A 57671-nucleotide genomic window follows, 5' to 3' on the forward strand; every position below is an offset into this window, starting at 1 on the left:
CCATGGCGGCGGTGGCCGCGGCGGCGACGTGGAGCCTGGCCGCACTGGCCATGCCGCGCACCACGGCATCGGTCGCGGAACGTCTGTTGGCCGGATCGGTCGCCGGGGTGGCGATCGTGGCCGTCGGCGTACGGATCCTGGGCGCCGCGGATGCGCTGACGACACCGGTGCTGGCCGGGGCGGCGGTCGTGGTCGCCGGCACCGTGGCCGTCGCGGTGGTCGTTCGCGGGGTCGGGCTGCCGGTTCCCCAGCGCCGGCCGGTGGGCATCGCCACGGCCCCGGTGCTGGTGGTCGCGGCGGTGGCGGTGGCGCTCGCCACCGCGGCGGCCTACCTGCTGCCGGTGTGGCAGTGGGATGCGCTGGGATACCACCTACCCTACGTCAACTTCGCACTGCAGCACGGCACCCTGGCCGATGTCCCCGCCGACGTGCCGTATCTGTCGACGTACCCGAAGCTTGTCGAGAACATCTTCATCGCCTGGCGGGCAATGCTTCCCGACGACACCCTGGTGGATCTCGGCCAGCTGCCGTTCGGCCTGCTCGGTGCCCTGGCCATCGCGGTCATCGCGGGCCGTCTCGGTGCCCGGTCCGACGCCGCGCTGGCGGCCGGCGCGGCGTGGCTGACGCTGCCCGCGGTGTTCCTGCAGCTGCCGACGAACTACGTCGACGTCGCCGCGGCGGCGCTGGCCTTGTGCGCCATCGCTTTCCTGCTGGGGCCGGCCGACCGGGTCCGGCTGATGTTCGCGGCGGTCGCGCTCGGGCTGTTCCTGGGATCCAAACCCACCGCGCCGGTGGCTGTCGTGTTGCTCTTCGCTGCGCTGACCCTCGTCGCGGTACGGGCCGGCCTGGGTCGTCTGGTCCCGGTCGCCGGCCTGCTGGCGTTCGTGCTGGGCGCCGAGTCATACGTGAGAAACATTGTTCGCCATGGCAACCCGGTGTGGCCGGTACAGCTCGACATCGGCCCGGTGCAGCTGCCGGGCGAGTACGCGGTGGCCGATCTGCTGGCCGCGGGAGCCGCCGCGCCACGCACCCATGGCAACCTCGCCGAACGGGTGCTGGGGTCGTGGTCGGTGCTCTGGCCGCAGGTGCCCGCCTTCGACATGCGCGTCGGCGGGCTCGGTGTGCTGGTGCTGGTGGCGATCCCGGTCGCCGCCGTCGGGCTGGCGCGACGGTTCGGCGGATGGGCGGCGGTGGGGGTGGTGCTCATCGTCGCCGCGACGCTGGCGACACCCGAACCCGCGGTGGCGCGCTTCGTGCTGGCGTTCGCCGGGCTGGCGCTGGCCGCGGCGGTGCCCGCGACCGAGCTGCTGCGCACCCGGGCCTGGCTGCACGTCACGGTGTTCTGGCTCATCGCCGCCGGTGCGGCGCAGAATCTCGTCGCCGCCTACCCCGGCCTGCACGGCGAAGGTCCGCCGCTGCGCGCCTACCTGGAGATGACCGACGAGCAGCGGCGCCGTGCGGTGGGCGCGGCCGGCCCGCCGGGGCAATTCATCGACGCTGTGGAGTCGATGCGTCCCGGGGAGATCGCGCTGTTCGACGGAACCGTCGAACTGCCCTACCGGGTGTGGCCCTACGACCTGGCCACGGCGGCCGCCCGAATCCCCGATGATGCGGGGGCCGACGACATCGAGCGGCTGATCCGCGCCGACGATGTCGGGTTGGTGGTCGTCGGTATGGACACGGTGGCCGAGCAGGTGGTGCGGGACGATCCCGGTGAGTTCACCAAGTTGTTCGACTGCCCGGCCACCGCGTGCCGGGTCTTCGGCAAACGGGGGCGGTAGCACAGCTCGGCGTCGTTCGGCGGGGGCACGTGTGAACTCCGAGTTCGGGGAAACATCGGTGATAGGAGCTGTCGGCACCCTTCAGCGATGGCATGATGGCCGGATCTGAACCGGCCCCTTGCGAGGGGGAGCACCAGGAGCGTCGAGGCAGGGGAAGCGTTTCGTGTACGTGGCGGTCGCGTGGATGTTGGCCATCTGGCTGGCTTCGGTCGCGGTCGTCTACGGCGCCAACCGCATCATCACGGGCTCGCCGGGCGTGGTGGTCGGCGCACCGTTCCAGTCTGGTTGGCTGCCGCAGGAACACGCGCTGTCGCGCTACCACGTGCGCTGGTACGCGGCCACTCTGGTGTTTCTGGCGTTCGACGTCGAGATGCTGTTCATGTATCCGTGGTCGGTGGTCGTCGCGAAGCTGGGCGCGTCGGCGATCGTCGAGATGTTCGTGTTCCTCGGGGCGCTTCTGGTGGCGGTCGTGTGGGCGTGGCGAGAGGGCGCGCTGCGGTGGGTGTAGCGGATCTGGCGGTGAAACTCGCCGCGTGGCGCCCACATGTGCTTCCCGTCGAAGTGCCGGGGCAGTGGCGGCTACGGGCGCACCTCGAGCATGAATTGGCCAGGCGCGGTTGGCCGACGGCTTCCTCGCCGGCCGATGCCGACGTGTTGGCGGTGTGCGGGGAACCCGGGCCCGGTGTGGCCGAAGCAGTGGATCTGGTGTGGGATCAGTTGCCTGGTCCCCGTGTCCGGATAGCGGTGCGGGCTGATTCCGAGGTGCCCACCACGCTCGACGACGCTGCGGCCGGGTTGCGCGACACCGGCCGTCAGCGCGAGGACGCCCGGCGGCGACCGGCCCAGCCGGCGCTGCCGCCGGCAGACATCGGGGGCCATGAGGGTATGGACCACGGGGGCCATGAGGGTATGGACCACGGGGGTCACGAGGGTATGGACCACGGCGACATGGACATGGCGCCCGCCGGTATCCCCCTCGCCGAGGGCGCCGACGACCGCGACGGCCTCGAGATGGACGTGCTGCGCGTCCGTTTGGGCCCGATCCTGCCGTACTGGCCGGGCGGCCTGGTGCTGCACTGCACCCTGCACGGCGACCTCATCGCCGACGCCGACGCCTCATGGCTGGAGCCCGGGCACCTGCCGGTGTCAGATGCGCCCGGTGTGGCTGCAGCCAGGCAGTGCGACCACCTGCGTGACCTGCTGGCCCTGGCCGGCGTTCCGCGCGAGGCCGAACGGGCACGCCGGGCGCGCGACGCATTGCTCTCCGGCGCCGAACCAGGGCAGGTGAGGCCACTGCTCGACGACCTCGAACGTGCCGTGCGGCGGGGCCGCATGCTGAGGTGGTCGTTGCGCGGTCTGGGTGCGCTCTCCGAGAACGACCTGCACCATCGTGGCCAGCCGGTGGGGTGGGCCGGGGATGCCTACGACCGGTTGCTGCGGCGAATCCAGCTCATCGGCAACGGTATCGACCCGGACACCGTCGGTTCGGGCAGTCTCGCGGGCTTGCCGTCGCTGGTCGCCGGTCTGGATGTGGCTGCGGCCCGCCTGGTGATCGCCAGCCTCGGTCTCGACGTCGCCGCCCGGGCGGACGCAGGCCGCCATGGCTGAGCCGGTGGTGGTGCCCGGGGTGTGGTCGCTGTTGGCGGCCGGGCTGCTGGCCGCGCTCGCCTGCTACGCCGCCGGCCTGAACGCGGTGCTGAAGACGCCTGGAAAGCCTGCCCAGACGTTCCTGGTGGCACCGTGGGCCGAGGCCGCCCGCCTTGTGCGGCAACGCAGGCGCGGCACGCTGGCGGCCGACACCTTGCTCTTCCGGGTCGGGGTCACCGGCATGCTCGCCGCGGCGCTGCTGATGATCGTCGTGGTTCCGCTGGGGCGCTGGACCCTGTTCGACCTCGACGTCGGCGTCGTGTGGTTCAACGCGATGGACGTCATGGTGTGGGCCCTGGTGTGGCTGGTCGGCTGGGGCGCCAACTCCGTGCATCCCCTCATCGGCGGCTACCGATTCCTGGCCCAGGCGCTGGGTTACGAACTTCCGCTCATGTTCGCCCTGGTGGCGCCGGCCATCGCCGCCGAGAGTCTGAACCTCGGCGCGGTCGCCGCCGCTCAACAGGATCTGTGGTTCGTGGTGTGGATGCCTGTCGCATTCCTGGTGTACTGCATTGGGGTCGTGGCGTTTTCGGTATCGGGACCGTTCCGTGCGGCGCGTGCTGCCGACATCGCCGGAGGTGTCACCGCGGAGTTGTCCGGTGCCGACCGGCTGTTGTTCGAGGGAGGTCGCTACGCCCTGCTCGCGGCCGGTGCCGCGTTCGCCGTGCCGATGTTCCTGGGTGGCGGTGCGGGGCCGGTGCTTCCGGACTGGTTGTGGACGATCGTGAAAACCGTTGCCGTGCTGTCGGTGTTGATCTGGATCAAACAGCGGATTCCGACGCTGCGGCCGGACAAGTTCATGGAGGTGGGCTGGCTGGTGCTGCTGCCGGCAGTGATGCTGCAGGACCTGGTGGTCGCCGTCGTCGCGGTGTGGAGGGGTTGAACGTGCTCACCGATATCGTCTTCTGGGTCACCGCGGTGGTGGCGGTGGCCGGCGGGGCCGCGGTGTTCTGGGTCGACTCGATGGCCCGCGCCACCTATGCGCTCGCCGCGTCGTTCGTAGCGGTCGGCGTCGCGGTGCTGCTTCTGCAGCAGAACTACATCGGGGTCATCGTCATCCTGATGATGGTCATGGAGATGGCGGTGATGGCCGTCTACATGGTCATGTTCATGGGGATGAACCCGGCGCTGATGCCGATGAGCATGGTGCACGGAAAACGGCTCTCACTGGTGATCGCCGTCGGAACCTTTCTGCTGCTGTCGGCGGGCATTCTGCTGGCCGACTGGCCGTCGCGGCGCGGCGCTCCGGCGCCCGATGTGACGGCGGCACTGGGGGAGGCGCTGATGGGCGCGGACATGCTGGTGATGATCGTCATCAGTCCGGTGATGGTGGCCACCATCGTCGCCGGAGTGGTGCTGGCCTCACGCCGCACCCGCTACGACCGGTTCGGTGACGACCTCGACCGTCGGCCGGGCCGCGATCCGCAACCCGGAGGAGTCGGCCGATGACGTTGCAGGCGGTTCTCGTGGTGGCGGCCGCGATCTTCTCGGTCGGCCTGTACGGTGCCATCTCCCAGCAGGTCGTCGTCATGGTCATGATGGGCCTGGAGCTGATGATCAACGCGGTGATCCTGGCGGCCGCGGCATTCTGGTGGTTTCTCGCACCCCTGGCGTCCGGGCAGGTGCTGTTGCTCGTGGTGATCGCCGCCATGACGGTCGAGATGGCGATGGGCTTCGCGGTGGCGACGCTGCTGCATCGTGACAAGCAGGCCGACATGACCGATATGGCAACAGATCTGTCCGGGTGATCGCAGCGATGATGACGACGCACTGGGCGCTGTGGGGTCTGATCCTTGTTCCGGCCGTGGCCGGGATCGCGCTGCTGCTCGGTGCGGTGTGGGGACGGGATCTGGGCCGGGGCGCGGCGGTGGTGTCGGTCGGGGTCTCGACTGTGGCGCTGGCCCTGGCGTTCTGGGTGGCCGGCGCCCGCCCCGAGACCGGCGTGCCGTTTGTTGCCGGCGCCGACTTCGGACTGCAGGTCGACGCGCTGTCCGCGGTGGTGTTGCCGGCCGTGGCAGCGGTGACGCTGCTGGTGCTGCTCTACGCCAGCACCGACGCCACCCTCACGGGTGGGCGTTTCCACGGCTGGATGCTGGTGTTCGCGTCGGCGGCGATGTTGACCGCCAGCGCGTCGACCATGCCCTCGCTGTTGCTGGCCTGGGAGGTTATGGGCGCGGCGTCCTATGCGCTGATCGGGTTCGGGTGGCGTGACGCATCGCGGATGTCGGCCGGGCTGACCGCGTTCACCACCACCCGCACCGCCGACCTGGGCCTCTACCTGGCTGCCGGCGCCGCTCTGGCCGGAGGTGCCGGCCTCGGACTGGACGACTTCAGCGACTCGACCCCCGGCTGGCGCCACGTCCTGGCGCTGGGCGTGCTGGTCGCGGCCCTCGGGAAGGCGGCCCAGCTGCCGTTCTCGTTCTGGCTGTCCCGGGCGATGCACGGGCCGAGTCCGGTGAGCGCGCTGTTGCACTCGGCGGCGATGGTCGCGATGGGTGCCTACCTGCTCTTGCGTACCGCCGACTTGCTGGCGGCCACCGGGTGGGCCGATACGGTCGCGGTGGTGTGCGGGGCGGCGACCGCCGTGCTGCTCGGCGCCGTAGCGGTGGCCCAGCGTGATCTCAAGCAGTTGCTCGCCGCGTCGACCTCGGCGCAGCTGGGCTTCGTGGTGATGGCCGCCGGGCTTGCCACCGTCAGCGGTGGGGCGGCGCAGCTGATCGCGCACGCCTTCACCAAGGCGGGGTTGTTCCTCGCGGCGGGGGCGTGGCTGACCCTGGTGGGGAGCAAGCAGTTCGAGGTGCTGCGCGGGGTGGGGCGGCGCTGGCCGGTGGTCGGCACGACAGCCACGGTGGCTGCACTTGCGTTGGCCGGTGTCGCACCGCTGTCGCTGTGGGCGACCAAGGACGCGGTGCTCGCCGCGGCACTGGAGCGGTCGGCGTGGTTCTACGGCGTGGGTCTGCTCGCGGCGGCTCTGTCGGCCGCCTACGCCGCGAAGATCCTGGTGGTGATCTGGCTTGGCGAGCCCACCTCGGCCGACGGCGCGGCGCTGGAGGAAGCGCCACGGTCGTCGGCGCGCCTGACGATGGTCGAACAGGCTCCTCTGGTGATACTGGCTGTCGGTGCGGCTACGGCCGGCCTGTTGGCGCTGCCCCCTGTCGGTCCCTGGCTGGGCCGGTTGCTCGACGGCGGCGCCACCCCGCATGCGGGGGTCGTGGAGTGGACGGTCTCGGCGGCCTTGGCTCTGGCGGTGGTGTTGGCGGTGCTGCGGTTCGGGGTGCTCGAGCCCCGTTGGGCGGCAGCATGGCTGGGGCTGGAGCGCGCGACGCAGGTCGCGGTGGTGCGGCCCGCCGAGGCGCTGGCCACCGCGCTGGCGCGATTCGACGACCGTGTCCTCGATCGCGGTGTCGATGAGCTGGCAGCCGGCGCGGTGCGGGTGGCCGAACGGACCCACCGGCTCGATGTGCGGGTCGTCGACGGCGGCGTCGAGGCGCTGGCCGCAGGAGTCCGCCGGCTCGGTGACGCGGCCCGCCGACCCCAGAGCGGTCAGCTCTACCAGTACTACGCCCTGGCCGTCGTGCTGCTCATGTTCGGCGCCCTACTTCTGGTGATGGTGAGATGACATGCTGAGCCTGATCGTCTTCGTCCCACTGGCCGCCGCGGCGCTGCTGGTCGGGGTGCCGCGGCTCGGCGATGCGGCGGCCCGGTGGATCTGGGTGGCCGTCGCCGCCGTGGAAATGCTTCTGACGCTGGCGTTGTGGATCGGGTACGACTCGCCGCCGCCCGGTGCGCTGGCCTTCGAGGAACAGGTCCCGTGGATTCCCGGGGTGAACAGCAGCTACCACCTCGGTGTCGACGGATTGTCGCTGCCACTGATGCTGCTGACCGCGGTGGTGTTCCTGGCCTGCGCGATCTTCGCGCTGCGTCGCACCGACCGCAGCCGCACCGAGGCCGCGCTGTTCCTGTTCCTGCAGTGTGTGAGCTTCGGCCTGTTCGCCTCCGCGGATCTGATCCTGTTCTTCGTCTTCTTCGATCTGTCGATCGTGGCGATGTATTTCGTCATCGCCGGCTGGGGGCACGGCGACGCCGGCCGCTCGGCGATGAAGTTCTTCCTCTACACCTTCCTCGGGTCACTGGCCCTGCTGGTCGGTTTCATCGGGCTCTACATCGCCGCCGACCCGCACACGTTCGACATGGTCGAACTGATCGCCGCGACGCCGCTGGCGGGCAGCCCGCTGGCCGGAGGGCTGGTGCTGGCCGCGATCCTGTTGGGGCTGGCAGTCAAGACGCCGACCTTCCCGTTCCACACCTGGTTGCCGCCCGCGCACACCGACGCACCGGCGATCGGCTCGGCGGTTCTGGCCGGGGTGCTGCTGAAGATGGGAACCTACGGCTTTGTGCGCATCGCGATGCCGATGTTGCCGCAGGCCTGGCGGGACTGGGCGTGGGTGATCGTCGCGGTGGGTGTGGTCTCGGTGCTCTACGGGGCTCTGGTGGCGTTGGCCCAACAGAACCTCAAACGCATGATCGCCTACACCTCGGTCAACCACATGGGCTACATCGTGATGGCAGTCGGTGTGGCCGGGCTGATCGCCGGGGACACCGCAGAGGCTCGTTCGGTGGCGGTCACCGGTGCGGTCACCCAGATGGTCAGCCACGGGTTGATCACCGGGGCGCTGTTCCTGCTGACCGGTGTCCTCTACGACCGGGGCGGCAGCTACGATCTCGGCGGCTACGGCGGGCTGGCGGGCAAGGCCCCGAAGTTGGCCGCCCTGTTCGCCGTCGGCGCCTTCGCCTCACTGGGCCTGCCCGGCTTCTCCGGATTCATCGCCGAATTCCAGATATTCGCCGGAAGCATCGCGGCAGCACCGGTCACCGCAGTCGCGCTGCCGGGGATCCTGATCACCGCGGCCCTGTTCCTGCGTGCCTATCAGCGGATCTTCACCGGACCTGCCGGGGACGGGATCGAGGACTTCACCGACCTGCGGACCAGTGAAACCGTTCCGGTGGTGGTGCTCCTGTTGCTGTCGGTGGCGATCGGTCTGATACCGGGGCCGTTGCTCGCGCTGATCGAGCCCGCGGCCGGTGCCGTCGTCGAGCTCGTCGGGCGGTGAGGTGTGCGACCACTGCTGATGCTGCCCGAAGCCCTGGTGTTCGGCGCCGCCCTGCTGGTGTTGATCACCGGTTCCTTCCTGCCCCGGCGCCGGCTGTGGTGGACCCGGGTGCTGGCCGTGGCGGCGCTGGCGGGTGCGGCCGTTGCGGGAGGGGCCGCCATGGGCGGCGCCGACACGGCGGCGTTCGGGGGAGCGTTCGCCGTGGACACCATCACGGGTCTGGCCCGGATCCTGGTGCCGCTGGCGACCGCGCTGGTGGTGGCGGTCGCGGCGGAGGAGATCGGCGGAAGTGCCCGGGAGAGCGAGGTGTACGCGCTGCTGTTGTGTACCACCGCCGGTGTGCTGGTGCTCTGCGGTGCCGACGATCTGCTGGTGCTGGCGACGGGCTATCTGCTGGCCAGCATCCCGCTGTACGCCCTGATCGGAATGGCCGGTTCGGCGCGCAGTGCCGAAGCCGTGATGAAGACCTACCTGCTGGGTGCGCTGGCCGGCATCCTGCTGCTGCTGGGCATCGCCGTGCTCTACGCGATGGCCGCGGCGACCCGCTATGCCGATCTGGCGGTGCAGCTGCCCGGCGCGTCGGGGGCGGTCGTCGGGGCGGGAGTGATCGGGGTGCTGGCGGGTCTGCTGTTCAAGGCCGGAGCCGTTCCACTGCACTTCTGGGTGCCCGACGCAGCCCAGGGCACAACCGGATACGCGGCGATGTATCTGACCACGGTGCCCAAGATCGGCGCAGTGGTGGCGCTCTATCGGCTGGTTGTCGCGCTGCCCGACGACGTGGCGTGGCCGCTGCTGGTGGGTCTGCTCGCGGTGGCCGGAATGACGCTGGGAAACCTGGCCGCCTTCTGGCAGCAGGACCCGCGCCGGCTGCTGGGATGGTCCACGGTCAGCCAGGTCGGTTTCCTGTTGGTGCCGGTGGCTGCGGTGGGTGCCAGCGATCTGGCAGTTCCGTCGCTGCTGTTCTACCTGGCCGGCTACACGGTGACCAATATCGCGGTGTTCGCGGTGACCACGGCGCTGCCGCAGGCCCGCCGGTTGTCGGACTACCGGGGAATGGCCCGGACCCAACCGTGGCTGTCGGGAGCACTGGTGGTCGGGCTGCTCGGGCTGCTCGGGACACCGCCGACGGCGGTGTTCGTCGGCAAGTTGACCACGGCCAGCGCGGCGTGGGAGGCCGGTGCGCCGTGGCTGACCGTCGCGGTCTTCGTCAACACGTTGATCAGTTTGTTCTACTACCTGCGCTGGATCGTGCCCACGTTCCAGGCGGCCGGTGGATCGACACCGAAGATGTCCTCACCGCAACGGTTCTCCAGCGTGGTCGCGGTCGCGATGGCAGCGTTGAGCGTGCTGCTCGGGATCGCCGCCGGAAGCCTGTGGGCGGTCCTGGCAGCGGCCGGCTGACCGCTCGGCCTGGCCACTGCAGGCCGGCGCGTGCTCAGGTCGTCGCGAGGTTGGCTTCCAACAGCCCGGCCAGTGCGGCGAACCCGACCTCGGGGGTGCCCGGGAGTTGCGGGATGGTCGGGGCGACCCGCGCCAGGATCCGGGCCGCGGACTCCCCGGCCTCTGTGGCCAGCTTGGCCATGTCATGGCCGAGCAGGTGGGCTCCGCGCTTCACGCAGCGCCCGGCGACATAGACGGCGGCGATGTCCTCGGGTGTGGTGTGGAAGACGACGGTGGCCGCGGGGTCGTGCACCGGGCGCTGGCGCACCGAGTCACCGCCGATCACCACCAGGTCGGCCTGCTTGCCGGGCGTGATCGAGCCCAGTGTGTCCGCGCGTCCGATCGCCTCTGCGGCATTGATCGTGCACCATTCGATGGCCTGCAGTGCGGTGGTGGACAGCACCGCGGGGTCGGACCCGCTCAGGTTCGTGGCCTCGGTGTCGGCCCAGCGTTTGAAGCCCAGACCGAGGCGCATCTGGGTGATCAGGTCGCCGCTGTTGAGGGAGATGACGTCGCAGGACAGTGTGGGTTTGATGCCGTGGCGCTCACATTGGGCGAACACGGGCCGGCCCATCCCCATGTTGAGTTCGGTCTCCGGCGAGATCGACATCTTGACGCCCAGGTCGGCGAGAACGCTGAAATCGCTGTCCGACAACGTGTTGCAGTGCACCTGCACCTGGTCGGGCCCGAACAGTTCGGCCGCGGCGACGGTGCCGAAACCCGACGGCACCGACCACGTCGCACCGAGGTGCGCCACCACCAGCCCGCCGTGTTCGCGGGCGGCGTCGATCTCTGCTCGGGTCTGCGCCAACGGCACCAGGCCGTACTCGTTCAACGAGGCGCCGAGGGTGACCAGAGCGTCCTGCGACGGGAAGTGGGTGTTGGCGACCCGCTCGAAGTCGGCCAGGCGTTGCGCGTGATCGGTGAAATACGCCGGGGCTCCGGGGCTGCTGTCGAAGAAACCGTACCCGAACACGGCCCGCCCTCCCGCCGAGCGCAGCCCCGCCACGGCGGCATCGGCATGGTCGGGGGTGTTGATGCAGTGGGAGAAGTCCAGGATGGTGGTCACCCCGCCGGCGAGCCCGTCGAGCGCACCGAGCTTGTTGCCCAGATGGACGTCCTCGGGGGTGTAGTGCGGGCTGATCCCGAAGCGGATGCCGAACAGGTAGTCGGTCAGCGTCCAGTCGCCGGCGATTCCGCGTAGCTGGGTCTGCCAGGTGTGCCGGTGGGTGTCGATCATGCCCGGCATCACGATCTGGCCGGTGACGTCGATGATCTCGGCGTCGACGTCGAGCCGGGGGGCGACCGCGGCGATGCGGTCGCCGTCGATCAGCACGTCGCCGGTGCTGAGCACGCCGATGGCGGGGTCCATCGACAAGACATGGCCGCCGCGCAGCAGTGTTCTCGTGCCGTTCATCGTCGACCTCCATGCTCGTGCCGGATATCCCCCGGACTGTACAGACACGTTAGCGAATATTTTCGACAATCTGTTGACTAGTAGTGGTGGAGTCGGGGATTGTGGACGGTGAGCGCCCGGTCCCGGGCCGCGTCAGCGAGGAAAGTGGGCCGTTAATGCGATGGGTGACATATGAATCCGACGGTGCAGATCGCGTCGGCCTGCTCGACGGCGACACCGTGCGGGGTCTTGCCGCCGGCGTGAGCCTGGTCGAGCTGCTGGCGGCAGGGCCCGACGCGATGCGCGAGGCCGGTGAGTCGGCCACCCGTTCACCGGCCGAGGTGCGCCCGCTCGCCGGGACCCGGCTGCACGCTCCGATCCCGGAGCCCCCGTCCCTGCGGGATGCGTTGGGCTTCCTCGACCATCTCCGGGCCGCGCTGCGCGGGGTAGGCATGAGCACCGACCTGGCTCCGGCCTGGACGCAGATCCCGGCGTTCTACTTCGGGAACGCCGGCGCCATCGCCGGTCCCTATGACCCGATCGAGATCCCGACCGGCTGCCGCTGGTTCGATTTCGAACTCGAGGTCGGCGCGGTGATCGGGAAGCCGGGCCGCGACATCGCACCCGAGGACGGCGAGAGCCACATCGCCGGGTTCACGCTGTACTGCGACTGGAGCAACCGCAACGCTCAACTTCACGAGATGCAGCTGGCCATCGGACAGGGCAAGTCCAAGGACATGTCCGTAACCCTGGGGCCGGCACTGGTGACGATCGACGAGCTCGAACCGTATCGGGTCGACGGGCGACTGGCCTTCGACCTCAGCGCCAGCGTCAACGGGCGGGAGATCACCAAAGGGTCGCTGGACCAGATGGATTGGTCGTTCGGCGACATCATCGCCTACGTGTCACGCGGAGTGGACCTTCGGCCCGGCGACGTCATCGGCTCGGGCACCGTGCCCGGCGGGTGCCTGATGGAGCACATCGACACCGGTGACCCGGCGACATTCACCGGCTGGCTCAACCCCGGTGACGTGGTGTCGCTGGCCAGCAACGCACTCGGCTCCACCCGCCAGGAGGTGCTGGCCTCGACCGGCACCTTCCACCCGCTGAAGTCGGGGTTCTGAGATGGTGCCGTTCACGAAGGGGCTGCACGAACTCTGCGCCGACACCTGGGCGTGGCTGGGCCCGGACGGCAGCTTCGGCTGGAGCAACGCCGGCCTGATCCGCGGCGGAGCGCGAACGCTGCTGGTGGACACCCTGTTCGACCTGAACCTCACCGGCGAGATGCTCGACGCGATGGCCCCGATCATCGCCGAGAGCCCACTCACCGATGCAGTCAACACCCACGCCAACGGAGACCACTGCTACGGCAACCAGCTGCTGCCGGCAGAGACCCGCATCCACGCCGCCTCGGAGGTCGCCCACGAGATGCACGAGGCGCCGCCGGAGATGCTCGCCACGATGTCGAAAATGGACCTGGGGCCAGTGCTGACCCCCTACGTCCAGAAGCGATTCGGGGCCTTCGACTTCACCGGAATACAGCTACGCGATCCGGATACCGACGTGGAGGGCTCGGTGAGTCTCGATCTGGACGGCCGACGGGTCGACATGATCAAGCTCGGACCTGCCCACACCGACGGAGATGTCGTGGTGTGGGTACCCGACCGCCGGGTGCTGTTCGCCGGGGACCTGCTGTTCATCGGCGGCACGCCGATCATGTGGGCCGGACCGATCGAGAACTGGATCACCGCCTGCGATGTCATGATCGGCTGGCAGCCCGACATCGTCGTGCCGGGGCACGGGCCGGTGACCGGCGTAGAGGGAATCCACGCCGTGCGTGACTATCTCGTGCACGTGGACGGTCAGCTCAGTGCCGCCATGGCGGAAGGCAAGGAGTGGAAGCAGGCGGCGTGGGAAGTCGACCTCGGGCCGTTCGCGACGCTGCCCGACGCCGACCGGGTCGTCGTCACGGCGTACCAGACCTACCGGCACCGGCAGCCGGATACCGCCGAGCAGTCGGTCGTCGAGCTGTTCACCGGGATGGCCGAGTGGGAGCTCTCGCGCGCGACCTCGTGACCCGGTCAGCGCTTCCGTTTCCTGGGGATCCCGAGAATGCGCATGGACGCCTCGACGAGATTGTCGGCGAGTTCCTTCTCCTCGGCGGGTTCGTGTTCGCGGGAGAACAGCATGAAGAAGTTGCGTTCGACCATCCAGGCGGCCATTTCACACGCGGCCCGGGCATCGCCCTCGGCGGCGGTGTCGGCGGCCTCGTCGTCGGTCAGCTTGGGCACCATGGCGTCCAGGCACGCATCCATGACCGAACGCCAGTTGGCGGTCGCGTTGCCGCCGTGTGAGCCGCGCTCGACGGCCGCGCAGAAGACGGCGCGATGGTTCTGCCAGGACCACAGGCACGCGTCGATGAACTGCGCCATCAGATCGGGTATCGGCTTGTCGTCGACATCGCGCAGCGCGCGTAGCGTGAGCTCCTCCGACCGCAGGTCGATCAGGGCGTCCACCAGGGCCCATTTGTTGTCGAAATAGAAGTACACCCCGGATCGGGACAGCCCGGCGCGGGCCGCGACGTCGTCGAGGGTCAGTGCCTCGGCGGTGACTTCGCCCAGCAGCTCTTCGGCGCTGTCGAGCAGCAGTTCGCGGCGCCGGTCGCCCTTGCGTGGAGCTCCCGGATCGAACTTCCGGCGGGCCGGCGGTGTTGGTTGCTTGCTCTTGGCCACGACCCGAGCCTATCTCTTGAAGCCACGCGGTGTCGCCGTGGTGCCGATCACTGCTGACGAGACAGCGACTTTTTTCGACAAAACGTTGATTTTGCTCGGTGTGGTGTCGATACTGTGCAGACGTTCCATTCCCGACCTCAGGAGAGCCATGGCAGGCGTGCAAGCCGGCGACCGGACAGCCGACGAGATCCTCGGAGAGTTGTTCGGCGGCACGGCCAGTGACCCGTTTCCGCTCTACGACGAGCTCCGTGAGCTGGGCGACGGAATCCACCGTTGCGATCTGATCGGCGGCCACATCCTCAGCCGATACGCCGACTGCCGGCAGATCGGCAGCGAACCGAGAACGTTCTCCAGCGACATCTTCGCCACCACCGCACCGGGGATCCACGATCCCGAGGATCCCGAGCATCGCCGCTACGCCGCCACGGCCAGCCAGCTGTTCATGTTCGCCGATCCGCCGCGCCACACCAGGATTCGCTCCACCTTCCGGCACGCGTTCACCCCGGACGCCGTCCGCGGCTGGCGGGCGGCGGTCGAACGGGTCACCGACGAGGTGCTGGGCAAGTACTCACCGGGCCAGGAGATCGACCTGATGCCCGGACCGGCCGCCGAGATCCCGGTCGCGGTGATCGCCACCATCCTCGGTGTGCCCCAGGATGTCTGGCCCAAGTTCCGGGAATGGTCCATGGGATACGCGTCGACCTTCGACCCGATGGTGTTCGGCGAACGCCGCGACGCCGCGATCCGGACCACCCTGGAGCTGTTCGACTATCTGGCCGGGCTGATCCGGGAGCGCCGCGAAGACCCGGCCGATGACCTGATCTCGCACATGATCGCCACCGAGACCATCGACGGCGGCCACCTCGACGACGCCGAAATGCTCTCGCAGGTCGCGCTGCTGCTGGTCGCCGGCAACGAGACCACGACCAACCTCATCGGCAACGGGATGACCCTGCTGTTCGACCATCCCGACGCAAGGCGTGCGGTGGCAGCCGATCCCGGCCTGGTGCCCACCGCTGTCGAGGAACTGCTGCGCTACGACACCCCGCTGCACATGACAGGTCGCAAGGTCGCCCGCGACACCGAGATCAACGGCCATCACCTGGAAGCAGGATCGACGGTGCTGCTGTGCCTGGCGGGGGCCAACCGCGACCCCAGGGCGTTCGAGAACGCCGGAGCATTCGACATCACCCGCTCGCCGAACCCGCACCTGTCGTTCTTCCACGGCATCCACTTCTGCGTCGGGGCGCCGTTGGCCCGACTGGAGGGGCAGGTCTTCTTCGAGAAGGTGTTCCGCGCCTTCCCCGACATCGCAGAGGGCAGCGAGCCCCCGGTGCGCCGCACCCTGAACATCTCCTCCCGGGGCTGGGTCACCCGGCCGGTGCGGCTGTGAGCGCACTTCGTGTCAGCGTGCGCGCCGAGACCTGCATGGCCAGCGGCGCGTGCCGGCGCGCAGCCCCCCGCGTCTTCGGAGCGACCCCTGACGGGTGGGTGACCCTGCTGGATCCGACCCCGGACGGCCAGGACAGGGAAGTGCAGGCCGCAGCCCAGAGCTGTCCGGTCGCCGCCATCGACGTCGAACCCGGCGACGAGCCATCGGCATGAGCATCAACATCGCCCAGTTCATCGTCTCGGCCGCCGGCCGCACCCCCGACCGGGTCGCCTGGCGGTTCGGTGACCGGCATTGTAGTTACCGCGAACTCACCGAACGGGTCAGCGGAACCGCCGCCACGCTGACGGCGCGCGGCGTACGGCCGGGGGACCGCGTGGTGATCCACCTCCCCAACGGACCGGAGTTCATCGAGATTCTGTTCGCGTGCTTCTGGGGCGGATTCGTCGCGGTACCGGTGCACTGGCAACTGGGCCGCGCCGAACTCGAGCATGTGATCGCCGACAGCGCAGCGGCGATGGTCGTCACGGCCAACGCCGCAATCCGCGCCGACGAGCCCCGGGCCGTCGACCCGGGCCTGCTCGAACCCGCCACTGCCGCGACCACCCGCCCGGCGGCCGTCGACGGTGCCGAGCCGGCCTGGCTCTTCTACACCTCGGGCACCACCGGACGCCCCAAGGGCGCGGTGCTCAGCCACCGCAACCTGGCCGCGATGACCATGAACTACCTCTGCGACGTCGACAACGTCGTCGAGGTCGTCGACGGGGCGAGGTTCCTGCACGCCGCACCGCTGAGCCACGGCAGCGGGATGTACCTGATCCCCGCGCTCGCACGGGGGGCCACCAACATCATCTCCGATGCGCCCCGGTTCGACCCGGCGTCCTACTTCGCGGCGATCGAAGCCCACCGCATCACCCACGCTACCTTCCTGGCGCCCACCATGCTCAAACGGCTGACCGATCACGGCAACGCCGAGGGCCGCGACCTGTCCAGCCTGACCGGTATGGCGGTCGGTGGATCACCGCTCTATGCAGCGGATCTGGACGCCGCACGAGCACTGTTCGGGCCCATCGTCACCCAGGTCTACGGGCAGGGTGAGTCGCCGATGACCATCACCGTGATGCGCGCCGACGATTCCCTGGCGGCCGGGCGGGCCCTGTCGACCGGCAGACCGTTCACCGGTGTCGAGGTGATGATCACCGACGCCGCGGGGCGGCCGGCGCCGCCGTGGGTCTCCGGCGAGGTGTGTGTGCGCGGCGACGTCGTGATGGCCGGGTACTGGCGCAATCCCGAGGCCACCGCGGCGACCGTCGTCGACGGCTGGCTGCGCACCGGCGACGTCGGCCACCTCGACGAGCACGGCTACCTGTTCCTGACCGACCGCACCAAGGACGTCATCATCTCCGGAGGGAGCAACGTCTACCCGCGCGAGGTCGAGGAAGTTCTGCTGCGGCACCCGGGCGTCCGGGAGGCCGCGGTGATCGGGGTGCCCGACCGGGACTGGGGCGAGGTGGTCTGCGCGGTGATCGTCGGGGACGGTGAACCGGCCGACGAGCCGGCGTTGCTGGACCACTGCCGGACACTACTGGCCGGGTACAAGCTGCCGCGCCGTTTCGTGACGCTGACCGACCTGCCCAAGAACGCCACCGGCAAAGTGCTCAAGCGGACACTGCGCGACCAGCTCGTGTCCGGGAGTCCGCGATGAACGCCGCCCGAACCGTCCTGGTCCCGCTGCGCGGGCTGGGCGGCTTCGTCCAGATGGCCTTCGAAGTGTTCGCGCTGATTCCACGTCGCCCCTTCGCATTCCGCGAGTTCCTGCTGCAGTCGTGGTTCGTGGCCAAGGTGTCGATAGCCCCCACCCTGCTGCTGACCATCCCGTTCTGCGTGATGGTGGTGTTCACCTTCAACATCCTGCTGGTCGAGTTCGGGGCGGCCGACTTCTCCGGAACCGGAGCCGCCTACGGGACGGTCACCCAGATCGGGCCGATCGTCACCGTTCTGGTTGTCGCAGGTGCCGGGGCCACCGCCATGTGCGCGGACCTCGGCGCCCGCACGATCCGCGAAGAGCTCGACGCGCTTCGGGTGATGGGGATCAACCCGGTTCAGTCGCTGGTCGTGCCCAGGGTGCTCGCCGCCGCGTTCGTCGCCACGCTGCTCTCGGCGGTGGTGATCCTGGTCGGGATCGCCGGGAGCTTCCTGTTCTCGGTGTTCGTCCAGCACGTCACGCCCGGGGCGTTCGCCTCCGGCATCACGCTGATCACCGGTATCGCCGACGTCGTCCTCGCCTTCGTCAAGGCTGCGCTGTTCGGTCTGACCGCCGGACTGATCGCCTGCTACAAGGGGGTGCACGTCGGCGGGGGGCCCGCCGGGGTCGGCAACGCGGTCAACGAAACCGTCGTCTACACGTTCATGGCACTGTTCGCGATCAACATCGTGGTCAGCGCGATCGGTATCGAGGTCACCCTGTGACCGTCGCCCGGACGCCCTATCCCACGTTGCGCCGGGTCGGCCGCCGGTGGCTCGACGGGCTGGAACGCGTGGGCGAGCAGAGCCGGTTCTACGCAGCGACCCTGCGGGCCCTCACCGATGCCGTGCTGCACTACCGGATCGAGCTGATGCGGCTGATCGCCACGATGAGCCTGGGCACCGGGGCGCTGGCGATCATCGGCGGCACCGTGGTGATCGTCGGGTTCCTGACATTGTCCAGTGGTGCGGTGATCGCCGTCCAGGGCTACAACCAGTTCGCCGAGGTCGGGGTCGAGGCGCTGACCGGTTTCGCCTCGGCGTACTTCAACGTGCGGTTGATCGCGCCGCTGGTGGCCGCCATCGGGCTGGCGGCCACGATCGGAGCGGGCGCGACCGCTCAGATCGGGGCGATGCGGATCAACGAGGAGATCGACGCGCTCGAGGTCATCGGGGTCCGGTCGGTCGCCTACCTGGCATCGACACGCGTGCTGGCCGGCGTCATCGTGGTCGGCCCGCTGTACTGCGTGGCGGTGCTGATGTCCTTTCTGGCAGCGCGATTCGGTACCACCGTGGTCTACGGCCAGTCCTCGGGGGTCTACGACCACTACTTCACCACCTTCCTCAACCCGGTCGACCTGATCTGGTCGTTCGTGCAGGCGGTGGTGATGGCGATCCTGATCATGCTCGTGCACACCTACTACGGATTCACCGCATCCGGCGGACCGGCCGGCGTGGGTGCCGCCGTGGGCCGGGCTGTCCGCACCTCGCTGATCATCGCCACGTTCGTCTGCATGTTCGTCACGCTGGCCGTCTACGGCCAGTCCGGCAATTTCAACCTGTCGGGGTAGCGGTGGAGACGGTGCGGCCGCGACGCGGCGAGCGGGCGATCCACCCGCTGTGGTGGACGGTGATCACCGTCGTGGTCGTCGTGGTCTTCGTCGGGGTGTCGACGGCGTCGTTCGCCGGCACCTTCCGCGACTTCGTTCGGGTCACCCTCACCTCGGACCGCTCCGGTCTGGTGATGGAATCAGGCGCGAAGGTCAAGATGCGAGGCATCGCCGTCGGCCGGGTGGCGGGTGTGCGCGGGGGCGGCGAGCAGGTGAGCCTGGAGCTGGACCTCTATCCCGATCAGGTGCGCTTCATCCCCGGCAATGTGCAGGCACAGATCCGGGCGACCACCGCCTTCGGTGCCAAGTACGTGGACCTCGTCTACCCCGAGCGCCCCAGCGCCGAACATGTGCGCGCCGGTGCCGTGCTGCACGCACGCAACGTCAGCACCGAGGTCAACACGGTGTTCCAGAACGTCCTCGCGGTGCTCGACCGCATCGACCCGCCGAAACTCAACGCCGTGCTGAGCGCGCTCGCCGAGGGGGTACGGGGACTCGGTCCGCGCATCGGCGAGGCCACCACCGCCGCAGACCAGGTGCTGACCGTCGTCAACGACCGTGCCGAGGTCGTGCGTGCCGACTGGAATGCGCTGCAGGGATTCAGCGCAACGTATTCCGACGCGGCGCCGGATATCGTTCGGATGCTGGCCGCGGTCGTCACCACGGGCACGACCGTCGCCGAACGGGCCTCCGACCTCGACGCCCTGCTGCTGGCCACCACCGGACTGGCCAGCACCGGAAACGCACTGCTGGCCGACAGCGCGGCAGACCTGGTCCGGGCGGTCAACACCGCCGAGCCGACCACCGAACTGCTCAGGAAGTACGACCCGACCTACACCTGTCTGCTGCAGGGGTCGACGTGGGTGCTCGACAACGGTGGCCGCCAGAACCTCGGCGGCAACGGCCGTTCGGTCGTCCTCGACGCCACGCTGTTGTTCGGTGACGACCCGTACCGGTATCCGCAGAACCTGCCCGTCGTCGCCGCCAAGGGAGGCCCGGGTGGGCAACCGAGCTGCGGATCGCTGCCCGACGCCTCGAAGAACTTCCCGGTGCGCCAGCTGATCACGAACACCGGTTGGGGAACCGGCCTCGACGTCCGGCCAAACCCTGGCATCGGGAACCCGTGCTGGGCCAACTACTTCCCGGTCACCCGTGCGGTACCGGAACCACCGAGTATCCGCCAGTGCCTGCCCGGCCCGGCGATCGGCCCGGTGCCCTACCCGGGCGCGCCCGCCTACGGGGCGCCGCTCTACGGTCCCGGCGGCACCCCGCTGTGGCCGGGCATACCGCCGGCGCCCCCACCCGTTCCAGCGCCGTGAAACCCAGCGCCAGCAGACCTTTCGCTGAAACGAGGAAACCCCGATGAAGGACGACCTGACCGGAGCCGTATGGCGGCTGGCGGTCTTCGTGGTGGCCTGCGTGGTGGCGATCGTCTGCTGCGTGCTGATCTTCGCCCAGTTGCGATTCGGCGAAGACACGAGCTACCGGGCGGAATTCGTCAACGTCACCGGGCTGGAGCCGGGCAACTTCGTGCGCATCGGGGGAGTGGAGGTCGGCAAGGTCAAGCACATCTCGATCCGGCGCGACGCGGTCGCGGTCGTGGAGTTCTCCACCGAGGACTCCGTCGCGCTCACCCAGGGGTCGGAGGCGGCGATTCGGTATGACAACCTGATCGGCGGCCGCTACCTCGAACTCCTGCAGGGAGCGGGCGACCCAGCCAGGCTGGCCCCCGGACAGACCATCCCACTGCAGCGCACCCGGCCGGCGCTCGACCTGGACGCGCTGATCGGCGGATTCCGTCCGCTGTTCCGGGCGCTGGACCCCGAGCAGGTGAACGCCCTGTCGGCTCAGCTGATCTCAGCTTTCCAGGGGCAGGGGGCCACCATCGGTGCGTTCCTGTCCCAGACCGCGTCGTTCACCTCCGCGCTGGCCGAGCGCGACGAGCTGATCGGTCAGGTGATCGTCAACCTCAAGACAGTGCTGGGCACGTTGAGCGAGCAGAGCACCGAGGTCGACGAGACCGTCGTGACGCTCTCCGAGCTGGTGTCCGGCTTGGCCGAGGGCCGCACCGAGCTGGCCTCCGGCCTCGCCGAAGTCAGCGCCGGCGCCGCCGAACTGGCCGGTGCGACCGAACAGATCCGCCGGCCGCTGCCGGAGATGCTGCACCAGACCGACCGGGTGGCCGGCATCGTCGTCGCCGACCACGACTACGTCGACGATCTGCTGAACACCCTGCCCGAGGCCTACCAGATCCTCGGCAGGCAGGGCATCTACGGTGACTTCTTCAGCTTCTACCTCTGCGAGGCGGTCCTCAAGCTCAACGGCAAGGGCGGACAGCCGGTGTACGTGAAGATCGCCGGACAGTCGTCGGGGCGGTGTGCACCACGATGAGGACACCGGCGAAACGTGATCCGGCGCTGCTCGGAGTGGTCGGACTGGCGCTGGCGGCCGGGCTGACGTTGCTGGGGCTGAACTACGATCGCATCCCGTTTCTGAACCAGAAGTCCACCTACGTGGCCGAATTCGCCGATGCGAGCGGACTGCGCACCGGCGCCTCGGTGCAGGTTTCCGGGCTGCCGACCGGTGAGGTGACCGATGTGCGGCTCGTCGACTCCCGGGTGGTGGTGCACTTCACCGTCGACGACGACATCTTCCTCGGCGACCGCACCGAGGCCGCGGTGAAAGCCCGCAGTGTGCTCGGCGCCAAGATGCTCGAGATCACCCCGCGTGGTGAGGCGCAGATGTCAGGGCCGATCCCCACCTCCCGCACCACCCCGGCCTACCAACTCCCCGACGCGCTGGGCGACCTCGCCGAAACCGTCAGCGGACTCGACACCGACGGGCTGGAAACCTCACTGCGGACGCTGGCGGACACCTTCCGCGACACCCCCGCTGACCTGCAGCTCGCGGTGCAGGGGGTGTCGCGCTTCGCCCGCAGCCTCAACGAGCGCGACGACGAACTGCGGGCCCTGTTGGCCGACGCCAACCGGGTCACCGGGGTGCTGGCCCGGCACAGCGCCCGGGTGACCACGCTGGTGAGCGACACCACCGCACTGCTGGCCGAGCTGCAGGCCCACAGCACCGCGCTGGACCTGCTGAGCGCCAACGTGTCCCGGGTGTCCGGAGAGCTCACCGAGTTGATCGCCGAGAACCGCGACACGTTGCCCGACACGGTCGCCAAGCTCAACGGGGTGCTCACCATCGTCGACAACCGCAAGGAGCGCATCCAGGAATCGATCAGGCTGCTCAACCAGTACTCGATGTCGCTGGGCGAGGCGGTGTCGTCGGGCCCGTTCTTCAACGCCTACGTCGCCAACCTGCTGCCCGGCCAGTTCGTGCAGCCGTTCATCGAGTCGGCGTTCTCGGATCTGGGGCTCGACCCCAACGTGCTGCTGCCCTCCGAGCTGACCGGTCCGCAGACCGGGCAGCCGGGTACCCCGGCACTACCGGTTCCGTTCCCGCGCACCGGCCAGGGTGGCGAACCGCATCTGACGCTGCCCGACGCGATCACCGGCAATCCCGCAGACCCGCGCTATCCCTACCGTGAGCCGCCGCCGGCCCCGGCCCCGGGCGGGCCGCCGCCGGGACCACCGGCGATCGTCGAGGAGGTCGGCCCGTGAACCGGGGAGTCATCAGAAGAATCCTGGCAGTGGCCCTCGCGGCGGTGCTGGCGGCGGGGGTGACCCTGCTCGTCGCGGGTCTCGACGAAGCCGACCGGCTGCATCTGACCGCGTATTTCGACAACAGCAACGGGATCTACCCCGGCGACGACGTGCTGATCCTGGGTGTGCCGGTCGGCCGGATCGAGTCGATCGAACCGCAGCCGCAGCGCGCCAAGGTCAGCTTCTGGGTGGACGCAGACCACCCGGTTCCCGACGGTGTGCACGCCGCGGTCCTTTCTCCGCAGCTGATCTCGGCGCGGGCCATCCAGCTGAGCCCCGCATACCAGGGCGGCCCGACGATGCCCGACGGTGCGGTCATTCCGATCACGCGGACCGTCGTTCCGGTCGAGTGGGACGACTTCCGCGAGCAACTCGCCGAGCTCAGCGCCAGCCTGCAGCCCGACGGGCCCGACGGACAGAGTCCGTTGGGCGCGGTGATCCGCACCGCGGCAGACAACCTGCGTGACCGCGGCGACGACATCCGCTCGGCGGTGATCGAGCTGTCCCAGACATTCTCGGCGCTGGGTGACCACAGCGGCGACGTGTTCGCGACGCTGCGCAACCTGTCGGTCCTGGTGTCGGCGCTGCGGGACAGCACCACGGTGATGCGCGAGCTGAACGTCAACCTCGCGTCGGTGAGTTCGCTGTTCGCCGACAGCAGGGACGAAGTGGGGCAGATGATCCGCGACCTCGACACCGTGGCCGTGGACCTCGGCGAGTTCGTCGCCGAGAACCGTGAACCGCTCGGCACCACCGGCGACCGGCTGGCCGGCGTGTCGCAGGCACTGGTCGACAGCCTCGAGGATGTCAAGCAGACCCTGCACACCGCGCCGACGGCGTTGCAGAACCTGAACAACACCTACGAGCCTGCCCACTCGTCGCTGACCGGCATCGCCGCGATCAACAACTTCGCCAACCCGTTGCAGTTCCTGTGCGCCGCGGTGCAGGCGGCGTCGCGGCTCGGCGCCGAGCAGGCGTCCAAGATGTGCGTGCAGTATCTCGCGCCGATCGTCAAGAACCGGCAGTACAACTTCCTGCCGTTCGGGATCAACCCGGTCGTCAACGCCCAGGCCCGGCCCAACGAGATCACCTACAGCGAGGACTGGATGCGGCCAGACCATGTTCCGCCGGCGCAGACGGGCCCGCCGCCCGGCGCGCCCCTGCCCGCCGAGGCCACCGATCCGGCCGCCGGTCTCCCCGGCCTCATGGCCGGCCACCTGGACGGACAGTGAGATGCGCTTGAGGGCAAAGGTATTACGGGCATTGCGGCGCAGTCTGGCCGTCATGATCGCCGCGGTGGTTCTCGGTGTCTCGGGGTGCGGCTTGCAGAATTTTCAGGGGGTCAACTCGCTGCCGCTGCCGGGTACCGAAGGCGGCGGTGCGCGTTCCTTCCAGGTTCAGGCCCAGCTGCCCGACGTCACCAACGTCGCGCGCAACTCCCGGGTGCGGGTCGGTGACGTCACCGTCGGCACCGTCACGGCCATCGAGCGGCAGGGCTGGCATGCGCTGGTGACCATGCGCCTCGACGGCGATGTGAACCTGCCCGCCAACGCCATCGCCACGGTGGGGCAGACCAGCCTGCTGGGCGCGTTGCACGTCGAACTGGCGCCGCCGGTGAATACGCCGGCCAGCGGCCGGTTGCAGGACGGTGCGGTGATCCCGCTGTCGCGCGGCGCCGCCTACCCGACCACCGAACAGACGCTGGCGGCGGTGTCGATGCTGCTCAACGGCGGGGGACTGGGACAGGTCCACGACATCACCGGGGCGCTGAGCACGGCGTTCGCCGGCCGTGAGGACCAGCTGCGCGGATTCATCGAGCAGATGCAGCGGTTCGCGGCCAACCTCGACACGCAGAAGGACGACATCATCGCCGCGGGCGAAAGCCTCAACCGGTTGGCAGGTCAGCTGGCCGAGCAGCAACCTGTTCTCGAGGACGCGCTGCGCGTGCTGCCGGGCGCGCTGGCCGCGGTCAACGATGCCAAGTCCGAGCTGGTCACCGCCGCAGACGAATTCGGCAGCTTCGCCGCCACGACCGCCGGCACGCTGGAGCAGACCAGGGACGCGCTGAGCGCCGAGCTCGCCGATCTCGCGCCGGTCGCCGCGGCGCTGGCCGACGCCGGCCCCAGCCTGACCCGCTCGCTGAGCCTGCTGACCACCTACCCGTGGGTGAAGGAGACGCTGCCGAACTGGATGCGCGGCGACTACGCCAACCTCATCCTGGTGCTCGACATGACGCTGAGCCGCCTGGATGCCGCGATGCTCACCGGTACCCGGTGGGAGGGCGACCTGACCGAACTCGAGATGCAGTGGGGACGCACCATCGGGCAGCTGCCGTCGCCGTACACCTCGGGCAATCCGCTGGTCGTGCCCTACCGCACCGATCAGGGCCGCTGACATGCTGACCAGGAGGCTGAAGATCCAGCTGGTCGTCTTCGCCGTGGTGGCCGTCGTAGCGAGCGCCGTCATGGTGTTCGGGGTCGCGCAGCTGCCCGGAGCGTTCTTCGGAGTCGGCCGCTACACCGTGACCGTGCACTTGCCGGAGGCCGGCGGCCTGTACACCGACAGCAACGTCACCTACCGGGGCACCCAGGTGGGCCGCGTCGCGGACGTCCGGCTGACCGAAACCGGTGTCGAGGCCGTGCTGTCGCTGTCCGCTGGGGTGCAGATCCCCGCCGACCTCGATGCCGAGGTGCACAGCCAGTCGGCGGTCGGCGAGCAGTACGTCGCGCTGATTCCCCGCGCCGGTGCTGGACCGCCGCTGCGGGGCGGCGACGTCATCCCGCGGGCCCGGACGTCGGTCCCGCCGGACATCAACGAACTCCTGGACGCGACGAACGCCGGTCTGGAGGCGATCCCGGGTTCGGACCTGCAGACCGTCATCGATCAGTCCTATGTCGCCGTCGGGGGATTGGGGCCCGAGATCCGGCGCTTCGTCACCGGTTCGACGCAACTGGCCATCGACGGTCGTGGCGACCTGGACGCTCTGGTCACCCTGATTGACGACGCGGCTCCGGTGCTGGACTCACAGACGGACACCGCAGGCGCGATCGGGGTCTGGGCCGACAACCTGGCCGATGTCGCCGTCTCGCTGCGCGACAGCGATGCCGCGGTGGCGGGGATCCTCGAACGGGGGCCGCGGACCGTCGACGAGGGGCGAGCCCTGCTCGACCGGCTGCGTCCGACGTTGCCGGTGATCGCGGCCAACCTGGCCAGCGTCGGTGAGGTCGCGGTGGTCTACCAGCCCGCCATCGAGCAGCTGCTGGTGTTGCTTCCGCAAGGCGTGGCCAGTACGCAGGGGATGCTGATGGCCAACCTGAACACCCGCCAGGACTACAAGGGTTCCTACCTGGACTTCAACCTCAACCTCGGGCTGCCGCCGCCGTGCACCACCGGGTTCATTCCGGCCCAGCAACGGCGGGCGCCGGCCATGGTGGACTATCCGGACCGCCCCGACGGGGACATCTACTGCCGGGTGCCGCAGGATTCGCCGTTCAATGTGCGGGGCGTGCGCAACTATCCGTGTTTCGCCACCCCGGGCAAGCGGGCGCCGACGGTGGCGCTGTGCGAGAGCGACGAACAGTACGTGCCGCTCAACGACGGGATGAACTGGAAGGGCGATCCCAACGCCACCCTGTCCGGGCAGGAGATCCCCGAACGGTCGGCGCAAGCGGTTGCGCCACCGCCTGTTCCGCCGATAGCCGTGGCGGAGTACGACCCCGCGACAGGCAGCTATGTCGCACCGGACGGGCGGGTCTACACCCAGGCCGATCTTGCGGGCGCCACCGCACCGGATTGGCGGTCGTTGTTGGCGCCGCCGGGCGGGTGAACACCAAAAACGTTCCGGCGCAGGATGAAAATGCTGCCAACTACCTATTGTCAATTCACTTACAGGCCGGATAGGCTCCCCTGTAAGTGAATCACTACTAGCCTTGGAGGGCAGATGACGACCAGAGCGGTTGTCGCCGGGGTCGGCATGATCCCGTTCACCACACCGAGTCGCGCCGAAACCTACGACGTCATGGGTGCCGGGGCGGCGGCGGCGGCACTGCAGGACGCCGGAATCGGCTACGAGGCCGTCGAGCAGGCCTACGCCGGCTACGTGTACGGGGATTCGACCTGCGGCCAGGCTGTGCTGTACCGCGTCGGCACCACCGGGATCCCGGTGGTCAACGTCAACAACAACTGTTCGACCGGATCCTCGGCGCTGCACCTGGCCCGCCAGGCCATCGAGCACGGTGTCGCCGATGTGGTGCTGGCGGTGGGCTTCGAACAGATGCAACGCGGCGCGCTCGGCGCCATGTACACCGACCGGCCCAGTCCGTTCGCCCGGTTCGACGAGGTCGTCCGCGCGGTCGAGGGTGACTCCGACGTGCCGTTCGCGCCGCGGTTCTTCGGAGCTGCGGGCCGGGAATACGCCGAGAAGTACGGACTGCGCGAGGACACCTACGCGCGGATCTCGGTCAAGGCCCGCCGGCATGCGGCCAACAACCCCAACGCGGTGTTCCGTGATCCGGTGACGGTGGAGGAGGTGCTGGCCTCACCCACCGTGTACGGCAAGCTCACCCGGCTGCAGTGCTGCCCGCCCACCTGCGGCGCCGCGGCGGCCGTCCTGGTCAGCGAGGACTACGCGCGCACCCACGGGCTGCCCGTCGACGTGGTGATCCGCGCCCAGGCGATGCGGACGGACACGGCCTCGACGTTCGACGAGGCGTCGCCGATGAAGGTCGTCGGATACGACATGGCCAAAGCGGCCGCCGACGAGGTGTACCAGAGCTCAGGGGTCGACCCGCTCGACATCCCCGTCGTCGAGCTGCACGACTGTTTCACCACCAACGAGCTGCTGTCCTACGAAGCCCTCGGCCTGACCCCGGAGGGGACGGCGGAGAAGTTCATCCTCGACGGCGACAACACCTACGGTGGCCGCGTCGTCACCAACCCGTCGGGTGGTCTGCTGTCCAAGGGGCATCCGCTGGGCGCCACCGGGCTCGCCCAGTGCACCGAGCTGGTCTGGCAGCTGCGCGGGCAGGCCGGCCCCCGGCAGGTCGACGGCGCACGAATCGCGCTGCAGCACAACGTCGGCCTCGGCGGGGCCGCTGTCGTGACGCTCTACGAGAAGGTGGGCTGACCATGGCCGTCGACCCCGCTGCCGTCGGGACCGTCCTGGACCCCTCCACGATGACCATCGACGCGGGCCGGTTGCGGTTCTTCGCCAAGGCGATCGGGGAACGCAACCCGGTCTTCACCGACGACGCCGCCGCGCGGGCCGCCGGCCACCCGAGCCTGCCGGTGCCGCCGACGTTCCTGTTCTCCGTCGAGCTCGAGCATCCCGACCCGTTCGGCTGGCTGGCCGACCTCGGTGTGGACATGCGCCACGTCCTGCACGGCGAGCAGCAGTTCAGCTACCACCGCGTCGCTCACGCCGGCGACGTGGTGACGGCCACCCCGCGGATCACCGACGTCTACAGCAAGAAGGGCGGGGCACTGCAGTTCGTCGTGAAGGACACCGCGGTCACCGCCTCCGACGGCACCCCGGTGGCCGACCTGCGGTCGGTCATCGTGGTGCGCGAACCCGGAGGCCGACGATGACGCTGAGCACTGCCGAACTCGAGATCGGAACCAGGCTGCCCGATCTCGAGGTCGACGAGATCACCCGCACCACACTGGCGTTGTTCGCCGGCGCCTCGGGTGATCACAACCCGATCCACATCGACAGCGACGTCGCGGCCTCGGCCGGTGTCGGTGACGTGTTCGCCCACGGCATGTTGTCGATGGCATATCTGGGGCGGTTGCTGACCGACTGGTTCGCACCGGAGGACATCCGGTCCTACGGCGTGCGGTTCGGGGCGATCACGCCGGTGCACGCGCGGCCGACGGCCGCAGCGGTGGTCTCGGCGATCGAGGAGGTCGACGGAGAACGCCGGGCCACTCTCGATCTTCACGTCACCCTGCCAGACGGCACGGTGACCCTCACCGGCGTCGCAACCGTCGCCCTCTGAAAGGAAACCGAGAACATGGGAAAACTGGACAACAGGGTCGCCGTCGTGACCGGATCGGGCCGCGGCATCGGGGCGCACATCGCGGCCAAACTCGCCGCTGAGGGGGCCTCGGTGGTGGTCAACGACCTCGATCCGGAACCGGCCAAACAGACCGTCGCCCAGATCGAACAGGCCGGCGGTAAGGCCGTGGCGCTGCCCGGCAGCGTCACCGAGGACGGGTTCGCCGAGGAGTTCATCGCCGCGGCCACCGACAATTTCGGCGGCCTGGACATCATCGTCAACAATGCCGGATACACCTGGGACTCGGTGATCCAGAAGATGCCCGACGACCAGTGGGACGACATCGTCGACCTGCACCTGAAGGCGCCGTTCCGGATCCTGCGCGCAGCCCAGCCGGTGATCGCGGGACTGGTCAAGCAGGCCAAGACCGCCGATCAGCCGGTGCACTGCCGCAAGGTGGTCAACATCTCCTCGTTGGCGGGTCTGGGCGGCAACGCCGGTCAGGTCAATTATTCGGCTGCCAAGGCCGGCGTGGTGGGGCTGACCAAGACGCTGGCCAAGGAGTGGGGCCGCTACAACGTCACCGTGAACACGGTCGCTTTCGGGCTGATCAAGACCCGATTGACCGAGGCGAGCGCCGACGCCGGCGGCACCATCGACGTCCAGGGCCGGCAGATCAAGGTGGGGGTGAATCCCGAGCTGCTCTCGGCGATGGAGCAGACCATCCCGCTGGGCCGCGCCGGAACGCCGGTCGACGCCGCCGGAGCGGTGTATCTGATGTGCAGCCCCGAATCCGACTACGTCAGCGCACAGACCATCGTGTGCAGCGGCGGCCTGGCGATCTGAGCGGGCCGACAGTGCTCGACCGGCATCAGTCGCCGTGGGTGACCGACGAGATCGAGGACCTGAACCGGATGGCGGTCAAGTTCTTCGACACCGAGGCCCGGCCCCGGCGCGAGAAGTGGGAGAAACAGCAGCAGGTGGACCGGGAGTTCTGGCTCTCGGCGGGGCGGTTGGGCCTGCTGTGCGCGGCCGTCCCGGAGGCCTACGGCGGCGGCGGTGGCACCGCGGCGCATGACTTCGCGATCCTGGACGCGCAATTCGGCTGTTGTGAAACGGGATTCGGGAACCAGGTGCACAGCGCCATCGTTGCGCACTATCTGATGGCCTACGGCACCGAGGAGCAGAAGCAGCGCTGGTTGCCCAAGATGGCCAGTGGCGAGTTCGTCGGCGCCATCGCGATGACCGAACCCGGAGCGGGCTCGGATCTCAAAGCCGTGCGCACCAGCGCGACGCGCGACGGGGACCGGTACGTGGTCAACGGCTCGAAGACCTTCATCTCCAACGGTGCCACCGCGGATCTGATCATCGTGGTGGCCAGGACCGATCCGGGGGCCGGCGCCAGGGGCCTCTCCCTGCTGGTTCTGGAAACCGCGGGCGCGCAGGGTTTTCATGTCGGCCGAGTGCTCGACAAGGTGGGTATGAAGGCCCAGGACACCGCGGAACTGTCGTTCGACGACGTGGCGATCCCGGTTGCCAACCGGCTCGGCGAGCAGAATGGCGGGTTCGGCTACCTGATGGCTCAACTCGGACGCGAGCGGCTGGCTATCGCGGTCTGCGGTCTGGCGGTGCTCGAGGCTGCGGTCGCCGAGACGGTGGCCTACACCAAGCAGCGCAACGCCTTCGGCGCACCGCTGTTCGAGATGCAGAGCGTCCGGCTGGAACTCGCCGACTGCGCCACGGCCGCGCGGGTGGCGCGGGTCTTCGTCGACGACTGCATCACCCGGTACCTGGCCGGCGGGCTCGACAGTGCCGCCGCGTCCATGGCCAAGGCGTGGGTGACCGAACAGCAGTGCCAGGTCGTCGACCGGTGCCTGCAGTTGTTCGGCGGCTACGGCTACATGCGCGAATATCCGATTGCACGGATGTACGCCGACTCGCGTGTACAGCGCATCTACGGCGGCGCCAACGAGGTGCTCAAAGAGCTGGTCGCGCGCTCGTTGTGAACCACAGGGCCAAGGAGTTCGAATGTATGTGACGCAGGCGCTGCACCGGCTGCTGCAACAGCAACCGGCCGCACCGATGACCGAGTGCGGTGCGCGCCGCCGCACGGTGACCCAGTGCGTGGACCGCATCGCCCGGCTGGCGGCCGCGCTACGCAACCTCGGTGTGGGACCGGGTGAGACGGTCGGGTTCCTGGGCCTGAACTCGGACCGATATCACGAGTTCCTGCTCGCGGTGCCGTGGGCGGACGCGATCGTCAACCCGATCAACATCCGCTGGAGCCCCGCCGAGATCGCCTACTCGCTGGGCGATTCCGACTGCCGAGTCGTGTTCGTCGACGATGCCTTCGCCGGTGTCGTCCCCCAACTGCGCAGCGCCGGCGCCGATGTCGGTGCCGCCATCTACTGCGGTGAGCAGGCCTGCCCGCCGGGGCTGCTGGATTATGAAGAACTCGTCGCCACCTCCGAACCCGTCGAGGACGCCCGCCGCGGTGGCGACGCGGTGTACGGGGTGTTCTACACCGGCGGCACCACCGGCCATCCCAAAGGGGTGATGCTCAGCCACCGCAACGTCATGGTCGGTTCCCTGGGAACACTGAGCTCCGGTCACTTCATCTCGGCCCGCGGCAGACTGCTGCACGTCGCCCCGATGTTCCACCTGGCCGGCATCGCGTCGTGGCTGGCCGGCAACCTGATGGGCTCGACGCACGTGATGGTGCCGCACTTCACCCCCGACGGCACGGCTCGGGCGATCCTCGACCACGAGATCACCGACGTCCTGCTGGTGCCGACGATGATTCAGATGATGCTCGACCATCCGGACAACGCCGGTGCGCACTTCGAGTCGATTCGTCATGTCGTCTACGGGGCCTCGCCCATCAGCGACACGGTGCTCGAAAGGGCTCGTAAGGCCTTCCCCGGCGCGGCGTTCACCCAGGCCTACGGAATGACCGAGCTGGCACCGGTGGCCACCCTGCTGTCCCCGGGCGACCACGACAACCCGCTGTTGACCCGATCGGCGGGCCGGGCAGCACCGCACGCCGAGATCCGGGTGGTCGACGAGGACGACCACGACGTGCCCTGCGGCCGGGTCGGCGAGATCGCCGTCCGCGGCGACAACGTGATGGTCGGATACCGAAGCCGCGAACAGGAGACGTCGGAGGCGCTGCGCAACGGGTGGATGCACACCGGCGACATGGGCTACCTCGACGCCGACGGCTACCTGTTCGTGGTGGACCGGCTCAAGGACATGATCGTCACCGGCGGGGAGAACGTCTACTCGGCCGAGGTGGAGAACGTGCTGGCCAGACATGAGGCTGTCGGCGCGGTCGCGGTGATCGGCGTCCCTGACGACCGCTGGGGTGAACGGGTGCACGCGGTGGTGGTACTGCGTCCCGGTTCCGGCGCCACAGCCGAGCAGCTCGGTGCGCACTGCCGGGAATTGATTGCCGGTTACAAGGTTCCGCGCAGTTTCGAGTTCGTGGCCGAGCTTCCGATGTCGGGCGTCGGCAAGGTGCTCAAGCGCGATCTGCGCGCGGCGCACTGGGCCCGGCGCGACCGCCAGATCTCCTAGCCGGTGACCGGCGGTAGAGTCGTCGGCTGTGATCGCTGCGCACATCCGGATGTCGCGCCAGTGGCGGTGAGCCGCATCAGCGCCCGCAACCGGCCCGCCCGGGGCACCCGGCCCCGCAACCGCCGCAGCCTGATCGTCGCCGCCGCGACCGAGCTTTTCTACGAGCGGGGCTACGGAAACGTCGCGATGAGTGACGTCGCCGACGCGGTCGCGATCGGTCCGTCGGCGCTCTACCGCCACTTCGCCGGAAAACACGACCTGTTGGCCACCGTCATCGAGGACGCCTTGAGCGCGGTCGACGACGCGATCGAGGACACCGCCGGGGACGCGGACCCCGCCCAGGTGCTCGCCGAGGTGGCGCTGGCGCATCGCAAGGTCGGCGTGCTGCTGCGACGTGAGGCGCGTCATCTCGGCGCCGAGGACCGCGCCAGGCTGGCGGCGATCAGTGCGCGCAGCGCCGATGCCCTCGCCCGGCGGGTGTCGGCCGCCCGGCCCGAGCTCGGCCCGGGCGATTGTGCGCTGGTTGCCCGGTGCGCACTGGCCGTGACCAACAGCGTCTCGTTTCATTCCTGCTCACTGCCGCAACCGGCGATGACGGCGTTGCTGGCCGGGTTGATCACCGTGGCGCTGCGGGTGCCGCTGGACGATCAGGCTCCGGCCGCCGCAGCGCGGGAGCCGGTCTTCGACCCTGCCGGCGCCCGGCGCGAGGCCATCCTGGCCGCGGCGACGAGGTTGTTCGCCGAGCGCGGCTTCTCCGGGGTGAGCGTGGACGACATCGGCGCTGCCGCGGGTATTGCCGGCCCGAGCATCTATCACCACTTCGACTCGAAGACCGAGATTCTCGCTGCCGCGATGGACCGCGGCGAGGACTGGCTGCGCACCGGTTTCACATCCGCGGTCAGCTCGGTCGACGATCCCGCGGTGGCGCTGCGGCGGGTCGTCGACAGCTACCTGTCGTTCGCCTTCGGCAACCCGGACAATGTCGCGGTGCTGTTGTCCGAGACGGGGCATCTGCCCGCACCCGATGCACGCCGGGCCCGCCGGGCGCAGCGGCGCTACATCGACGACTGGGTGCGCCTGGCCGCGCAGGTGCAGCCGCAGTGGTCCGACTCCGAAGCCCGGATCCGGGTCCAGGCGGCCCAGATGCTGATCAACGAGACCGCGCTGAGCCGGTGGCGTGGACGCCACCGGCACATCGCCCGGATCGTCACCGCCATCGCCTACCGCATCGTGGTCGGCGACGGTCCGGGCGGAGCGGGCTGATCAGGCCGGATCGAGGAATCGCCGGGTGTAGGCCGAAAAGCGTTGCCGTAGTTCGTCGGCGTCGAGGCCGAACATCTCCGGTGCGGTGTGGACGCGACCGTGTCTGCCGCGGCGGTGGCTGTCCAGGTAGCCGCGGATCGCGGTGCGGGCCTCGGCGTCCAGCGGTTCGCCCGCCAGGTCGTAGAGGGCCTCGACGGTGCCCACCTCGTCGGCCATGAAGTCGTCGAACCGGATGTCCACCGACCGTGTCGAGCAGATGGCCTCGCGGTCGCGGACGCACATGGTGAGCAGCTTCTCCAGGCGGTCGACCCATGCTGCGGCGATCTCGGGCACATTCACCGTGTCGGTGTACATGCGTGCCGAGTAGGTGACCATGGCGATCATCGACAGCGCGACCGGCACCGGGTCACGATGGGTGAACGCGACCACCGCGCCGGGCATCACCCGGTCGAGCACCGGCAACTGACCGAGGTGCTGCGGGGACTTGAGCACCCAGCGCCGCCCGCCCCGCAGAAACTGCAGCGCCTTGAGCTGAGTGGCCAGGTACTGATACGACGTGGTCTGGTCGTGGCTCCAGTAGTACTCGGTCCACCTGGGCACATGCGCCAGCGTGTCCATCAACATCGTGGAGAAGTCGTTGGCCAGCAGCTGGATCTCTTCGTGGGCGTGGTCGGTGGTCATCTCGTGCATCGACGCGAAGTGCGGCATCAGGGTGTCCATGGTCTGCACCGCGACGTCCATCCGGCCGATTCGCGGATCGGGCAGCTGCCCGGTTTCGGCCGCCAGCGGGAACGGCTCGACACTCTCCCAGTAGGGCAGGCTGCGGAAGGTCGGAGCGGCGGCGAGCATGTTGTGCAGGTGGGTGGTGCCGGACCGGGGGAGCCCGGCGATGACGACCGGTGCAGCGAGCTCGATGTCGAGGATCTCGGGATGACGCCTGAGCAGATCGGTCAGCAGGAGCCGGTTCTTGAGCCACTGCACGAGCTGGGCGTGGAAGTTCACCACACCGGCGCCGTGCATGTCGATGCCGCGCAGCTCCGAGACGTAGCGGTCCAGCCGGTCGCGGTAGTCGTCCGGGCCGAAGTCGTCGAGCCCGCACGCCTCCCGTGCACGGGCATGCATCACGTCGGTGTCCAGCGGGCAGTCCGGTGCCAGCGCGGCCATCATGTCCCGCAGCTGTTGTGCCTCGGGCCCGTAGCGGGGGTGGGCGAGGTCGTCGAGCACGACGACATTGTCTGTGGTCTCCGTCATAGGCGGTTATGTTACTGTCAGTTTCGTAATGAGGACAGAGTTGGGCCGCCCCCGCGACCGTGGCATCGACGATGCGGTGCTGCGGGCCACCGTCGAACTCCTGGGGGAGTGTTCCTACGCCGAGTTGTCGGTGGACGCCATCGCGGCGCGAGCGGGCACCAGCAAGCCCGCGATCTACCGAAGATGGCCCGGTAAGGCCCATTTGGTGCACGAGGCCGTGTTCCCGCTCACCGCGACCACCGCGCTGCCCGACACCGGGTCGGTGGCCGGCGACATCCGCGAAATGCTGCGTCGCACACTGGCTGTGCTCAGCACACCGGCGGCGCTGGCCGCGCTGCCCGGCCTGGTCGGTGAGATGGCCGCGGATCCGACCCTGCATGCTGTGCTGCTGGAACGGTTCGGTGACGTCCTGGCTCGCGCGCTCGACGACTACCTGGCCTCGGCCGGGCAGCGTGGTGACGTCCGTGCCGGGGTCACCGCAAACGAGGTCGCCGAAGCGGTCGCCGGGATCACGTTCCTGGCGCTGCTCACCCGCGGTGCCGAGCTCGACGACGCGTGGATCGAACGCACCGCCCTGTTGATCACGAAGGGAATCAGTCCATGAGCAACGAAGCCGACCCGTCTCCCGGCGGCGAGGCCACCCGGGCCTGGCGTGAGCTGCTGGACACGCTGCGCGGACTGGACGAGTCGTTCCTGGCCGGACCCAAGGCGGTCACCGACGACCGGCACGTGGCCGACGGCTACCGGATGATCGCCACCACCCTGGGAGTCGCTCTCGACACCTACCTGTTCGCCGACCCCACCCGGCCGATGTGGCTCGAACTCAATTCGCCGACCCGTCCGGACCGGCGCTGGGGTGGGGACAACACCGACGCGATCTACTACATGTGCCCGATCGATCCGGCCCGGCGCTACCGGATCTCCGGCAATCGCGGTGACAGCGTCTACTTTTCGGTGACCGCCTACAACGAACCGTCGCCGGGAGCCTGGTCGGACCGCGTCCTCGGTCTGGTCCGCGACGACGATCTGAACTTCGACGCCGCCGGGAACTTCTGCTTCGACTTCGGGCCCGAGCCCGAGGCGGCGGTCCTGATGACCCGCGACTATCAGGCCGACCCCCTGGTGGGCCGGCCGGTGACCTGGAAGATCGAGGCGCTCGACCCTCCTGCACCGTTTCGGCACGGACCGGACGAGACCGCGGCCGCGTTGCGGGCCAGCGCCGCCTGGCTTCGGACCATGTTCGCGATCGTGCCGCTCGCGGTCGGGGTCAAGAATGCCGATTCCCACAACCTGGGGCACGAAACCGCCATGGCGGCCAACGAATTCGCCGAGCCCTACCAGGTGCCGGACGCGAACTTCGGATGGTCGGCCCGCGACGCCTGCTATGCGTACGGCAGCTTCGACCTCGCCGAGGACGAGGCCATGGTCATCACCCACCGGCCACCGGAGTGCCGGTTCTGGAACATGGTCGTCTGGAATCAGTTCATGGCGGTGCCGGGCGTCGCCGACGCGCGCAGCTCGGTCAACGGCTTCACCGCGGTGCCCGACGCCGACGGCACGGTGACGATCGTGGTGTCGCGGGGGAGCACCGCCCACCCCAATTCCCTCACCACACTGGACTATCCGCGCGGTAACCTGGCCTTCCGGTGGTTCCTGGCCGATGAGGTGCCGGCCCGCCCGGAGGTCCGGGTGGTCAAACTCGACGAGGCGCCCACGGCGGTGAGCTGAGCGATTCATAGCGGCACCGGAATGGGTAGAAGGACACCCATGAAGCTGGTGACGTTCAACATCCTGCACGGGCGCACTCCGGGCGAGGATGTCGATCTCGGGCGGTTCGCCCGATGTGTGGCGGACCTGGACGCGGACATCCTGGCGCTGCAGGAGGTCGATGCCGTCCAGCCCAGGTCGGGCCTGGCCGATCTGACCGCGCTGGCCGCCGAGGCGATGGGGGCGCGCAGCCACCAGTTCGTCGCCGCACTCGCGGGCACCCCCGGCGCGACGTGGATCGCGGCCACCGGCGAGGAGCAGCCGGGTACGGCTGCCTACGGCGTGGCGCTGCTGTCCCGCTATCCCGCGCTGAACTGGCAGGTCGTGCGGCTGCCCCGGATCCCGTTCCGGTTTCCGATGTACCTGCCCGCTGCGCGCCGGGTGCAGATCGTCGACGAGGAACCGCGGGCCGCCGTGATCGGATTGCTGGACACCCCGCTGGGGCAGATCTCGGTGGCCAACACCCACCTGTCCTTCGTCCCGGGGTGGAACCGCTACCAGCTGCAGCGGCTGATGCGCGACATGCGTGCGCTGCCCTGGCCGCGCATCGTCACCGGGGACCTGAACATGGGTCTGGACCCCGCCCGCCGCTGGTCGGGTCTTCGTTCACTGGCCGCGGCCGCGACCTTCCCCGCTCATTCCCCGACCGCCCAGCTCGACCACGTGCTCACCGACGATCCGCGGTTGCGGCCGGTCTCCTGCCAGACCCCGCCACAGCCCATCTCCGACCACCGGCCGCTGGTGGTTCGGCTGCGCCGTGAGGACAGCTGAACAGGGACTTTCGGCCTCGCGCCGGCAGGACCGTCGGCCCCTCACCGCCTGAGCCCGCGGCGGTAGCGTGGACACCGAAGGCGGCGACCGGTGCCGCCTCCAGGTGAGGAGGAACAACGATGTCCACTCAACCCGCCACGCTGGGCATCGTCGTCGCCGTCGACGGATCGCCGGAGTCCAAGGTCGCCGTCGACTGGGCGGCCCGTGATGCCGCGATGCGACGTGCCCCGTTGACGCTGGCTCACGTGCTTCCCGGAGCGTCGCTGCAGGCCTGGATCCAGGCCCCGTTGCCCGCGGAGTACTTCGAGGACGAGAAGGACGCCGCCCGCCAGATCCTGCGCGATGCGCTCGGTGTGGCCGAGCGGGCCACCGAAGGCGTCGAACTGTTCTGCGTCAACCAGAAGATCCTGTCCGGCCAACCCACCGCAGCGCTCGCCGATCTCACCAAGGACGCCGACATGATCGTGCTCGGCAGGAGGGGGATGGGCAAGGTGGGGCGCGTCCTGCTCGGTTCGGTCAGCTCGGGGCTGACCCAGCACGCGCACTGCCCGGTCGCGGTGATCCATGACGAGGACCCGCTGATCCCGCATCCGGCGCAGGCGCCGGTGGTCGTCGGCATCGACGGTTCTCCGGCATCCGAACACGCCACCGCCATCGCGTTCGACGAGGCGTCGCGGCGTGGGGTCGACCTGGTCGCCGTGCACACCTGGAGCGACGCCGGATACGCCATGCCCGAGGAGGGGTGGCGCGAGATCCAGCCCGACGAGAGCCTGTTGCTCTCCGAGCGCCTGGCCGGTTACCGGGAGCGCTATCCCGACGTCTCGGTGCGCCGGGTGCTGCGTGCGGATCAGCCGGCCCGCGCCCTGCTCGAGGAGGCCGAGCAGGCGCAGCTGCTCGTGGTGGGCAGCCATGGTCGCGGTGGATTCGCCGGCATGCTGCTCGGCTCGGTCGGTTCACAGGTGGTGCAGTCGGCGCGCATCCCGGTCATCGTCGCCCGGCAGTCTTGATGTACGGCCGGTACCGACCCTGGCTGGCCGCGGGCGCGGCGCTGTTCGCGCTGGTCGTCGGCTATCAGGCCCGTATCCGCCCGTGGATGTACTTCTGGGGTGCCACCCGCGAGGAGATGATCGAGGGTCTACCCGGGGACGAACTCGTCGACAGTGACGGGCCCCGCACCACGCGCGCGGTGACTGTGCGAGCCCCCGCCGAGGCGATCTGGCCGTGGTTGGCCCAGATCGGTGAGGACCGCGGCGGCTTCTACAGCTACAGCGCGCTCGAGCGCGCGGTGGGTGCCGACATCCACAACGCGGCCACGATCCACCGGGAGTGGCAGGGTCTGCGGGTGGGCGACACGGTGTGGCTCGCCCGGCGCGGCGGCGACCGGGGCCGGCTGGTGGTGGCGGCGATGCAGCCCGGTTCGCACCTGGTTCTGATGAGCCCGGAGGACTTCGACCGGGTGCAGGGCGGTGAACTCGCTTCGGGGAGTTGGGCATTCCACCTGCTTCCGGACGAACACGGTACCCGGCTGCTGGCGCGCGGCAACGGCGGATACGGCGGCAACCCGGTCTACGACATCGCCCACTTCGTGATGGAGCGCAAGATGCTCGACGGCATCCGGCGCCGCGCCGAACATCAGGTCTGCGCGGTCGGCGGCGACAATGTCTTTCGTGAATGAACGGAATTCGCGCGTCGCTGACGCACTGCGCGCCGAGGGCGTGGACCCCGAGATCACCGGCATGCTCGCCCGGAAGCTGGGCGCGTCGGACCACAGCAAGGCGGATCCTGCGCTGGTGCGCACGGCGACCGGACAGGTCATCGGCGGGGTTGCTCCGACCGGCGCCGCCGACTCGGTGCTGCCGCTGAACTACCAGCAACTCCTGACCATCACCAAAGGCATTGGTATGCAGGTGCGTTGAGCTAGTTCGTGGTGAGCTCCGCGTAGCGGGCGATGTGCTGATCGGTGGAGCCGAACTCGAACTGCAGCGCGGTGAGCCGCTTGAAGTAGTGCCCGATCGCGAGTTCCTCGGTCATGCCCATGCCGCCGTGCAGCTGGACGGCCTGCTGGCCGACGAACTGCGCGGCCCGTCCCACCGTCGCCTTGGCCGCCGACACCGCACGGGCCCGGGTGGCGTCGTCGGCCTCCAGCTTGAGGGTGGCCAGCAGGGCCGCCGCGGCGGCCTGCTCGACATGCATGTACATGTCCACCATCCGGTGCTGGAGAACCTGGAAGCTGCCGATCGGTTGCCCGAACTGTTGGCGTTGCTTGCAGTAGTCGACGGTGTCGGCGAGCACTTTGCGCATGCATCCGACGCCTTCGGCGCAGATCGCCGCGGCGCCTTCGTCGCGGGCCCGGGCCAGTGACGGCCAGGCGCCGCCCTGTTCACCGAGCAGCGCGCCGGCGGGCAGCCGCAGTCGGTCCAGCACGATGTCGGAGGCGCGCCGGTCGTCGACCGTGCGGTAGTGGTGTAGTTCGAGGCCCTCTTGATCTGATGCGGGAGAACCGATTTCGACCAGGAAAAGGGAGATGCCCGCGGTGTCGGTGCGGCCACCCGAGGTCCTCGCCGTAACCAGCACGTGGCCGGCCAGCGGGGTGCCGGCCGACACGATCTTGCTGCCCCGCAGTACCCAGGAGTCGCCGTCGCGTTCAGCGGTGGTGGTGACGTCGTTCCAGTGTTCGCCCGAGGTCGGTTCGGTGGCCGCCACCGTGATGACGGCGGTTCCCGAGGCGATCTGCTCCACCAGGGCCGCCGCGGTGTCGCCGCCGGCGCGTCGCAACAGTCCCGCCGCCACCACCGCGGTGTCGACGTAGGGTTCGACCACCAGCGCGTGGCCGAGTGCCTCGGCGATGAGCATCATCTCGATCGGGCCACCGCCGATGCCGCCGTACTCCTCGGGCAGCGCCGCGCCGAGGATGCCCAGTTCGTCGGCGAACGCCCGCCAGATGTCGGGCTGCCAGCCCGGGCCGGTCTTGGCGGCCGCGCGGCTCTTCTCCAGGTCGTAGCGGGTGGCGAGGAACTTGGTCAACCCGTCGCGGAGCAGTTCCTGTTCGTCGTTGAGTGTGAAGTCCATCTAGAGCCCCAATGCCGCTTTCGCCAGGATGTTGCGCTGAATTTCGTTGCTGCCGGCGTAGATCGATCCGGCCCGGTCGTTGAAGTACCGCAGTGGTGCGACCGCCTGCCAGGCCTCGCCGCTGACGTAGTCGTCCTGCGGTGGCTCGAACTCGGCGATCGGCCCGCCGGGGCAGGTCGCGTGCGGCTGGTAGACCCGCCCGCGTGGACCGGCCGCCTCCATCGAGAGTTCGGTGATCGCCTGGCTGAGTTCGGTGCTGAGCACCTTGAGCATCGACGACTTGGCCCCGGGGTTGCCGCCCGCGGCCACCACCGCCAGCACCTGGTATTCGAGGATCTCGAGCACCTCGGTGCGGATGCGGACGTCGGCCAGCTTGCGGGTGAACGCCGGGTCGTCGAGCAGTCGTGTGCCCCCGGGCCCGGGTTGCCCGGCGGCCACCGTCGCGATCTCCTCGGCCATGACCTGCAGGGCCGGTGCGGTGGCGCCGCCGCCGCGCTCGAATTCCAGCAGGTACTTGGCCACCGTCCAGCCGTCGTCGATCTCGCCGATGACGCTGGATTTCGGCACCCGTACCTCGTCGAAGAACACCTGGTTCTGCACCTCTTCGCCCGAGGTCATCACCAGCGGCCGGATCTCGACTCCCGGTGTGGACATGTCGATGAGCACGAAGGTGATACCGCGTTGTTTCTTGTCCGAGCGGGTGGTGCGGACCAGGGCGAACATCCAGTTGGCTTCCCGGGCGTGCGTGGTCCAGATCTTGCTTCCCGTGCACACCAGATGGTCGCCGTCCTCGCGGGCGGCCATCGTCAGCGCAGCGAGGTCCGACCCGGCCTCGGGCTCGGAGTAGCCCTGGCAGAAGAACACCTCGCCGGTGAGGATCCGGGGCAGGAAGTAGTCCTTCTGTTCGTCGGTGCCGAATCTGATGATCGCGTGCGCGACCATCTTGATCCCCATCGGGGACAGCGACGGTGCACCGGCCAGCGTCGACTCACGGCTGAAGATGTAGTGCTGGGTCAGGCTCCAGTCGCAGCCCCCGTGTGCCACCGGCCATGCCGGTGCTGCCCAACCTCTTTCGTGCAGGATGCGCTGCCATTCCATGCTCGCGTCGTGGTCGGCGTAGACACTGGTCATCAGCCGCCCGGCGCGTTGCAGTTCGGGTGTCAGCTTCTCGTCGAGGAATGCGCGCACCTCGTCGCGGAAAGCGAGATCGGCCGCCGACCACTGCAGGTCCATCGAAGCCCCTTCTGTGTGCGGGTCGTTCCACACAGAGTAAACCTAGTTAGTTAAGTAGCGCGGGCGGGTCCGCTGTCTCGGTGGCCGAGGCCGTCGGCCCGGGCGCCCGCGGGCGACGCCGGAGGGGCCGGCAGTGGTAGGTTCTTGCTGTTGCCACAGCCGATGATGGCAAACCCCCTCAAAACCCATCACGGCTGTGGCAACCCGGCTTGGTGCGGTCGGGCCCGGCAAAGTTCAGCACGTTCAGACATGGCTTGTCCGGCCCGGCTCCGGCGCACGGAAGGGATTACACGAGGTCGGCTACGGCAAATATGAGGCGAATAACCATGGATCTGGATGACGGATGGGACGACGAAGTCGATGTCATCTGCACCGACGCCGGCTTGGCCGGCCTGGCGACCGCGATCGTCACCGTCGAGGCCGAAGGCAGCGTATTCGTCGCGAGCGCGCCCGCCGCCGCCGAACCCGCCGAATGGTTCACGGTGGAAAGCGGTGATCCCGACACCGTGCACTACCTGAACGAGCTCACCGCGGACTTCGACCTCGCAACGCTGCCGCGGTCAACGGTCGACCTTCCGCTGCGGCTGGTCCGGGAACCGACCGCGATGCCCGGGCGCCGGGTTGCGACCTTCGACGGTTCGCTGCTGCGGGACTGGGCAATGCGCTGCGTCCCCGCGCGGACGGGCTATCTGTACAGCCGGGTCGCAGATCAGAACACCAAGGCGCTCGAGTCGGCGGACGGCCACGCGCTGGCCGTCGCCGAGTTGGGCACGATCGTGCCGGACGACGCAGACCTGGGTGCGTCGGTGCTGAACTGGTTGGACGTCCGGGCACGGGAGAGCGGCGTCGCGCCGGAACCGGTGACCCGGTTCGAGCAGCTGGTGTTCGAGGAAGGTGCGGTGGCCGGAGCGGTGTTCGCCACCGGCGATGATCTGCTGCGCATCCGCGCCCGGCACGGGGTGCTGATGTGCCGGGCCGCGGCGCCGTCCGGTGCGGGTGGCGATCGTCACGGCCTCACCGCGGGCACGCAGCTGCGAGTGGCGCTGGTGGGCAAGCTCGCCAGCCGGTTCGGCCGCGTCGAGCTGCTCACCTACGATCCGGAGGTGGCCGCCGCCGCTGCGCAGCGCCGGTGACGATCCCGGGGCCGGTCAGTCGGCGAACGTGATCGGCAACCGGCCCTTGGCCAGCAGTGACTCCATCGCCGCCCCGGCGATCGGACGCGACAGCAGGAAGCCCTGGGCGCGGTGGCACCCGTGCCGCAGCAATGTCAGTGCGGCGGTCTCGGTCTCCACACCCTCGGCGACCAGCTCCAGGCCGAAGGCCTCGGCGAGTGCGATGATGGCCCGCACGATCGCCAGATCACCAGGGTCGCTGCCGAGCTCACGGACGAATCCCCGGTCGATCTTGAGCGTGTCCACCGGCAGCGACTTCAGGTGGGAGAAGGCGCTGTAGCCGGTGCCGAAGTCGTCGATGGCGATCCGGACACCGGCCTCCTTGAGGCCGGCCAGGGTGACCGCGGTGGTCTCGGAATCCTGGACCACCACGCTCTCGGTGATCTCCAGGCAGACCGAGCCCCGTTCGAGAGCGAACTCGTCCATGATGTCGGCCACCGTGTCCACGAACCCGTCGATCACCAGCTGCACCGGTGAGACGTTAATACGCAGCACCGTGCCCCTGCCCAGGCCTTTCGACTGCCACCGGGCGAATTCCGCACATGCCGAACGCATCACCCACCGGCCCAATTCACCGGCCAGGTTGATCGACTCGGCCACACCGATGAACGCGTCGGGGGACAGCAGCCCGCGGGTCGGGTGCTGCCAACGGACCAGCGCCTCGGCGGCCAGGATCTCGCCGGTGCGCATGTCGACCTCGGGCAGATAGTGCAGCAGCAGCGCGCCGCTCTCGATCACACTCTGCAGGTGCAGCTCGATGTCGTTGCGGAACTCGTTCTTCATCGCCATGTCGTCGGTGAACACCGTGACCGTGTTGCCACCGGAGCTCTTGGCGGTCAGGACGGCCTGATCTGCCCGGCGCAGTAGGTCGGTGGTGCTGTCAACACCCGGAGTTCCCTGCGCCACACCGATGCTGACTGTGCGGGTGAGCAGTTCACCGTCGATCGAGACACGCTCGCGCAGGGCGGACTGCAACCGGTGGGCCAGCGCTTCGGCGGCTGCGCGCTCCATCGGTTCGGGGGGCACCACGACGAACTCGTCACCGCCGAGCCGAGCGATGAGATGGCGTTCGTCGGCGCCACGGCGAAGTCGTTCGGCCAGCACGCAAATGAACCAGTCGCCGGCGGTGTGGCCGAGGTAGTCGTTGATGGCCTTGAGCCGATCGAGGTCGAAGAACAGGGTCGAGACCGGCCCCGGCCGGCCCGTGCCGAGCCGATCGTCCAGGTGTGCCAACAGCGCTCGCCGGTTGTGCAGCCCGGTCAGATCGTCGTGTTCGGCGAGGTAGCGCAGTCGTTCCTCGGCCAGTACCCGGGCCTGCACCTGGGCGAACAGCGACGCGATCGCCTCGAGGGCATTGAGCTCCTCGGGGCTCCATTCCCGGTCGCCGAACTTGATGAACCCGAGCGCGCCTGTCGTGACGTCGCCGGACAGCAGTGGGGTGGCTGCCATGGAGGTGGCGGGAACGGCGCGACTGGCCTCGATACGGCGTTGGTAGTCACCGGTGGCCGGCTCGGGACGCAGCACCACGGGCTTCTTGGCGTTCTCCGACACCGCGAAAACCGGATCGGCGTCGGCGAAGTACACCAGTGCCAGCGGGTCCGGGTCGGGAATGTTCGGCCGGACCGGCCACTCCGCGATCAACCGGGAGGCACGGATCTTGTGGTCGTTGTAGCGCAGGAAACTGACGTCGACCCCGAGGTAGGACACCAGATCGGCGAGTACGCGCTGGCTCACCTCGACCGAGGTTGTCGCAGTGGCCGCCATCAGCTGCGTCGCCACCGACTTGACCATCTGGTCGAGGCTGCGCGGCGGGCTGTTCGTCGACATCGTGTTGTCAGGATACGGCTGGGGTTGTGTTGTCGAGTGGGCGCCTGCGGCTGCGGGTTGATGCGCGGGCCGCGCGCGCCAGACGCAACGTCAGAACCTCGGTCTCCCCGTCCTCGATTCCGGCCAGGCGTCGGAAACGTGTTCGCAACTCGGCGAGCTGAGCGGCGAAGCGGCCTGACAGCTCTTGCAGGTCGGCGTCCTCACGCGCGTAGAGGAAGACCGGTGAGACGGGCTGCACGGCCAGATCGTGCTGTTGCGCGGTGAGCCAGACAGCTTCGGCCGCCGAACCGCCGCGCGCATAGCCCGCCAGCGACGGGTCGTCGCCGACGATGACCGCGAGGGCAGAACTGGCCGCGAGCCGATCCCGGGTGTCGGTGCCCAGACCCGCTCCGCCCTCCCACGCGGCGAGCAGGGACATCACCTCGGTCTGTTTGAGGATGTCGAGTGTCACCGACTCCGTCGCGCTCAGTTCCAGGCTGCGCACGTCGATTCCGGTGTCTGGGGATTCACTTCCGGGCCAGCACAATTCGGAGACCATCTCGCGGTGCAGCCGGGTGGTCAGATAGCGGATGCGGTCGGCGTCGGCCAGGATGGCGCCCACCTCGTCGAGGATGCCGCGGTCCTCCAGCAGCACCAGCCGAGCACCCTCACCGCGTGCTGCCGCGCGCAGTGCCTCGGCTGCTGCGGGCTCCAGCGACGTCGGCGTTCCCCGGCGCCTGTTGGTTTCCCGGGCGGTGAGCGCCGGCCACAGCTGCGCGAGACGGTCGTCGCCGCCGGCGCCGGTGAGGTGCACGACCGCGGCCAGCGGCGAATCGCTTCCGGCTTCGACGATCTCGACCTCTCCGGCGATACCGTGGGAGGCGGCGGCGACCCGCGCGTTGAACACCGCAGCTCCCACCGCGACCGCGCTGCCGCGGAAGGCGACGTCCATCGTCGAGGTGTGCTCGGGTGCCAGCCGGATGGTGACCGCACCGGGACCGGTGTCGATGTGCCAGGGCTGGGAATTGCCGCCCGACGGGGCGCGGTTCGCGGCCAGGGCGACCGCGTGTACCGGGTCGCGCGGGGCCACCGGCGCAGGGTCGGCCTCCGGTGTGGGGGCGGCGACCGGCGCGGTCGACGGATCGGTCAGTGCGTCAAGGGTGGCCGACATGTCGGCGCGCACCCGCCCCGACGGAAGCTCTTCCCCCAGTGCGATTCTGCGGACGGCCTCGGCGACCGCAGATGCGCCGATGAGCACATCACCGGCGAGCTGAGGCCAGGTCGCCAGCGTGTGGCCGACCTCGACCAGCGATGCCGCCGCGCGGGCTGACAGACTCCCGGCCTCGAGCAGTCTCAGCACGTAGGGGATCTTGTCCCGGTTGTCGAGCCCGGCCAGCGCGGCGGCATCCACGTCGCCCAGCAGCCCGTGGAACAGCGGCCGGTCGGGCTCCTGATCGAACCGTTCCACGTCGAGGAGGCCACGGTCACTGGTGGCCATCAGAACCGGCAGCCGGCGGGCCCGGGCCGAGTTCCGGATCAAGGCCTTCACGTCGAGCGAATCGCACTCTTCGACGACGACGTCGAGCCCGTCGAGGAAGCCGTCGACGGTGTCGGAGGTCAAGCCCGCGGACTCGACCCGGACGTTGAGGTAGGGGTCGATTTCGGCGATCCGCCGGGCGGCCGCCGTCGCCTTGTTCACGCCGAGCTCGAAAACCGTTGCCGGGACACGGTTGAGGTTGGACAGTTCGAGTTCGTCGAAGTCGGCCAGCCGCAGCTCACCGCACAACCCCTGCATGGCCAGGGTGTGGGCGATCGCGTGCCCCACGCTCAGGCCGATCACACCCACCCGCAGTCCCGCCAGCTTGCGGTGCTCGTCGTCGCTGATCAGGTGGCGGTTGCGGTCGGTGCGCACCCGCCGGTACCCGCGCGGTCCGAGGATCCCCACCAGGGTCTGCCGCCAGGGGTAGTAGGCCCAGCGCGCGGGTTCCTCGGTGAACTCGGGCCCGGGTGCGGGCAGCAGCCCGGCCAGCGTCCGGGTCTGGGCGGCCGTCGTGTCGATCACCGTGACCGCGGGATCGGCGCGCAGCGACTCCACCGCGCGACTCCCGTCGGGTGTGGCGGGGTCGAGAAGCAGGGCGTGCGCGGCACCCTGATGTCGGTCGGTCCGGCCGCTGGGATCGGTCGCAGGGGGGTCAGGTCGCTCGAATGTCACAGGGCATTCTCACGCACTCCCGCGGTCTCGTGGGCCGCAGGCCAGGCCTGCTCCATCTCCACGATGTCGTTGATGATCTTCGTCACCTGATCGGGCTCGGCGTGCCTGATGTAGGTCCGGCGGTCCCACCACATCATCTTGGTGCGGTACCGCGGGTCCGGGTAGGGCGTGGCCGGGATGGATGCGACGACACCACCGGAGGAGCGCCACTTGTCCAGCACGTGTGCCGCCGAGGTGGCCATGCAGAACTGCAGATCCAGCAGGGCCATCGCGTGGAAGGCAGTGCGCGCGAGCACACGTGTCACGCCCTTGCTGCGGTCGGCGTCGTCGGTGACGAACGCGGTCTTCATCTCGAGGACGCCGAAGGGCACCCGGTCGTCGATCATCTTGCGGACCGCTGCCAGCCCGGGCTGGCCCGCCCACTCCACGACGGCGTGGGAGTCGTCCGGGCTCCGCAGCGGGCCCACCGCACGCACACCGCCGATGGTGCGTCCGGCGGTGTCGATTGCTGACCAGAACAAGGTCGTGTCGTTGCCGTCGCGGATGTCGGCGAGGTTGAGCGCCTCCTGAACCCCGTGCTTGCGGTAGCTGCGCTGGGCACAGTGCAGATAGTCCAGCCACAGGTCCGGCTCCAGCCGCGGCTGCGACATGACCAGCGTGCACTCGGCGTCGGCGTCCCACCAGCTGTGGCTGCGTGCGAGCTCGAAATCCGCGTGCGTCGTCGGACGGAGTGTGTGAAGTGAAGAAATCGTCATGGCGTTCCCATCGGTATTCCGGTTGGCGCGACGAAGGTCCAGCGCTCGACGGCCAGTTATCGATATCCGGCTTTGTTTGATTGCGACACGATAAGTATGTCGCCTTCACGCGCGAATTCCAGCTAGTGCAGCGAAATTCTCTCGCCGTGCGATAGCTGGTTATCCAGCGGCGTTACCGTTTCAAACCCGGGAGTCCACGCTGGCAACCGAATTGCTCGCCAGGTGAACTGATAGAAGCGCTAAGAATAAATTCTGGCGAACCTGACAGGCGTATCGAATTGCCATTTGACGGCGAGATCTGCAAATGCAGGAGATCTACGCAAAGTCGGCCGGGATGCGTCCGCGGGGCCGGGCGACGGCCGGTCGCGGGATCGAATGCGGTGGGAATCGGAGTAGCGGAGGAGGCGGGGGCAGGTTCGCTGGCGACGCCCGCGCAAGGCGATTGTGGCAGTGCGTGCCGGTTCTTCGGGTGCTCGCGCACCGCCGCGACGGCCTGTGGCACTGTGTAATCGCATCGTCAACCCCGGCAGTTGTGCAGTCGTTCGACGCCAAAGGAGCCTGAAGTGAAGAAGTTCAGCGGACTCGCGGAATTCACCGCGGCACAAGGTAGCGAACTCGGTCCCACCGAGTGGCTGGAGATCACCCAGGAGCGGGTGAACCTGTTTGCTGACGCAACAGATGACCATCAGTGGATCCACGTCGATCCGGAGCGGGCGGCCAACGGCCCGTTCGGCGGGGCGATCGCGCACGGATTGCTGACGTTGTCGCTCATCCCGCATTTCACCCACCAGCTCTACACGGTCGACAACATCGCGATGGCGATCAACTACGGCTACAACAAGGTCCGGTTCATCAACCCCGTCCGGGTGGGGGCGCGGCTGCGGGCCCGCGCGGTCATCGCCGCGGTCGCCGAGATCGACAACGGGGTGCAGGCGACGCTGACCACCACCGTCGAAATCGAAGGCGCCGAAAAGCCGGCTGCGGTCGCCGAGTCGATCGTCCGCTTCCTCGGCTGAACGCGGCGCCCAGCGCGCGATACATGTGTCAGTAACCGTTGACGTACGTCAAAAACGCTCGTAGATTGCGTTTCGGCGTTAGGAGCGACGGTGAAAGAGCATGCACGACCACAGGTCGCGGTGATCGGTGCCGGAATCAGTGGGCTGACCGCGGGCAAGATGCTCGCCGACTACGGCGTCGGGTACACGACGTTCGAGGCCTCTGACCGCATCGGGGGCAACTGGGCGTTCGGCAACCCGAACGGGCACAGCAGCGCCTACCGGTCCCTGCACATCGACACCTCCAAGCATCGGTTGTCCTTCAAGGACTTCCCGATGCCCGAGCACTACCCGTCGTTCCCGCACCACTCCCAGATCAAGGAATACCTCGACGACTACGCCGAGGCGTTCGGGCTGTTGAACAACATCGAGTTCAACAACGGCGTCGTGCACGCCGATCGGGACCCCGACGGCGGGTGGCGCATTCTCGACCAGGCAGGTGCCCAGCGGCGCTTCGACCTGCTGGTCGTCGCGAACGGGCACCACTGGGATCCTCGGTTGCCCGACTTCGCCGGCACCTTCTCCGGGGAGTCGATCCACTCGCATTCCTACATCGATCCGAGCACCCCGCTGGACCTGCACGGAAAACGGATCCTGGTGGTGGGCATCGGCAACAGCGCCGCCGACATCACCGTCGAGCTGTCGTCGAAGGCGCTACGCAACGAGGTCACGCTCTCGACCAGGTCGAGCGCCTGGATCGTGCCCAAGTACATCGCGGGCCGTCCCGGTGACATGTTCTGGCGCACCACGCCGCACCTGCCGCTTTCGTGGCAGCGCAAGGCGGTACAACTGGTCGCCCCGATGCTGGGCACCGATCCGACCATGTACGGCCTGCCGGCAGCCGACCACAAGCTCTTCGAGGCCCACCCGACCCAGTCGGTGGAGCTGCCGTTGCGCCTGGGCTCCGGCGACGTGACGCCCAAGCCGAACATCGAGCGCCTCGACGGGGACACGGTGCACTTCGTCGACCAGACCAGCGACCGGTTCGACGTCATCATCTACGCCACCGGCTACAACATCACCTTCCCGTTCTTCGATCCGGAGCTGGTCAGCGCGCCCGGCAACCAACTTCGGCTCTACAAGCGGATGTTCAAACCCGGGATGGACGATCTGGTGTTCATCGGGTTCGCCCAGTCGGTTCCCACCCTCTTCCCGTTCGTCGAGTGTCAGTCCCGGCTGCTGGCCGCCTACGCCGTCGGGCAGTACGCGCTGCCGCCGGCCGACGAGATGGAACGGGTGATCGACGACGATCAGCAGCTGCACGCCGGCCACTGCACCGACCGGCCGCGGCACACCCAGCAGGTCGACTACTTCGTCTACGAGCACGACCTGCGCACCCGCGAGATCCCCGCCGGGCGGGAGCGGGCCCGCCGGCAGCCGGCTGCGGTGCTGCGATGACGCCGGCCGAGGTCGGCTTCCCCAGCTCGGGCGAGCGCTGCAGCGCCTGGCACTTCGCGGGTGGCGGCAACGAGCCCGGTGACCGCCCCCTGGTGGTGATGGCGCACGGGTTCGGCGGGACGAAGGACTCGGGCCTGGCGCCCTTCGCCGAACGGTTCGCCGCCGCCGGGGTGGACGTGCTGGCCTTCGACTATCGCGGCTTCGGCGACTCGGAAGGGCACCCACGGCAGTCGCTTTCGGTGCGACGTCAGCTCGCCGACTACCACGCCGCGGTCGAGGCGGCCAAGAACCTGCCCGGAGTCGACCCGGCCCGGATCGCGCTGTGGGGGGTCTCCTTCTCCGGCGGGCACGTGCTGCGGGTGGCCGCCGAGCGCGACGATATCGCCGCGGTGATCGCGCTCACCCCGTTGACCAGCGGGATGGCGGTCAGCAGGGCGGCCATGAAATCCCGTGACCTGCTCACGTCGCTGCGCTGGACGCTGACCGGGGTCCGGAGCAAGGTCGCGGTCGCCCGTGGCGGCGCCCCGACGCTTATGCCGCTGGTGTCCCCGGCCGGGGAGCCCGGCGCGCTGGCGCTGGAGGGCGCCTACGACAGCTACCTGTCGATGGCGGGACCCACCTGGCGCAACGAGATCGACTGTTCGGTCGGTCTGGAGGTGGTCGGGGTGCGAACAGTGCAGGCGGCCAAGCGGTTACGGTGCCCGCTGCTCGTTCAGATCGCCGATTTCGACTCCTACGTGCCGGCCGACGCGGTGGCCGCGACCGCGGTCCACGGCCGCGCGCAGGTGCACCACTATCCCTGCGACCACTTCGACGTCTGGGCGGGTCATGACTGGTTCGACAGGGCCTGCTCGGACCAGATCGCCTTCCTGGGCCGGGTGCTGCGCGCTCAGTAGTGGGTGGAGCCCTGATCGACGGGGATCGCGCTGGCAGTCACATACTTCGAGTCGTCACTGGCCAGCCAGCAGACCGCGTCGGCGATGTCCTCGGGCTCGACCGCCCAGGTGGGCAGGAACGGGGTCATCATGTTGGACAGCTGCGGGTTGGTGTCCATCGCGGCGCCCAGCGCACTGACCATGTCACCGGTTCCCATCGCGGTCATGACCGGGCCGGGGTGCACGCTGTTGACCCGGATCGAGTGCTTGCCCAGCTCGGCGGCGAACGCCCGAGCCATCCCGGTGACCGCGTGCTTGCTGGCCGTGTAGTGGATCATGAACGGCTGCAGCTTGATGCCGGCGGCCGAACTGATCAGGATGATCGACCCGCCGCGCCCACCGGCGATGATTTTGTCTGCTCCGGCCATCACGGTGTTCCACGTTCCGGTGACGTTGATGTCCATCACATCGCGGAAGTCGTCCGGTGTGATCGCATCCCAGGCCTGCGGCGCCGAGACGCCCGCGTTGGCGACGATCACATCGAGGCGTCCCAATTCGGCGACACCGGCCTCGACGGCATGGCGCAGGCCCTCGCTGTCGCGTGTGTCGACCACCGATGCCAGGATCCGTCGTCCGGTGGCCTCGACCAGCTTCACCGTCTCGGCCAGGTCGTCGCGCGTCGCGGGATCGTAGGGCACGCATGCCGGCAGAGCTCCGGCGATGTCGACGGCGATGATGTCGGCGCCCTCGGCCGCCATCCGGACGGCGTGGGCGCGGCCCTGCCCGCGTGCCGCCCCGGTGACGAAAGCGACCCGGTCCTGCAGCTTCCCGCTCATCGCAGACCCTTCTGTGCAGCCTTGACCAGGTTGGCTCCGATGATGAGCCGCTGTATCTCGCTGGTGCCCTCGTAGAGCCGCAGCAGCCGGACTTCGCGGTAGATCCGCTCGACGGGCACCCCTCGCATGTAACCGGCTCCACCGTGCACCTGCACCGCGAGATCGGCCACGTTTCCGGCCATCTCGGTGCAGAACAGCTTGGCTGCCGACGGGGCGATCCTGCGGTCGTCGCCGCTGAGCCATTGCCGGGCCGCATCGCGGACCATGGCCCGCCCGGCCATCACGCCGGTCTGCTGGTCGGCCAGCATCGCCTGCACCAGCTGGAAACCGCCGATCGGGGTGCCGCCCTGGGTCGCGGTCGCCGCGTAGGCGACCGACTCGTCGAGAGCCCGTTCGGCCGCGCCGACGGCCAGCGCGGCGATGTGGATCCGGCCGCGGGCCAGCGAGGTCATCGCCGCCCGGTAGCCGTGGTCCTCACTGCCGCCGACCAGTGCCTCGTCGCCCACCCGCACGTCGGCGAAGCGCACATCGGCGGTCCAGGCGCCCTCCTGGCCCATCTTGGCGTCCTTGCCGCCGACCTCGACGCCCGGGCTGTCGGCCGGCACCAGGAAGACCGCGATCCCGGGCCCCTGGTCGTCGGCCGGCCGGGTGCGCGCGAAGACGATGAACAGGTCGGCCACCGGGGCGTTGGTGATGTACTGCTTGGCGCCGTTGATCACCCAGGAGTCGCCGTCGCGGACGGCCTTGGTCTTCAGCCCGGAGGGGTTGGACCCGGCGCCGGGTTCGGTCAGCGCGAAGGACGCCACCACGTCGCCGGACGCGATCTGTTCCAGCCACCGGCTCTTCTGTTCCTCGGTGCCGAAGCCCACCAGCACCTGGCCGGCGATGCCGTTGTTGGTGCCGAACATCGAGCGCAGCGCCAGGCAGGTGTAGCCCAGCTGCATCGCCAGCTCCACGTCCTGGGTGATGTCCAGCCCGAGACCACCCCACTGCTGGGGGATGGCGTAGCCGAACAGGCCCATCTTCTTGGCCTGGTCGCGCAGGTCGTCGGGAACCCGGTCGTCGGCGACGATCTCCTGTTCCCGGGGGACGACGGCGGTGCGGACGAAGTGGCGAGTCTGGGCCAGGATCTCCTGGAAATCGTCGTCGCTGACTTCGGCTGTGCTCATCGGTCGCTGCTCCTATCGGCGGACACTTCAGGCATATGCTTTTCAAATATCCTATATGAAATACGATGAGGGTCGGTCCGGGATCGAGATGAGTGAAGGATTGGTGGAACAGGTGTCATTGCTGACAGGTAAGACCGCCGTGATCACCGGCGGAGCGCAGGGACTGGGCTTCGCGATCGCGCAGTGCTTCGTCGCCGAGGGGGCGCGCGTGGTGCTCGGCGACGTCAACGCCGAGGCGACGCAGGTCGCCGCCAAGCAACTGGGCGGCGATTCGGTCGCCCGCGCGGTGCAGTGCGATGTCACCAGCGCCGCCGACGTCGACGCGCTGATCGCCGCGGCGACCGACGGTTTCGGCGCCCTCGACATCATGGTCAACAACGCCGGCATCACCCGCGACGCCACCATGCGCAAGATGACCGAGGACGAGTTCGACCAGGTCATCGCCGTGCACCTGAAGGGCACCTGGAACGGACTGCGGGCCGCGGGCGCGGTGATGCGCGAGGCCAAGAGCGGGGCCATCGTGAACATGTCGTCCATCTCGGGCAAGGTCGGCATGGTCGGCCAGACCAACTACTCGGCGGCCAAGGCCGGCATCGTCGGCATGACCAAGGCGGCGTCCAAGGAGCTGGCCTACCTCGGGGTGCGGGTCAACGCGATCCAGCCGGGCCTGATCCGCTCGGCGATGACCGAGGCCATGCCGCAACGCATCTGGGATTCCAAGGTCGCCGAGGTGCCGATGGGGCGCGCCGGTGAACCCGAAGAGGTCGCCAAGGTGGCGCTGTTCCTGGCCTCCGACCTGTCCTCGTACATGACCGGCACGGTCCTCGAGGTCACCGGCGGGCGGCACCTGTGACGGCCGAGGCGGTCATCTGCGAGCCCGTCCGCACCCCGATCGGGCGCTACAACGGGATGTTCAAGAGCCTCACCGCCGTCGACCTGGGCGTCGCAGCGCTCCAGGGCCTGCTGACACGAACCGGGGTGGCGCCCGAGGCCGTCGAGGACGTCATCGTCGGGCACTGCTACCCGAGCATGGAGGCGCCGGCGATCGGCCGGGTGATCGCCCTGGACGCGGGGTTGCCGGTGACCGTGCCGGGCATGCAAATCGACCGTCGCTGCGGATCGGGACTGCAGGCGGTGATCCAGGCGTGTCTTCAGGTGGCCAGCGGCGCCAACGAACTCGTGGTCGCCGGCGGCGCCGAATCGATGAGCAACGTCGTGTTCCACTCCACCGACATGCGCTGGGGCGGAGCCCGAGGCGGCATCACGGTGCACGACGCGCTGGCGCGCGGCCGCACCACGGCCGGCGGCAAGAACCATCCGGTACCCGGCGGCATGCTGGAGACAGCCGAGAATCTGCGCCGCGAATACCGCATCCCGCGCGACGAGCAGGACGAACTCGCCGTGCTGTCGCACCAGCGGGCCGTCGCGGCCCAGCAGTCCGGACAACTCGCCGGCGCGATCATCCCGGTGACGGTGTCGACGCGCGCCGGAGACGACGTGGTCGACACCGACGAACACCCCCGTGCGGACACCTCGATGGAGTCGCTGTCCAAGCTCAAACCCGTTCTCGGCAAGAGCGATCCGGATGCGACGGTGACCGCAGGCAATTCCAGCGGGCAGAACGACGCCGCGTCGATGTGCCTGGTGACCACGCCCGAGAAAGCCGAGGCCCTGGGGCTGACGCCGCTGGTGCGGATGGTGTCCTGGGCGGTGGCCGGGGTGGCGCCCCACGTGATGGGCATCGGTCCGGTGCCGGCCACCGAGGCGGCGCTGGGCCGCGCCGGACTCACCCTGGCCGACATGGATCTCATCGAGCTCAACGAGGCCTTCGCCGCCCAGGCGCTGGCCTGCCTGCGGGAGTGGAAGTTCGGCGACGCCGACCTCGAGCGCACCAACGTGCACGGCTCGGGCATATCGCTGGGCCATCCGGTCGGCGCCACCGGCGGGCGCATGCTGGCGACGCTGGCGCGCGAACTGCACCGCCGGGGCGGCCGATACGGCCTGGAAACCATGTGCATCGGCGGCGGTCAGGGGCTGGCCGCGGTGTTCGAGACCGTCAGCGCGAAAGGGGCGCAGGCATGACCAAACTGGCCCAGACCCTCGGCCTGACCGAGTTTCAGACCGAGATCGTCGCCACGGTGCGGCAGTTCGTCGACAAGGAGATCATCCCCACCGCCCAGGAACTCGAACACGCCGACGAGTACCCGCAGGCCATCGTCGACGCGATGAAGGAGATGGGGCTGTTCGGGCTGATGATCCCCGAGGAGTTCGGTGGCCTGGGGGAGTCGCTGCTGACCTACGCACTGTGCGTCGAGGAACTCGCCCGCGGCTGGATGAGCGTGTCAGGGGTGATCAACACCCACTTCATCGTCGCCTACATGATCCGCCAGCACGGCACCGACCAGCAGAAGCGCTACTACCTGCCCAAGATGGCCACCGGAGAAACCCGCGGCGCGTTCTCGATGTCCGAACCCGAGCTCGGCTCCGACGTCGCCGCCATCCGCACCCGGGCCCGCGCCAACGGTGACGACACCTACACCCTCGACGGGCAGAAGATGTGGCTTACCAACGGCGGCAGCTCCACGCTGGTGGCCGCGTTGGTGCGCACCGACGAGGGCGCGGACAAGCCGCACCGCAACCTGACCGCATTCCTGGTCGAGAAACCCGCCGGTTTCGGGGAAGTGGCGCCGGGGCTGGTCATTCCCGGCAAGCTCGACAAGCTGGGCTACAAGGGCATCGACACCACCGAGCTGATCTTCGACGGCTATCAGGCCAGAGCCACCGACATCCTCGGTGAGGCGCCCGGTCAGGGGTTCTTCCAGATGATGGACGGTGTCGAGGTCGGCCGGGTCAACGTCTCGGCCCGGGCGTGCGGGGTCGGCATCCGGGCGTTCGAACTGGCCGTGCGGTATGCCCAGCAGCGCAGCACCTTCGGCAAGCCGATCGCCGAACACCAGGCCGTCGCGTTCCAGCTGGCCGAGATGGCGACCAAGGTCGAGGCCGCGCATCTGATGATGGTCAACGCCGCCCGGATGAAGGACTCCGGGGAGCGCAACGACGTGGCCGCCGGCATGGCGAAGTACTTCGCCAGCGAGGCGTGTGCCGAGGTCACCCAGCAGAGCTTCCGCATCCACGGCGGCTACGGCTACTCCAAGGAGTACGAGGTCGAGCGGCTGATGCGCGATGCGCCGTTCCTGCTGATCGGCGAGGGCACCAGCGAGATCCAGAAGAACATCATCAGCAAGCGCCTGCTGGCCGACTACCGGGTGTGAGCGACGTGAGCGTGCCCGACTTCGCGGCCCGGCCGCAACTCGCCGAGGACGTCGCGGGTTTCGTGCGCCGACGGATCTTCGACGGAACCTACGCGGCGGGAACCTACGTGCGCCTCGACCAGCTGGCCGCGGAGTTGGGCGTCAGCGTCACCCCGGTGCGCGAGGCATTGTTCGAACTCAAGGCCGAAGGCCTGCTCGACCAGCAGCCCCGACGTGGATTCGTGGTGCGCGCGGTGACGGTGCGCGACATCTCCGACGTCTCCGATGTGCAGGCCTACATCGGCGGTGAGCTGACCGCCCGCGCGGCGGCCACCATCACCGACACGCAGCTGGGCGAGCTCGAGCGGATCCAGACCGAGTTGGAGTCCGCCTACGCCGCCGACGACGGGGAACGCGCCGTCCGGCTGAACCACGAGTTCCACCGGGCGATCAACGTCGCCGCCGACTCGCCGAAGCTGGCCCAGCTGATGTCGCAGATCACCCGCTATGCCCCGGAACCGGTGTTCCCCACCATCGAAGGGTGGCCGGAGGAGTCGAATTCCCATCACCGGCGCATCCTCGATGCGCTGGCGGCCCACGACGAGCAGTCGGCGCGCACCGCGATGTCCGAGCATCTGGCCGCCGGCGCCACCCCGTTGATCGACCACCTGACCCGCCGCGGGGTCATCGAGTGATTTCGGCGTGATGGGTCGCGCTGAGCGCGACCCATCACGCCGAAATCGCCAAGGAGAGGAGAGAGTTGATGGGTGTCCTCGACGGGATCCGGGTGCTGGACTACGGCCGGTTCATCGCCGCGCCCTGGTGCTCGGCGCTGCTGGCCGACATGGGGGCCGACGTGGTCCGGGTCGAGAAGCGCGACGGCGGTGAGGACCGGTGGGTGCAGTCGGTGACCGAGTCCGGCGAAGGCGGGACGTTCCTGCAGTGCAACCGCAACAAGCGGTCGCTCACCTTGGACACCACCACCGACGAGGGCAAGGCGATCACCCGCGCCCTGGTGGCGCGCGCGGACATCGTGGTGGCCAACATGCCGGCCGCCGGGATGCGCGCCAGCGGCCTGGACTACGACTCGCTGCGGGCCATCAAGCCCGACATCATCCTGGCCAGCGCCACCGCCTACGGCGAGGGCGGGCCCTACAGCGACAGAATCGGATTCGACGGAGCCGGGCAGGTCATGTCCGGCGCGGTGTACCGGCAGGGCCTGCCCGAGATGCCGCTGCGCACCGTGGTGCCGTACGCGGACTTCGGGACCGCGCTGACGATGACCATCGGGGTGATGATGGCGTTGTATCACCGGGACCGGACCGGACAGGGGCAGCACGTCGAAGGAGCCCTGCTGCCCACGGCGATGATGCTGTCGAACGCGTTCCTGATCGAGCGGGACCTGCTCGGCACCGACAAACCGCGGATGGGCAATCGCGGTACCTCGGTGGCCCCGTGCGACCTCTACCGCACCGCCGACGACGGCTGGGTGCTGCTGCAGATCGCCGGGCAGCCGATGTTCAAACGCTGGTGCCGGCTGATCGGACGCCCCGAACTGTTCGACGATCCCCGGTTCGCCGACGACGATCTGCGCTGGAGCAACGGCGACGAACTCAACGACATCATGGGCCGGTGGTGCGCCGACAAGACCAAGGCCGAGGTGCTCGAACTGCTCGAATCGGCGAAGCTGCCTGCCGCGCCGAT

52 protein-coding genes and 1 pseudogene (1 of these 53 running past the window's edge) are annotated in these 57671 nt (G+C 69.0%); 43 read left to right on the top strand and 10 right to left on the bottom strand.

The window, feature by feature from the left end; translation table 11 throughout:
* From ACXAID_RS06315 to ACXAID_RS06355, 9 genes are all read left to right on the top strand, one after another.
* A partial coding sequence (locus ACXAID_RS06315) for a hypothetical protein (RefSeq protein ID WP_475021336.1) occupies positions 1-1781 on the top strand: 1781 nt, incomplete at its 5' end.
* A gap of 163 nt (positions 1782-1944) precedes the next feature.
* A complete protein-coding gene (locus tag ACXAID_RS06320; protein ID WP_475021337.1) occupies positions 1945-2289 on the top strand; it encodes an NADH-quinone oxidoreductase subunit A in 345 nt (114 codons plus the stop codon).
* Positions 2280-3389: a hypothetical protein gene (locus tag ACXAID_RS06325; RefSeq protein ID WP_475021338.1), complete on the top strand. Its 1110-nt coding sequence runs from the start codon at positions 2280-2282 to the stop codon at positions 3387-3389. The genes ACXAID_RS06320 and ACXAID_RS06325 overlap by 10 nt, the downstream gene beginning before the upstream one ends.
* Positions 3382-4311 carry a complex I subunit 1 family protein gene (locus tag ACXAID_RS06330; protein ID WP_475021339.1) on the top strand — a complete coding sequence of 310 codons (930 nt, stop codon included), beginning with the start codon at positions 3382-3384 and terminating at the stop codon, positions 4309-4311. The genes ACXAID_RS06325 and ACXAID_RS06330 overlap by 8 nt, the downstream gene beginning before the upstream one ends.
* A 2-nt stretch (positions 4312-4313) precedes the next feature.
* Entirely contained in the window at positions 4314-4877 is a 564-nt protein-coding gene (locus tag ACXAID_RS06335; protein ID WP_475021385.1) for an NADH-quinone oxidoreductase subunit J, read from the top strand.
* Complete coding sequence (locus tag ACXAID_RS06340) at positions 4874-5176, top strand: NADH-quinone oxidoreductase subunit NuoK (protein WP_475021340.1); 303 nt, start codon at positions 4874-4876, stop codon at positions 5174-5176. The genes ACXAID_RS06335 and ACXAID_RS06340 overlap by 4 nt, the downstream gene beginning before the upstream one ends.
* A gap of 8 nt (positions 5177-5184) precedes the next feature.
* On the top strand, positions 5185-7047 hold the full coding sequence (locus ACXAID_RS06345) for a proton-conducting transporter transmembrane domain-containing protein (RefSeq protein WP_475021386.1): 1863 nt from the start codon (positions 5185-5187) through the stop codon (positions 7045-7047).
* Position 7048: 1 nt separating this feature from the next.
* A complete protein-coding gene (locus tag ACXAID_RS06350; protein WP_475021341.1) occupies positions 7049-8539 on the top strand; it encodes a complex I subunit 4 family protein in 1491 nt (496 codons plus the stop codon).
* A 3-nt stretch (positions 8540-8542) separates the two neighbouring features.
* Positions 8543-9940 carry an NADH-quinone oxidoreductase subunit N gene (locus ACXAID_RS06355; protein WP_475021342.1) on the top strand — a complete coding sequence of 466 codons (1398 nt, stop codon included), beginning with the start codon at positions 8543-8545 and terminating at the stop codon, positions 9938-9940.
* Positions 9941-9974: 34 nt separating this feature from the next.
* Here the strand turns inward: ACXAID_RS06355 and ACXAID_RS06360 are convergent, their stop codons facing one another.
* Complete coding sequence (locus ACXAID_RS06360; protein WP_475021343.1) at positions 9975-11396, bottom strand: amidohydrolase family protein; 1422 nt, start codon at positions 11394-11396, stop codon at positions 9975-9977.
* A 155-nt stretch (positions 11397-11551) separates the two neighbouring features.
* Here ACXAID_RS06360 and ACXAID_RS06365 point away from each other — a divergent pair.
* Positions 11552-13451, top strand: a pseudogene (locus ACXAID_RS06365) (fumarylacetoacetate hydrolase family protein).
* Between the two features lie 5 nt (positions 13452-13456).
* Here the strand turns inward: ACXAID_RS06365 and ACXAID_RS06370 are convergent.
* Positions 13457-14107, bottom strand: coding sequence for a TetR/AcrR family transcriptional regulator (locus ACXAID_RS06370; protein WP_475021344.1), 651 nt, complete (start codon positions 14105-14107; stop codon positions 13457-13459).
* A 148-nt stretch (positions 14108-14255) separates the two neighbouring features.
* On the opposite strand from ACXAID_RS06370, the gene ACXAID_RS06375 reads away from it, so the two are divergent.
* From ACXAID_RS06375 to ACXAID_RS06460, 18 genes are all read left to right on the top strand, one after another.
* Positions 14256-15500: a cytochrome P450 gene (locus ACXAID_RS06375; protein WP_475021345.1), complete on the top strand. Its 1245-nt coding sequence runs from the start codon at positions 14256-14258 to the stop codon at positions 15498-15500.
* A complete protein-coding gene (locus ACXAID_RS06380) occupies positions 15497-15712 on the top strand; it encodes a ferredoxin (RefSeq protein ID WP_475021346.1) in 216 nt (71 codons plus the stop codon). The genes ACXAID_RS06375 and ACXAID_RS06380 overlap by 4 nt, the downstream gene beginning before the upstream one ends.
* Positions 15709-17202 (top strand): acyl-CoA synthetase, encoded by a 1494-nt coding sequence (locus tag ACXAID_RS06385; protein ID WP_475021347.1) that lies wholly within the window; start codon positions 15709-15711, stop codon positions 17200-17202. The genes ACXAID_RS06380 and ACXAID_RS06385 overlap by 4 nt, the downstream gene beginning before the upstream one ends.
* The gene (locus ACXAID_RS06390; protein WP_475021348.1) at positions 17199-17966 is read left to right on the top strand and encodes an MlaE family ABC transporter permease; all 768 of its coding nucleotides are present in this window, start codon (positions 17199-17201) and stop codon (positions 17964-17966) included. Before ACXAID_RS06385 ends, ACXAID_RS06390 begins: the two co-directional genes overlap by 4 nt.
* Entirely contained in the window at positions 17963-18811 is an 849-nt protein-coding gene (locus tag ACXAID_RS06395) for an ABC transporter permease (protein ID WP_475021349.1), read from the top strand. The genes ACXAID_RS06390 and ACXAID_RS06395 overlap by 4 nt, the downstream gene beginning before the upstream one ends.
* A gap of 11 nt (positions 18812-18822) precedes the next feature.
* Positions 18823-20169, top strand: coding sequence for an MCE family protein (locus tag ACXAID_RS06400; RefSeq protein ID WP_475021350.1), 1347 nt, complete (start codon positions 18823-18825; stop codon positions 20167-20169).
* Between the two features lie 43 nt (positions 20170-20212).
* Positions 20213-21241 (top strand): MCE family protein, encoded by a 1029-nt coding sequence (locus tag ACXAID_RS06405; protein ID WP_475021351.1) that lies wholly within the window; start codon positions 20213-20215, stop codon positions 21239-21241.
* A complete protein-coding gene (locus ACXAID_RS06410; protein ID WP_475021352.1) occupies positions 21238-22470 on the top strand; it encodes an MCE family protein in 1233 nt (410 codons plus the stop codon). Before ACXAID_RS06405 ends, ACXAID_RS06410 begins: the two co-directional genes overlap by 4 nt.
* Complete coding sequence (locus ACXAID_RS06415) at positions 22467-23744, top strand: MCE family protein (protein ID WP_475021353.1); 1278 nt, start codon at positions 22467-22469, stop codon at positions 23742-23744. The genes ACXAID_RS06410 and ACXAID_RS06415 overlap by 4 nt, the downstream gene beginning before the upstream one ends.
* 1 nt (position 23745) lies before the next feature.
* Positions 23746-24906, top strand: a complete 1161-nt coding sequence (locus ACXAID_RS06420) for an MCE family protein (protein ID WP_475021354.1) — start codon at positions 23746-23748, stop codon at positions 24904-24906.
* Position 24907: 1 nt separating this feature from the next.
* A complete protein-coding gene (locus ACXAID_RS06425; RefSeq protein ID WP_475021355.1) occupies positions 24908-26338 on the top strand; it encodes an MCE family protein in 1431 nt (476 codons plus the stop codon).
* A 114-nt stretch (positions 26339-26452) separates the two neighbouring features.
* Complete coding sequence (locus ACXAID_RS06430) at positions 26453-27637, top strand: lipid-transfer protein (RefSeq protein ID WP_475021356.1); 1185 nt, start codon at positions 26453-26455, stop codon at positions 27635-27637.
* Between the two features lie 2 nt (positions 27638-27639).
* Entirely contained in the window at positions 27640-28098 is a 459-nt protein-coding gene (locus ACXAID_RS06435) for a MaoC family dehydratase N-terminal domain-containing protein (protein ID WP_475021357.1), read from the top strand.
* Complete coding sequence (locus ACXAID_RS06440) at positions 28095-28508, top strand: MaoC/PaaZ C-terminal domain-containing protein (RefSeq protein ID WP_475021358.1); 414 nt, start codon at positions 28095-28097, stop codon at positions 28506-28508. The genes ACXAID_RS06435 and ACXAID_RS06440 overlap by 4 nt, the downstream gene beginning before the upstream one ends.
* Before the next feature lie 15 nt (positions 28509-28523).
* On the top strand, positions 28524-29354 hold the full coding sequence (locus ACXAID_RS06445) for an SDR family NAD(P)-dependent oxidoreductase (protein WP_475021359.1): 831 nt from the start codon (positions 28524-28526) through the stop codon (positions 29352-29354).
* Between the two features lie 11 nt (positions 29355-29365).
* The gene (locus tag ACXAID_RS06450; RefSeq protein ID WP_475021387.1) at positions 29366-30514 is read left to right on the top strand and encodes an acyl-CoA dehydrogenase family protein; all 1149 of its coding nucleotides are present in this window, start codon (positions 29366-29368) and stop codon (positions 30512-30514) included.
* Positions 30515-30536: 22 nt separating this feature from the next.
* Positions 30537-32084 (top strand): long-chain-fatty-acid--CoA ligase, encoded by a 1548-nt coding sequence (locus tag ACXAID_RS06455; RefSeq protein ID WP_475021360.1) that lies wholly within the window; start codon positions 30537-30539, stop codon positions 32082-32084.
* Between the two features lie 66 nt (positions 32085-32150).
* Positions 32151-33347, top strand: coding sequence for a TetR/AcrR family transcriptional regulator (locus ACXAID_RS06460; protein ID WP_475021361.1), 1197 nt, complete (start codon positions 32151-32153; stop codon positions 33345-33347).
* Here the strand turns inward: ACXAID_RS06460 and ACXAID_RS06465 are convergent, their stop codons facing one another.
* Positions 33348-34598 carry a sulfotransferase family protein gene (locus ACXAID_RS06465; protein ID WP_475021362.1) on the bottom strand — a complete coding sequence of 417 codons (1251 nt, stop codon included), beginning with the start codon at positions 34596-34598 and terminating at the stop codon, positions 33348-33350.
* Positions 34599-34626: 28 nt separating this feature from the next.
* Here ACXAID_RS06465 and ACXAID_RS06470 point away from each other — a divergent pair, with 28 nt between their 5' ends.
* From ACXAID_RS06470 to ACXAID_RS06495, 6 genes are all read left to right on the top strand, one after another.
* The gene (locus ACXAID_RS06470; protein WP_475021363.1) at positions 34627-35202 is read left to right on the top strand and encodes a TetR/AcrR family transcriptional regulator; all 576 of its coding nucleotides are present in this window, start codon (positions 34627-34629) and stop codon (positions 35200-35202) included.
* Positions 35199-36326, top strand: a complete 1128-nt coding sequence (locus tag ACXAID_RS06475) for a DUF1214 domain-containing protein (protein ID WP_475021364.1) — start codon at positions 35199-35201, stop codon at positions 36324-36326. Before ACXAID_RS06470 ends, ACXAID_RS06475 begins: the two co-directional genes overlap by 4 nt.
* Positions 36327-36365: 39 nt before the next feature.
* Entirely contained in the window at positions 36366-37136 is a 771-nt protein-coding gene (locus ACXAID_RS06480; RefSeq protein ID WP_475021365.1) for an endonuclease/exonuclease/phosphatase family protein, read from the top strand.
* Positions 37137-37255: 119 nt separating this feature from the next.
* Complete coding sequence (locus ACXAID_RS06485) at positions 37256-38143, top strand: universal stress protein (RefSeq protein ID WP_475021366.1); 888 nt, start codon at positions 37256-37258, stop codon at positions 38141-38143.
* Positions 38143-38811, top strand: coding sequence for a hypothetical protein (locus ACXAID_RS06490; RefSeq protein ID WP_475021367.1), 669 nt, complete (start codon positions 38143-38145; stop codon positions 38809-38811). Before ACXAID_RS06485 ends, ACXAID_RS06490 begins: the two co-directional genes overlap by 1 nt.
* The gene (locus tag ACXAID_RS06495; protein WP_475021368.1) at positions 38795-39052 is read left to right on the top strand and encodes a hypothetical protein; all 258 of its coding nucleotides are present in this window, start codon (positions 38795-38797) and stop codon (positions 39050-39052) included. The genes ACXAID_RS06490 and ACXAID_RS06495 overlap by 17 nt, the downstream gene beginning before the upstream one ends.
* A 1-nt stretch (position 39053) precedes the next feature.
* Here ACXAID_RS06495 and ACXAID_RS06500 read toward each other — a convergent pair whose 3' ends face one another.
* Both ACXAID_RS06500 and ACXAID_RS06505 read right to left on the bottom strand, forming a co-directional pair.
* Positions 39054-40205 (bottom strand): acyl-CoA dehydrogenase family protein, encoded by a 1152-nt coding sequence (locus ACXAID_RS06500; RefSeq protein WP_475021369.1) that lies wholly within the window; start codon positions 40203-40205, stop codon positions 39054-39056.
* Entirely contained in the window at positions 40206-41438 is a 1233-nt protein-coding gene (locus ACXAID_RS06505) for an acyl-CoA dehydrogenase family protein (RefSeq protein ID WP_475021370.1), read from the bottom strand.
* 326 nt (positions 41439-41764) lie between these two features.
* On the opposite strand from ACXAID_RS06505, the gene ACXAID_RS06510 reads away from it, so the two are divergent.
* A complete protein-coding gene (locus tag ACXAID_RS06510; protein ID WP_475021371.1) occupies positions 41765-42571 on the top strand; it encodes a hypothetical protein in 807 nt (268 codons plus the stop codon).
* A 15-nt stretch (positions 42572-42586) separates the two neighbouring features.
* On the opposite strand, the gene ACXAID_RS06515 is transcribed toward ACXAID_RS06510, so the two are convergent.
* Genes ACXAID_RS06515 through ACXAID_RS06525 form a run of 3 tightly spaced genes read right to left on the bottom strand, consistent with a single transcriptional unit; the run spans position 42587 to position 47383 of the window.
* A complete protein-coding gene (locus tag ACXAID_RS06515) occupies positions 42587-44437 on the bottom strand; it encodes a putative bifunctional diguanylate cyclase/phosphodiesterase (protein WP_475021372.1) in 1851 nt (616 codons plus the stop codon).
* 7 nt (positions 44438-44444) lie between these two features.
* A complete protein-coding gene (locus ACXAID_RS06520) occupies positions 44445-46628 on the bottom strand; it encodes an Rv1355c family protein (protein ID WP_475021373.1) in 2184 nt (727 codons plus the stop codon).
* Positions 46625-47383 carry a hypothetical protein gene (locus ACXAID_RS06525; protein ID WP_475021374.1) on the bottom strand — a complete coding sequence of 253 codons (759 nt, stop codon included), beginning with the start codon at positions 47381-47383 and terminating at the stop codon, positions 46625-46627. The genes ACXAID_RS06520 and ACXAID_RS06525 overlap by 4 nt, the downstream gene beginning before the upstream one ends.
* 563 nt (positions 47384-47946) lie before the next feature.
* Between ACXAID_RS06525 and ACXAID_RS06530 the strand changes: the two genes are divergently transcribed.
* From ACXAID_RS06530 to ACXAID_RS06540, 3 genes are all read left to right on the top strand, one after another.
* A complete protein-coding gene (locus ACXAID_RS06530) occupies positions 47947-48399 on the top strand; it encodes a MaoC family dehydratase (protein WP_475021375.1) in 453 nt (150 codons plus the stop codon).
* Positions 48400-48489: 90 nt separating this feature from the next.
* Positions 48490-49836, top strand: coding sequence for a flavin-containing monooxygenase (locus ACXAID_RS06535; RefSeq protein WP_475021376.1), 1347 nt, complete (start codon positions 48490-48492; stop codon positions 49834-49836).
* The gene (locus ACXAID_RS06540) at positions 49833-50732 is read left to right on the top strand and encodes an alpha/beta hydrolase (RefSeq protein WP_475021377.1); all 900 of its coding nucleotides are present in this window, start codon (positions 49833-49835) and stop codon (positions 50730-50732) included. The genes ACXAID_RS06535 and ACXAID_RS06540 overlap by 4 nt, the downstream gene beginning before the upstream one ends.
* Here ACXAID_RS06540 and ACXAID_RS06545 read toward each other — a convergent pair.
* Positions 50726-51547 (bottom strand): mycofactocin-coupled SDR family oxidoreductase, encoded by an 822-nt coding sequence (locus ACXAID_RS06545; protein WP_475021378.1) that lies wholly within the window; start codon positions 51545-51547, stop codon positions 50726-50728. The genes ACXAID_RS06540 and ACXAID_RS06545 overlap by 7 nt on opposite strands.
* Positions 51544-52716: an acyl-CoA dehydrogenase family protein gene (locus ACXAID_RS06550; protein WP_475021379.1), complete on the bottom strand. Its 1173-nt coding sequence runs from the start codon at positions 52714-52716 to the stop codon at positions 51544-51546. The genes ACXAID_RS06545 and ACXAID_RS06550 overlap by 4 nt, the downstream gene beginning before the upstream one ends.
* An 88-nt stretch (positions 52717-52804) precedes the next feature.
* On the opposite strand from ACXAID_RS06550, the gene fabG reads away from it, so the two are divergent.
* The 5 genes from fabG to ACXAID_RS06575 all read left to right on the top strand — a co-directional run.
* Entirely contained in the window at positions 52805-53569 is a 765-nt protein-coding gene (gene fabG, locus ACXAID_RS06555) for a 3-oxoacyl-ACP reductase FabG (protein WP_475021380.1), read from the top strand.
* Positions 53566-54798, top strand: coding sequence for an acetyl-CoA C-acetyltransferase (locus tag ACXAID_RS06560; protein ID WP_475021381.1), 1233 nt, complete (start codon positions 53566-53568; stop codon positions 54796-54798). Before fabG ends, ACXAID_RS06560 begins: the two co-directional genes overlap by 4 nt.
* A complete protein-coding gene (locus tag ACXAID_RS06565) occupies positions 54795-55988 on the top strand; it encodes an acyl-CoA dehydrogenase family protein (RefSeq protein WP_475021382.1) in 1194 nt (397 codons plus the stop codon). Before ACXAID_RS06560 ends, ACXAID_RS06565 begins: the two co-directional genes overlap by 4 nt.
* Positions 55989-55993: 5 nt before the next feature.
* Positions 55994-56662 carry a GntR family transcriptional regulator gene (locus tag ACXAID_RS06570; RefSeq protein WP_475021388.1) on the top strand — a complete coding sequence of 223 codons (669 nt, stop codon included), beginning with the start codon at positions 55994-55996 and terminating at the stop codon, positions 56660-56662.
* A gap of 68 nt (positions 56663-56730) precedes the next feature.
* A protein-coding gene (locus tag ACXAID_RS06575) for a CaiB/BaiF CoA transferase family protein (RefSeq protein WP_475021383.1) crosses the window boundary here: on the top strand, positions 56731-57671 show its 5' portion. Its footprint extends 244 nt past the window's final position; the window shows 941 of its 1185 coding nt (coding positions 1-941); it begins with the start codon at positions 56731-56733; its stop codon lies beyond the right edge, outside the window.

The sequence above is a fragment of the Mycobacterium sp. ABE4_509 genome, assembly GCF_056160785.1.

What these genes read in the sequence shown, in the direction of transcription:
- ACXAID_RS06330 (WP_475021339.1), top strand. Translation starts at nt 3,382, where the DNA reads ATGGCTGAGCCGGTGGTGGTGCCCGGGGTGTGGTCGCTGTTGGCGGCC.
- ACXAID_RS06340 (WP_475021340.1), top strand. Translation starts at nt 4,874, where the DNA reads ATGACGTTGCAGGCGGTTCTCGTGGTGGCGGCCGCGATCTTCTCGGTC.
- ACXAID_RS06345 (WP_475021386.1), top strand. Translation starts at nt 5,185, where the DNA reads ATGATGACGACGCACTGGGCGCTGTGGGGTCTGATCCTTGTTCCGGCC.
- ACXAID_RS06350 (WP_475021341.1), top strand. Translation starts at nt 7,049, where the DNA reads ATGCTGAGCCTGATCGTCTTCGTCCCACTGGCCGCCGCGGCGCTGCTG.
- ACXAID_RS06360 (WP_475021343.1), bottom strand. Translation starts at nt 11,396, where the DNA reads ATGAACGGCACGAGAACACTGCTGCGCGGCGGCCATGTCTTGTCGATG.
- ACXAID_RS06375 (WP_475021345.1), top strand. Translation starts at nt 14,256, where the DNA reads ATGGCAGGCGTGCAAGCCGGCGACCGGACAGCCGACGAGATCCTCGGA.
- ACXAID_RS06385 (WP_475021347.1), top strand. Translation starts at nt 15,709, where the DNA reads ATGAGCATCAACATCGCCCAGTTCATCGTCTCGGCCGCCGGCCGCACC.
- ACXAID_RS06390 (WP_475021348.1), top strand. Translation starts at nt 17,199, where the DNA reads ATGAACGCCGCCCGAACCGTCCTGGTCCCGCTGCGCGGGCTGGGCGGC.
- ACXAID_RS06405 (WP_475021351.1), top strand. Translation starts at nt 20,213, where the DNA reads ATGAAGGACGACCTGACCGGAGCCGTATGGCGGCTGGCGGTCTTCGTG.
- ACXAID_RS06410 (WP_475021352.1), top strand. Translation starts at nt 21,238, where the DNA reads ATGAGGACACCGGCGAAACGTGATCCGGCGCTGCTCGGAGTGGTCGGA.
- ACXAID_RS06420 (WP_475021354.1), top strand. Translation starts at nt 23,746, where the DNA reads ATGCGCTTGAGGGCAAAGGTATTACGGGCATTGCGGCGCAGTCTGGCC.
- ACXAID_RS06425 (WP_475021355.1), top strand. Translation starts at nt 24,908, where the DNA reads ATGCTGACCAGGAGGCTGAAGATCCAGCTGGTCGTCTTCGCCGTGGTG.
- ACXAID_RS06430 (WP_475021356.1), top strand. Translation starts at nt 26,453, where the DNA reads ATGACGACCAGAGCGGTTGTCGCCGGGGTCGGCATGATCCCGTTCACC.
- ACXAID_RS06435 (WP_475021357.1), top strand. Translation starts at nt 27,640, where the DNA reads ATGGCCGTCGACCCCGCTGCCGTCGGGACCGTCCTGGACCCCTCCACG.
- ACXAID_RS06440 (WP_475021358.1), top strand. Translation starts at nt 28,095, where the DNA reads ATGACGCTGAGCACTGCCGAACTCGAGATCGGAACCAGGCTGCCCGAT.
- ACXAID_RS06445 (WP_475021359.1), top strand. Translation starts at nt 28,524, where the DNA reads ATGGGAAAACTGGACAACAGGGTCGCCGTCGTGACCGGATCGGGCCGC.
- ACXAID_RS06455 (WP_475021360.1), top strand. Translation starts at nt 30,537, where the DNA reads ATGTATGTGACGCAGGCGCTGCACCGGCTGCTGCAACAGCAACCGGCC.
- ACXAID_RS06465 (WP_475021362.1), bottom strand. Translation starts at nt 34,598, where the DNA reads ATGACGGAGACCACAGACAATGTCGTCGTGCTCGACGACCTCGCCCAC.
- ACXAID_RS06470 (WP_475021363.1), top strand. Translation starts at nt 34,627, where the DNA reads ATGAGGACAGAGTTGGGCCGCCCCCGCGACCGTGGCATCGACGATGCG.
- ACXAID_RS06475 (WP_475021364.1), top strand. Translation starts at nt 35,199, where the DNA reads ATGAGCAACGAAGCCGACCCGTCTCCCGGCGGCGAGGCCACCCGGGCC.
- ACXAID_RS06480 (WP_475021365.1), top strand. Translation starts at nt 36,366, where the DNA reads ATGAAGCTGGTGACGTTCAACATCCTGCACGGGCGCACTCCGGGCGAG.
- ACXAID_RS06485 (WP_475021366.1), top strand. Translation starts at nt 37,256, where the DNA reads ATGTCCACTCAACCCGCCACGCTGGGCATCGTCGTCGCCGTCGACGGA.
- ACXAID_RS06490 (WP_475021367.1), top strand. Translation starts at nt 38,143, where the DNA reads ATGTACGGCCGGTACCGACCCTGGCTGGCCGCGGGCGCGGCGCTGTTC.
- ACXAID_RS06495 (WP_475021368.1), top strand. Translation starts at nt 38,795, where the DNA reads ATGTCTTTCGTGAATGAACGGAATTCGCGCGTCGCTGACGCACTGCGC.
- ACXAID_RS06500 (WP_475021369.1), bottom strand. Translation starts at nt 40,205, where the DNA reads ATGGACTTCACACTCAACGACGAACAGGAACTGCTCCGCGACGGGTTG.
- ACXAID_RS06505 (WP_475021370.1), bottom strand. Translation starts at nt 41,438, where the DNA reads ATGGACCTGCAGTGGTCGGCGGCCGATCTCGCTTTCCGCGACGAGGTG.
- ACXAID_RS06510 (WP_475021371.1), top strand. Translation starts at nt 41,765, where the DNA reads ATGGATCTGGATGACGGATGGGACGACGAAGTCGATGTCATCTGCACC.
- ACXAID_RS06515 (WP_475021372.1), bottom strand. Translation starts at nt 44,437, where the DNA reads ATGTCGACGAACAGCCCGCCGCGCAGCCTCGACCAGATGGTCAAGTCG.
- ACXAID_RS06525 (WP_475021374.1), bottom strand. Translation starts at nt 47,383, where the DNA reads ATGACGATTTCTTCACTTCACACACTCCGTCCGACGACGCACGCGGAT.
- ACXAID_RS06540 (WP_475021377.1), top strand. Translation starts at nt 49,833, where the DNA reads ATGACGCCGGCCGAGGTCGGCTTCCCCAGCTCGGGCGAGCGCTGCAGC.
- ACXAID_RS06545 (WP_475021378.1), bottom strand. Translation starts at nt 51,547, where the DNA reads ATGAGCGGGAAGCTGCAGGACCGGGTCGCTTTCGTCACCGGGGCGGCA.
- ACXAID_RS06550 (WP_475021379.1), bottom strand. Translation starts at nt 52,716, where the DNA reads ATGAGCACAGCCGAAGTCAGCGACGACGATTTCCAGGAGATCCTGGCC.
- fabG (WP_475021380.1), top strand. Translation starts at nt 52,805, where the DNA reads ATGAGTGAAGGATTGGTGGAACAGGTGTCATTGCTGACAGGTAAGACC.
- ACXAID_RS06565 (WP_475021382.1), top strand. Translation starts at nt 54,795, where the DNA reads ATGACCAAACTGGCCCAGACCCTCGGCCTGACCGAGTTTCAGACCGAG.